Source organism: Streptomyces catenulae (assembly GCF_000718015.1).
GTDB classification, from domain to species: domain Bacteria; phylum Actinomycetota; class Actinomycetes; order Streptomycetales; family Streptomycetaceae; genus Streptomyces; species Streptomyces catenulae.
On sequence record NZ_JODY01000031.1, the window covers coordinates 111,290 to 161,528 of the forward strand.

Annotated in this window: 46 protein-coding genes (1 of these 46 only partly in view); 30 read left to right on the forward strand and 16 right to left on the reverse strand. The window is 74.6% G+C overall.

Going from position 1 to position 50,239, the window contains the following annotated elements:
- Positions 1-552, forward strand: the 3' portion of a protein-coding gene (gene dapE, locus IF23_RS0124440; RefSeq protein WP_030287201.1) for a succinyl-diaminopimelate desuccinylase. 540 nt of this gene lie to the left of the window's left edge; the window shows 552 of its 1,092 coding nt (coding positions 541-1,092); its start codon lies off the left edge, out of view; the stop codon is at positions 550-552.
- A gap of 105 nt (positions 553-657) precedes the next feature.
- Complete coding sequence (locus IF23_RS0124445; RefSeq protein WP_030287203.1) at positions 658-1,416, forward strand: LOG family protein; 759 nt, start codon at positions 658-660, stop codon at positions 1,414-1,416.
- A gap of 43 nt (positions 1,417-1,459) precedes the next feature.
- Here IF23_RS0124445 and folP read toward each other — a convergent pair whose 3' ends face one another.
- Complete coding sequence (gene folP, locus IF23_RS0124450; RefSeq protein WP_030287204.1) at positions 1,460-2,320, reverse strand: dihydropteroate synthase; 861 nt, start codon at positions 2,318-2,320, stop codon at positions 1,460-1,462.
- A 164-nt stretch (positions 2,321-2,484) separates the two neighbouring features.
- Here folP and IF23_RS32245 point away from each other — a divergent pair, with 164 nt between their 5' ends.
- Positions 2,485-2,988, forward strand: coding sequence for a DivIVA domain-containing protein (locus tag IF23_RS32245; protein ID WP_051739858.1), 504 nt, complete (start codon positions 2,485-2,487; stop codon positions 2,986-2,988).
- The gene (locus tag IF23_RS0124460; protein ID WP_030287208.1) at positions 2,985-3,596 is read left to right on the forward strand and encodes a DNA-3-methyladenine glycosylase I; all 612 of its coding nucleotides are present in this window, start codon (positions 2,985-2,987) and stop codon (positions 3,594-3,596) included. The genes IF23_RS32245 and IF23_RS0124460 overlap by 4 nt, the downstream gene beginning before the upstream one ends.
- 50 nt (positions 3,597-3,646) lie before the next feature.
- Here the strand turns inward: IF23_RS0124460 and chcB are convergent, their stop codons facing one another.
- On the reverse strand, positions 3,647-4,447 hold the full coding sequence (gene chcB / locus IF23_RS0124465) for a 2-cyclohexenylcarbonyl CoA isomerase (protein ID WP_030287210.1): 801 nt from the start codon (positions 4,445-4,447) through the stop codon (positions 3,647-3,649).
- A gap of 332 nt (positions 4,448-4,779) precedes the next feature.
- Here chcB and IF23_RS33095 point away from each other — a divergent pair, with 332 nt between their 5' ends.
- Positions 4,780-4,947: a DUF3117 domain-containing protein gene (locus IF23_RS33095; RefSeq protein ID WP_003985072.1), complete on the forward strand. Its 168-nt coding sequence runs from the start codon at positions 4,780-4,782 to the stop codon at positions 4,945-4,947.
- A gap of 196 nt (positions 4,948-5,143) precedes the next feature.
- Here the strand turns inward: IF23_RS33095 and IF23_RS0124475 are convergent, their stop codons facing one another.
- Positions 5,144-5,827 (reverse strand): O-methyltransferase, encoded by a 684-nt coding sequence (locus tag IF23_RS0124475; protein WP_030287211.1) that lies wholly within the window; start codon positions 5,825-5,827, stop codon positions 5,144-5,146.
- A 165-nt stretch (positions 5,828-5,992) separates the two neighbouring features.
- Between IF23_RS0124475 and sigE the strand changes: the two genes are divergently transcribed.
- The 5 genes from sigE to IF23_RS0124500 all read left to right on the forward strand — a co-directional run bounded on the left by sigE (position 5,993) and on the right by IF23_RS0124500 (position 11,916).
- Complete coding sequence (gene sigE, locus IF23_RS0124480; protein WP_107127007.1) at positions 5,993-6,760, forward strand: RNA polymerase sigma factor SigE; 768 nt, start codon at positions 5,993-5,995, stop codon at positions 6,758-6,760.
- Positions 6,757-7,650 carry a zf-HC2 domain-containing protein gene (locus IF23_RS0124485; RefSeq protein WP_030287213.1) on the forward strand — a complete coding sequence of 298 codons (894 nt, stop codon included), beginning with the start codon at positions 6,757-6,759 and terminating at the stop codon, positions 7,648-7,650. Before sigE ends, IF23_RS0124485 begins: the two co-directional genes overlap by 4 nt.
- Before the next feature lie 596 nt (positions 7,651-8,246).
- The gene (locus IF23_RS0124490; protein WP_425423881.1) at positions 8,247-10,505 is read left to right on the forward strand and encodes a S1C family serine protease; all 2,259 of its coding nucleotides are present in this window, start codon (positions 8,247-8,249) and stop codon (positions 10,503-10,505) included.
- A 113-nt stretch (positions 10,506-10,618) separates the two neighbouring features.
- The gene (locus tag IF23_RS0124495; RefSeq protein WP_030287215.1) at positions 10,619-11,095 is read left to right on the forward strand and encodes a sec-independent translocase; all 477 of its coding nucleotides are present in this window, start codon (positions 10,619-10,621) and stop codon (positions 11,093-11,095) included.
- A 179-nt stretch (positions 11,096-11,274) separates the two neighbouring features.
- Entirely contained in the window at positions 11,275-11,916 is a 642-nt protein-coding gene (locus IF23_RS0124500; RefSeq protein WP_030287216.1) for a hypothetical protein, read from the forward strand.
- A gap of 75 nt (positions 11,917-11,991) precedes the next feature.
- On the opposite strand, the gene IF23_RS0124505 is transcribed toward IF23_RS0124500, so the two are convergent.
- From IF23_RS0124505 to IF23_RS0124515, 3 genes are read right to left on the reverse strand one after another with little or no spacing between them, the layout of a single operon-like run.
- Positions 11,992-13,152 (reverse strand): Mrp/NBP35 family ATP-binding protein, encoded by a 1,161-nt coding sequence (locus IF23_RS0124505; protein WP_030287218.1) that lies wholly within the window; start codon positions 13,150-13,152, stop codon positions 11,992-11,994.
- A gap of 43 nt (positions 13,153-13,195) precedes the next feature.
- Entirely contained in the window at positions 13,196-13,771 is a 576-nt protein-coding gene (locus tag IF23_RS0124510) for a DUF1003 domain-containing protein (protein ID WP_030287220.1), read from the reverse strand.
- Entirely contained in the window at positions 13,761-15,146 is a 1,386-nt protein-coding gene (locus tag IF23_RS0124515) for a magnesium transporter MgtE N-terminal domain-containing protein (protein WP_051739859.1), read from the reverse strand. Before IF23_RS0124515 ends, IF23_RS0124510 begins: the two co-directional genes overlap by 11 nt.
- A gap of 315 nt (positions 15,147-15,461) precedes the next feature.
- Between IF23_RS0124515 and IF23_RS0124520 the strand changes: the two genes are divergently transcribed.
- Positions 15,462-16,241: a hypothetical protein gene (locus IF23_RS0124520; protein WP_078654222.1), complete on the forward strand. Its 780-nt coding sequence runs from the start codon at positions 15,462-15,464 to the stop codon at positions 16,239-16,241.
- A gap of 48 nt (positions 16,242-16,289) precedes the next feature.
- Here IF23_RS0124520 and IF23_RS0124525 read toward each other — a convergent pair whose 3' ends face one another.
- Both IF23_RS0124525 and IF23_RS0124530 read right to left on the reverse strand, forming a co-directional pair.
- Positions 16,290-16,829 carry a ferredoxin reductase domain-containing protein gene (locus tag IF23_RS0124525; RefSeq protein ID WP_030287225.1) on the reverse strand — a complete coding sequence of 180 codons (540 nt, stop codon included), beginning with the start codon at positions 16,827-16,829 and terminating at the stop codon, positions 16,290-16,292.
- A gap of 46 nt (positions 16,830-16,875) precedes the next feature.
- Complete coding sequence (locus IF23_RS0124530; RefSeq protein WP_030287226.1) at positions 16,876-17,988, reverse strand: magnesium and cobalt transport protein CorA; 1,113 nt, start codon at positions 17,986-17,988, stop codon at positions 16,876-16,878.
- Positions 17,989-18,560: 572 nt separating this feature from the next.
- Between IF23_RS0124530 and IF23_RS0124535 the strand changes: the two genes are divergently transcribed.
- From IF23_RS0124535 to IF23_RS0124550, 4 genes are all read left to right on the forward strand, one after another.
- Positions 18,561-19,178, forward strand: a complete 618-nt coding sequence (locus IF23_RS0124535) for a suppressor of fused domain protein (RefSeq protein ID WP_030287227.1) — start codon at positions 18,561-18,563, stop codon at positions 19,176-19,178.
- 123 nt (positions 19,179-19,301) lie between these two features.
- On the forward strand, positions 19,302-19,940 hold the full coding sequence (locus tag IF23_RS0124540) for a DUF6758 family protein (protein WP_030287228.1): 639 nt from the start codon (positions 19,302-19,304) through the stop codon (positions 19,938-19,940).
- Positions 19,941-20,092: 152 nt separating this feature from the next.
- Entirely contained in the window at positions 20,093-20,947 is an 855-nt protein-coding gene (locus tag IF23_RS0124545) for a PHP domain-containing protein (protein ID WP_030287229.1), read from the forward strand.
- Between the two features lie 128 nt (positions 20,948-21,075).
- The gene (locus tag IF23_RS0124550) at positions 21,076-21,681 is read left to right on the forward strand and encodes a MarC family protein (RefSeq protein ID WP_030287231.1); all 606 of its coding nucleotides are present in this window, start codon (positions 21,076-21,078) and stop codon (positions 21,679-21,681) included.
- An 85-nt stretch (positions 21,682-21,766) separates the two neighbouring features.
- Here IF23_RS0124550 and IF23_RS34530 read toward each other — a convergent pair whose 3' ends face one another.
- The 3 genes from IF23_RS34530 to IF23_RS0124565 form a co-directional block, all read right to left on the reverse strand.
- Positions 21,767-21,922, reverse strand: coding sequence for a hypothetical protein (locus IF23_RS34530; protein WP_169750032.1), 156 nt, complete (start codon positions 21,920-21,922; stop codon positions 21,767-21,769).
- Between the two features lie 268 nt (positions 21,923-22,190).
- A complete protein-coding gene (locus tag IF23_RS0124560) occupies positions 22,191-23,042 on the reverse strand; it encodes an alpha/beta fold hydrolase (protein ID WP_030287232.1) in 852 nt (283 codons plus the stop codon).
- Between the two features lie 167 nt (positions 23,043-23,209).
- Positions 23,210-25,348, reverse strand: coding sequence for a DEAD/DEAH box helicase (locus IF23_RS0124565; RefSeq protein ID WP_051739860.1), 2,139 nt, complete (start codon positions 25,346-25,348; stop codon positions 23,210-23,212).
- Between the two features lie 345 nt (positions 25,349-25,693).
- Here IF23_RS0124565 and IF23_RS0124570 point away from each other — a divergent pair, with 345 nt between their 5' ends.
- Positions 25,694-26,431, forward strand: a complete 738-nt coding sequence (locus IF23_RS0124570) for a ferritin-like fold-containing protein (RefSeq protein ID WP_030287237.1) — start codon at positions 25,694-25,696, stop codon at positions 26,429-26,431.
- A 72-nt stretch (positions 26,432-26,503) separates the two neighbouring features.
- On the opposite strand, the gene IF23_RS0124575 is transcribed toward IF23_RS0124570, so the two are convergent.
- The 4 genes from IF23_RS0124575 to IF23_RS0124590 form a co-directional block, all read right to left on the reverse strand.
- Positions 26,504-26,773: a hypothetical protein gene (locus tag IF23_RS0124575; protein WP_030287239.1), complete on the reverse strand. Its 270-nt coding sequence runs from the start codon at positions 26,771-26,773 to the stop codon at positions 26,504-26,506.
- A gap of 279 nt (positions 26,774-27,052) precedes the next feature.
- Positions 27,053-27,280 (reverse strand): DUF3107 domain-containing protein, encoded by a 228-nt coding sequence (locus IF23_RS0124580; protein WP_030287241.1) that lies wholly within the window; start codon positions 27,278-27,280, stop codon positions 27,053-27,055.
- A 118-nt stretch (positions 27,281-27,398) separates the two neighbouring features.
- On the reverse strand, positions 27,399-28,040 hold the full coding sequence (locus IF23_RS0124585; protein WP_030287242.1) for a TetR/AcrR family transcriptional regulator: 642 nt from the start codon (positions 28,038-28,040) through the stop codon (positions 27,399-27,401).
- 148 nt (positions 28,041-28,188) lie between these two features.
- A complete protein-coding gene (locus IF23_RS0124590) occupies positions 28,189-28,404 on the reverse strand; it encodes a hypothetical protein (protein WP_030287244.1) in 216 nt (71 codons plus the stop codon).
- Between the two features lie 191 nt (positions 28,405-28,595).
- Between IF23_RS0124590 and IF23_RS0124595 the strand changes: the two genes are divergently transcribed.
- From IF23_RS0124595 to moeZ, 12 genes are all read left to right on the forward strand, one after another.
- Positions 28,596-29,603, forward strand: coding sequence for an alpha/beta fold hydrolase (locus IF23_RS0124595; protein ID WP_030287246.1), 1,008 nt, complete (start codon positions 28,596-28,598; stop codon positions 29,601-29,603).
- Between the two features lie 6 nt (positions 29,604-29,609).
- Positions 29,610-31,022 (forward strand): DUF3152 domain-containing protein, encoded by a 1,413-nt coding sequence (locus IF23_RS0124600; RefSeq protein ID WP_030287248.1) that lies wholly within the window; start codon positions 29,610-29,612, stop codon positions 31,020-31,022.
- Between the two features lie 119 nt (positions 31,023-31,141).
- Complete coding sequence (locus IF23_RS35530) at positions 31,142-31,234, forward strand: Ms4533A family Cys-rich leader peptide (RefSeq protein WP_342667934.1); 93 nt, start codon at positions 31,142-31,144, stop codon at positions 31,232-31,234.
- A 194-nt stretch (positions 31,235-31,428) separates the two neighbouring features.
- Positions 31,429-33,177, forward strand: coding sequence for an ABC transporter substrate-binding protein (locus tag IF23_RS0124610; RefSeq protein WP_051739862.1), 1,749 nt, complete (start codon positions 31,429-31,431; stop codon positions 33,175-33,177).
- 11 nt (positions 33,178-33,188) lie between these two features.
- Positions 33,189-34,145, forward strand: coding sequence for an ABC transporter permease (locus IF23_RS0124615; protein WP_030287253.1), 957 nt, complete (start codon positions 33,189-33,191; stop codon positions 34,143-34,145).
- Entirely contained in the window at positions 34,142-35,131 is a 990-nt protein-coding gene (locus IF23_RS0124620) for an ABC transporter permease (RefSeq protein WP_030287255.1), read from the forward strand. The genes IF23_RS0124615 and IF23_RS0124620 overlap by 4 nt, the downstream gene beginning before the upstream one ends.
- A complete protein-coding gene (locus IF23_RS0124625) occupies positions 35,128-36,936 on the forward strand; it encodes a dipeptide ABC transporter ATP-binding protein (RefSeq protein ID WP_051739863.1) in 1,809 nt (602 codons plus the stop codon). Before IF23_RS0124620 ends, IF23_RS0124625 begins: the two co-directional genes overlap by 4 nt.
- 265 nt (positions 36,937-37,201) lie before the next feature.
- The gene (locus IF23_RS0124630) at positions 37,202-38,791 is read left to right on the forward strand and encodes a glycosyltransferase (protein WP_037679475.1); all 1,590 of its coding nucleotides are present in this window, start codon (positions 37,202-37,204) and stop codon (positions 38,789-38,791) included.
- Positions 38,788-40,296 (forward strand): hypothetical protein, encoded by a 1,509-nt coding sequence (locus IF23_RS0124635; RefSeq protein ID WP_051739864.1) that lies wholly within the window; start codon positions 38,788-38,790, stop codon positions 40,294-40,296. The genes IF23_RS0124630 and IF23_RS0124635 overlap by 4 nt, the downstream gene beginning before the upstream one ends.
- A gap of 194 nt (positions 40,297-40,490) precedes the next feature.
- Positions 40,491-41,441 (forward strand): NAD-dependent epimerase/dehydratase family protein, encoded by a 951-nt coding sequence (locus IF23_RS0124640; RefSeq protein WP_030287263.1) that lies wholly within the window; start codon positions 40,491-40,493, stop codon positions 41,439-41,441.
- Entirely contained in the window at positions 41,429-42,241 is an 813-nt protein-coding gene (locus IF23_RS0124645; protein WP_030287265.1) for a spherulation-specific family 4 protein, read from the forward strand. The genes IF23_RS0124640 and IF23_RS0124645 overlap by 13 nt, the downstream gene beginning before the upstream one ends.
- A 75-nt stretch (positions 42,242-42,316) precedes the next feature.
- Complete coding sequence (gene moeZ / locus IF23_RS0124650) at positions 42,317-43,495, forward strand: adenylyltransferase/sulfurtransferase MoeZ (protein ID WP_030287266.1); 1,179 nt, start codon at positions 42,317-42,319, stop codon at positions 43,493-43,495.
- 93 nt (positions 43,496-43,588) lie between these two features.
- On the opposite strand, the gene IF23_RS0124655 is transcribed toward moeZ, so the two are convergent.
- Positions 43,589-46,438: a lysylphosphatidylglycerol synthase transmembrane domain-containing protein gene (locus IF23_RS0124655; protein WP_425423883.1), complete on the reverse strand. Its 2,850-nt coding sequence runs from the start codon at positions 46,436-46,438 to the stop codon at positions 43,589-43,591.
- 440 nt (positions 46,439-46,878) lie between these two features.
- Here IF23_RS0124655 and IF23_RS35535 point away from each other — a divergent pair, with 440 nt between their 5' ends.
- Both IF23_RS35535 and IF23_RS0124665 read left to right on the forward strand, forming a co-directional pair.
- The gene (locus IF23_RS35535; protein ID WP_342667933.1) at positions 46,879-47,532 is read left to right on the forward strand and encodes an MGMT family protein; all 654 of its coding nucleotides are present in this window, start codon (positions 46,879-46,881) and stop codon (positions 47,530-47,532) included.
- 203 nt (positions 47,533-47,735) lie between these two features.
- Positions 47,736-50,239, forward strand: a 2,504-nt coding sequence (locus IF23_RS0124665) for an ATP-dependent helicase (protein ID WP_037679532.1), incomplete at its 3' end; no start/stop codon positions are given.

Sequence of the window (50,239 nt, forward strand, 5' to 3'; positions counted from 1 at the left end):
CGCACCACCGGTGAGCGCTCCCACTCCGCCCGCAGCTGGATGGGGGCCAACGCGATCCACGCCGCCGCCCCGATCCTCGGCAAGCTCGCCGCGTACCAGCCGCGCCGCGCCATGATCGACGGGCTGGAGTACCGCGAGGGCCTCAACGCCGTCCGCGTCGAGGGCGGCGTCGCCAACAACGTCATCCCGGACGCCTGCACCGTCACCGTGAACTTCCGCTACGCCCCGGACCGCACCCCCGAAGAGGCGCTGGCGCACGTCCGGGAGGTCTTCGCGGACTGCCCGGTGGACGAGTTCGTCGTCGACGACCACTCCCCGGGCGCCCTGCCGGGTCTCTCCCACCCGGCGGCCAAGGCGTTCATGGACGCCGTCGGCGGCACCGCGCGCCCCAAGTTCGGCTGGACCGACGTCTCCCGCTTCAGCGCCCTCGGCGTCCCCGCGGTGAACTACGGCCCCGGCAACCCGCTCCTCGCCCACAAGCGGGACGAGCGGGTCCTCGCCGAGCGCATCGGCCACTGCGAGGAGCGGCTGCGCGCCTGGCTGACCAGCTGACGCGGTCCCCGGCGGCGCGGGTCCCGGGCGGGCGCAGCGGTCCGCGCCGCCCGCCGCGGGATCTACGCTGAAGCCGCAACGATCTGTCAGCGGAGGGAGCACGACATGGCCAGTCCCGAAGGAGCAGCGGCCCCCGAGGAGCAGCGGCTGGGTCCCGTACTGCGCCGTCACGACCAGGTGCAGCACAGCACCACGGACCAGCGGCTGCTGGACTCCGAGGGCTCCTCCGAGTGGGTGCACACCGATCCGTGGCGGGTGATGCGCATCCAGTCGGAGTTCGTCGAGGGCTTCGGCGCGCTCGCCGAACTCGGCCCCGCGGTCAGCGTCTTCGGCTCCGCGCGCACGCCCCGCGACTCCGCCGAGTACGCGACCGGCGTGAAGCTCGGCCGGGCGCTGGTGGAGGCCGGTTTCTCGGTGATCACCGGCGGTGGCCCCGGCGCCATGGAGGCGGCCAACCGCGGCGCCCGCGAGGCCGGCGGCACCTCCGTCGGCCTCGGCATCGAGCTCCCCTTCGAACAGGGCATGAACGAATATGTGAACCTCGGGGTCGATTTCCGGTACTTCTTCGTCCGGAAGACCTGCTTCGTGAAGTACGCCCGGGGCTTCGTCGTCCTGCCCGGCGGGCTCGGCACCCTGGACGAGCTGTTCGAGGCGCTCACCCTCGTCCAGACCCGGAAGGTCACCCGCTTCCCGATCGTCCTCTTCGGCACCGCCTACTGGAGCGGACTGGTCGACTGGGTCCGCGGGACGCTGATCGCCGAGGGCAAGGCGTCCCCGCGCGATCTGGAGCTGTTCCACCTCAGCGACGACGTGGAGGAAGCGGTCGCACTGGTGACGAAGGAAGTCGGGCCGGGCGTGCGCTGACGCCGCCCGCGGGGCCGCCGGGGCGCGGCCCCGCCCGGGCCGGTCAGGCCAGCCCGCGCCGGGCGACCGCCGGTGGCCGGTGACCGGCGATGGAGGCGACCATGTCCAGCACCTGCCGGGTCTCGGCGACCTCGTGGACGCGGTAGACCTGCGCCCCCAGCCAGGCGGAGACGGCGGTGGTCGCCAGGGTGCCGAGGACGCGCTCCTTGACCGGCCGGTCGAGGGTCTCGCCGACGAAGTCCTTGTTGGAGAGCGAGACCAGCACCGGCCACCCCGTGTCGGTCATCTCGCCCAGCCGCCGGGTCGCCTCCAGGCTGTGCCGGGTGTTCTTCCCGAAGTCGTGCCCCGGATCGATCATGATCCCGTCGCGCCGGACGCCCAGCTCCACGGCGCGCTCCGCCAGACCCAGCGTGACGCGCAGGATGTCGGCCATCACATCGTCGTACGCGACCCGGTGCGGGCGGGTGCGCGGTTCGGCGCCCCCGGCGTGGGTGCAGACCAGGCCCGCGCCGTACCGGGCGGCGACCTCGGCGAGCTTCGGATCGACCCCGCCCCAGGCGTCGTTGAGGACATCGGCACCGGCCTCGCAGACCGCCGCGCCGACGTCGTGCCGCCAGGTGTCGACGCTGATGATCACGTCCGGGTGGCGCCGCCGCACCTCCGCGACGAAGCCGACGGTGCGCCGCGCCTCCTCCTCGGCGGTGACCTCCTCGCCGGGACCGGCCTTGACGCCGCCGATGTCGATGATCGCGGCGCCCTCGGCGACGGCCTGTTCGACGCGGGTGAGCGCCGCCTCGTCCCGGAACGTCGCCCCCTGGTCGTAGAAGGAGTCCGGGGTCCGGTTCACGATCGCCATGATCACCGACTCGTCCGCGCCGAACTCGCGTTTCCCCAGCCGCAGCATTCTCACTCCTTCTCGGTGGTCCGCCAGCGACCTTACGTCCTCGCCCCGACCGGCAGCGGGCGCACGGCGCCCGGCACCTTCTCCGGCGTCGCCGTCGGTGCGGACGGTGACTGTCACACCCGCATGGCACGATCGGGGCAGGTGCATCTTCCGGGGAGTTGGTCGTGTTCTGGTTTCTGCTGATCGCCATGGTCGTGGTGGTCGCCGTGGTCACTCTGGTCGTCGTCGGCGGCGAGCGCGGCGGGCTGCGCGACGCCGAGCCGGAGCAGCTGTACGACCCGCTGCCCCAGGAACGCCCGCTGACCCGCGCCGACATCGACGCCGTACGCTTCGCGGTCACCGCCCGCGGCTACCGCATGAACGACGTCGACGACGCCCTCGACCGCATCGGCGCCGAACTCGCCGAGCGGGACGCCCGGATCGCCGAACTGGAGGCCGCGCTGGCCGGTTTCCACGCCGCCTCCATGGGCGCGCCGGAGCTGATCCGGGGCGACGGGGCGGCGGACGGGACGGCGGACGAGGCGCCCGCCGAGGGGGAGGACCCCGGCGCCACGGGGGAGGCCGACGGGAGCGGGGAGACGGCGCCGCCGCAGCCGCGGCCGGAGGGCGAGCGGCCCGGTGCGCGCGGCGGTGCGACCGCGGCGCCGGAGTCGGAGGGCCGGTCATGACGGGCGTGGTGAGCGCCCCGGACGGCGTCCCGCGCTGCCCCTGGGGCATGGAGTCCGAGAAGATGGCCGATTACCGGGCGTACCACGACACCGAGTGGGGCCGCCCGGTCCACGGCGACGACGCGCTCTTCGAGCGGATGTGCCTGGAGGCGTTCCAGTCCGGGCTGTCCTGGATCACGATCCTCCGCCGCCGCGAGGGGTTCCGCGCCGCCTTCGCCGGGTTCCGCATCGCCGAGGTCGCGCGCTTCACCGACGCCGACGCCGAACGGCTCCTCGCCGACCCCGGCATCATCCGCAATCGCGCCAAGATCGCCGCCACCCTCGGTAACGCCCGCCTCGCCGCCGCGCTGGCCCCCGGCGAGCTGGACGCCCTGATCTGGTCGTACGCCCCCGAGCGGACCGGCCGGGCGGCGCCGCGCACGGTCGCCGACATCCTGCCGGTCACCCCGGAGTCCACCGCGCTCGCCAAGGACCTCAAGAAGCGCGGCTTCCGCTTCGTCGGCCCGACCACCGCCTACGCGCTGATGCAGGCGTGCGGCCTGGTCAACGACCACCTCGCCGACTGCCACGCCCGGGAGGCGACGGAGCGGGCGGCGGCCACCGGCTGAGCCCGGGGCCGCCCCGCCCGGGACGGGCCGGGCGGGGCGGCGCGCCCGGGTCAGCGCCCCAGGTAGACCGGCTTCTCCTTCTTCACGAACGCCTCGACGGCGATGCGGTGGTCCTCGGAGGCACCGGCCCGCGCCTGGAGTTCCTCCTCCTTGGCGAGCGCCTCGTCCAGCGTGTGCCCGGCGCCGAAGGCCAGCGACTCCTTGAGCGCCGCGTAGGCGACGGTCGGCCCGGCGGCGAGCTTGCGGGCGACGGCCGCGGCGCGGTCGGCCAGCTCCGCGGCGGGCACCACCTCGCTCGCGATGCCCAGCGCGTACGCCTGCTCCGCGTCGATGCTGCGCGGGAAGAGCAGCAGGTCGGCGGCGCGACCGGGGCCGACGACGCGCGGCAGCGTCCAGGACACCCCGGAGTCGGCGGTGAGCGCGACCCCGGCGAAGGAGGTGTTGAAGGACGCCGAGTCGGCGACGATGCGGTGGTCGGCGGCGAGGGCGAAGCCGAAGCCCGCGCCCGCCGCGACACCGTTGACGCCCGCCACCACCGGCTTCGCCATCCCGGCGATCGCGGTGACGATGGGGTTGTAGTGCTCACGCACGGTGCTCATGGTGGCGCCGTCGCCGCTCTCCCGGTCCGCGGCGAGCAGCCCGATGTGCTCCTTGAGGTCCTGGCCGACGCAGAACGCGCGGCCGGTGGCGGTCAGCAGGACGGCGCGGACGGCGGAATCCGCCGCCGCCTCCCGCAGCCGCTCCCGGAGCGCCACCTTCGCGTCGATGTTCAGGGCATTCATCGCGTCGGGCCGGTTGAGGGTGATCGTGGCGAGTCCGTCGGTCACGTCGTAGAGCACGCTGTCGGCCATGGGTGGGGATCCCTCCGTCGCGGGTGGCGCCGCCCTTCCGGGGCGGTCAGCGCTCAGGATGCCGGAGATCATCACCCCCCGGCATGTGACGTACGTCAAAGATTGAGGGTTACCCGGGGTGCGCAGGGTGGCGCAGTATCGCAGGCCACTCACCGAATTGCGGCGGTTTGGGGGAGCGCGTTGCCGAAGGGAAGCTGTCCGATGTTGGTCATCGGGTCGTTCGATGCGGGATAATGGCCTGGAAGCAATGTGTTCGATGCCGGTGACGCGTGCCGAGATGCGGCCGTCGGCTTTCGGCTGAGGATGAGCTGGTTTCAGGAAGGGGAACGAGCATGGCGGCCATGAAGCCGCGGACGGGTGACGGCCCGCTCGAGGTGACCAAGGAGGGGCGGGGCATCGTCATGCGCGTTCCGCTCGAAGGCGGCGGGCGACTCGTCGTCGAGCTGACACCCGACGAAGCAAAGGCCCTGGGTGAGGCCCTGGAGAAGGTCACCGTCTGAGAGGGCGGCCCGAACTGCTGCGGTTCCCCGGGGCGCTGACCCCTGGTACCCCCAGCCGATGATCAAGGCCCTGGCGGGCGCGCCTCGTGCGCTCCCCGCCGGGGCCTTTCGTCGTACGGGCGGCCGGACGCGGACCGGCGGAGGCGGGGTACTCCAGGACGGGCGCGGGCGGCGGTGCGGCCCCGTGCCGGGCGGGTCAGCCGCGTTTGACCGCGCAGAGCAGACCGTCGCCGACCGGCAGCAGCGACGGGACGAGTACGGAACTGTCCCGGACGGCGCGCAGCAGCTCGCGCAGGCGCAGCACCTCGTCGGGCTGCTCACCGGAGTCGACGGTGCGGCCGTCGGCGAAGACGCCCGCGAAGCAGACCAGCCCGCCCGGGCGCAGCAGCCGCAGCGCCTCCGCGAGGTAGTCGGTGCACTCCGCCCGATCGCCGTCGCAGAACACCAGGTCGTAGCCGCCGTCGGCGAGGCGCGGCAGGACGTCCAGCGCCCGGCCCGGGATGAACCGCGCGCGGTTCCCGGCGAAGCCCGCCTCGCGGAACGCCTGCTTGGCGAAGGTCTGCCGCTGAGGTTCGAGATCGACGGTGGTGAGCACGCCGTCCGGCCGCATGCCGTGCAGGAGGTAGATGCCCGACACGCCCGTGCCGGTGCCGATCTCGGCGATGGCCTTGGCGCCGGCGGTGGCGGCGAGCATCCGCAGGGCGGCACCGGTGGCGGTCGACACCGTACGGATCCCGGCGTCGCGGGCGCAGGTACGGGACCAGCGCAGGGCGATGTCGGTGGCGTCGTCGATGGTCCCGGCGCCGTACGCCTCGGCGAATGCCAGGCCCGTCTGCCGGTTGCCGGTAATGGCCCTCTCCTGTCCCCGTAGTTGACGCAACGGTGACTGTATCCGCTGCGTGCGGGAACCCGCAGATGGGACCGGGCGTTAACGGGGGACAGGGGGGATGCGCGGGTGAAGACCGACGGAGACGTGAAGCAAGCACAGAAGCAGGACCAAATGCAGGTCAAAACTGCTTATCCGGAGCTAACGGGCGAGGTGGATATGGTAGGGGCTCTACTGGACACCACCAGAGCCACCAGGGGAGGTGCGGCTGCGACGGGTGACCGCCGAGGGCGCAGACGCCTACGACGGCCGTTCGCCGAGCCGAAATCCGTGACCGACACCGCTGACCGTCTCCGCACCCACCACTCCGCTCCTACCGCGACCTTCGCCTCAGACGCGGACGCGCAGGCGTGGACTCCCCCCAGCTGGGAGGAGATCGTCAGCACCCACAGTGCCCGGGTCTACCGCCTCGCCTACCGCCTCACCGGCAATCAGCACGACGCCGAGGACCTGACCCAGGAAGTCTTCGTCCGGGTCTTCCGTTCGCTCTCGACGTACACGCCGGGCACATTCGAGGGCTGGCTGCACCGGATCACCACCAACCTCTTCCTCGACATGGTCCGCCGCCGCCAGCGGATCCGCTTCGACGCGCTGGGCGACGACGCCGCCGAGCGGCTGCCCAGCCGCGAGCCGTCGCCGCAGCAGCACTTCAACGACACCCACTTCGACGCCGACGTCCAGCAGGCGCTGGACACCCTGGCGCCGGAGTTCCGCGCCGCCGTCGTCCTCTGCGACATCGAGGGCCTGTCGTACGAGGAGATCGCCGCCACGCTCGGCGTGAAGCTCGGCACGGTCCGCAGCCGGATCCACCGTGGCCGCTCGCATCTGCGCAAGGCGCTCAAGCACCGCTCCCCGCAGGTGCGGGCCGAGGAGCGCGAGCAGCGGGCGCTGGCCGCGGTGTCCACCGGGGAGGTCGGAATCGCGTGAGCCCCATTGGCGGTGCTTCCCCCGCCGAGCAGCATCTCGGTGACCGCCTCGCAGCCCTGGTCGACGGCGAGTTGGGACATGACGCGCGGGAGCGGGTGCTCGCGCACCTGGCGACCTGCGGACGGTGCAAGGCGGAGGCCGACGCCCAGCGTCGGCTCAAGAGCGTCTTCGCGCAGACCGCGCCACCCGGCCCCTCGGAGGGGCTGTTGGCGCGGTTGCAGGGGCTGCCCGGAGGAGATCCGGACGGCCCCGGCGGCGGCCTGGGCGCCTTCGGACGCGCCGAGTTCGACCGGGACGGCGGCGGCTTCGGGTACCAGCCCTCCGCCGGTGCGCACCCGGCCGAGCTGCGCGCGCCCCGGCAGCGGGGTTTCCGTATCCACGAGAGCGAGCGCGAGCGCCCGGCGGCGCCGCGCCGCCGGTTCGCGTTCGCCGCGGCCGGAGCCGTCTCGCTGGCCGCCCTCGCGCTGGGCGGCACCCTCCCGCTGGAGGCCGCGATGGATCAGCCGGGCCGTCAGGACGGCACCGGCACCACCGTCGTCCCGCTCAGCGCCACCCCGGTCGCCGGTAGCGACCCGCTCCGCGACGCCGGACTGCTGACCTCCGGCGGCGTCGCCGGTCCGGTCGCCTCCGCGACACCCGGGCCCACCGGTCTGTACGGCCCCTCCGCCCCGCCCTCCTCGCCTCCGGCCCGGATACCGTCCGGCGGCCGGTTCGGCCCGTTGATAGCCCCGCCCGACCAGGACGGCGACGGGCGGCCGACGCCGCTGACCGTCGGCACCGCCCGCGCCCCGGGCCCGTACACCCCCGCCACCGGGGAGCTGCGCCCGCTGATCGGCTCCGCGGTGCCTCCCACCCCCGCTCTCCACCCGCCCGCCGCTGCTCCGCGCTGACCACCGCCTGCGCTCTGTCACCGGGAACTGGTTGAATCGCTGCGGGGCGGTGCGTGTCGTCGACACGCGTACGGTCCACGAGGCGGCGGTGGCCCGCGCGGGTGCGGGCGAATGGTGGGGAGAGCATGGACGACGGTACGGCCACCGGGCCGAAGCTGAAGTGGTGGAGCCGACCGGGACGCACCCCCGACCCGCAGCCCCACCCCGGAGCGGGTCCCCAGCCCCAGCAGGTGACCACGGAGGGTGAAGCCGTGCCACCGCCGGGGCCTGGCGCTGCGGGTACCTCGCCGGTCCCCGCCGCTGCGGGCACACCGCCGGTGCCGGGCCCGCAGCCGGTTGCCCCGGGCCCGGCCCCCGCTGCCCCGCAGCCGGTCGTCCCGGCCCCGGCCGGTCCGCAGCCGACTGCCGTCAGCGGGTCGCAGCCCGGTGTCCCGGCTGCCGCCGGTCCGCAGCCGATGCCCGTCGGTGCGGCGGGGCCGCGGCCGGACGCCTCCGGTACGGGCGGCCCGCAGCCCGGCGCCGCGCCCGGAGCCCAGTCCGGTACGCCGGTTCCGTACGAGCCGCAGTCCGCGTCGATTCCGTCCGAGCCGCAGTCCGTGTCGGTCCCGTCCGAGCCGCTGCCCGAGTCGGTCCCGTCCGGGCCGCAGTCCGCGTCGGTCCCGTCCGAGCCGCTGCCCGCGAGTCCGGCTTCCGCCGGTCCGCAGCCGGTTGCCGCCGCGGTGCCGCAGCCTGCCGGTTCGGTCTCCGCCGGGCCGCTGCCCGAGGTGGCCGCTCCTGCCGAGGCGCAGCCGGTCGCCGTGTCCGGGCCGCTGCCCGACGCGTCCGTTCCGGCCGAGCCGCAGCCGGTCGCCGCGTCCGGGCCGCTGCCCGACGCGTCCGTTCCGGCCGAGCCGCAGCCGGTCGTCCCGTCCGGGGCCGAGGCGCAGACCGTCGTCCAGCCCGACGACGCATGGCCGCCGCCGGAGCCGCTGGCCGCCACGCGCGTGTCGGTGACGGTGCCCGCAGCCGGGGCCCCGGCGACAGGCGCCCCTGAGCCCACGGCGACGGCAGCTCCCGCAGCGGAGGCTGCCCCCACGGCGGAGGCTGCCCCCGCGGCAGAGGCTCCCGCACCCGCCGCCCCCGCGCCGCTCCCGGCCGCGACCCCCATGGCATCGCCCGAGGCCGAGGCGTCCGGGGCCGGGGCCGGGGCCGCGACGCTCCAGCTCACCAAGGTCGAGCCCGAGGTGGCGCACGCGGCGGGGGGCGGGGCGCCCGCCGTGGCCGACGGGCCGCGTCATCCCAAGGACCCGTACGGCACGCCGCCGTACGGGGACCCGGGGCCGTGGGCGCCCGCGCCGCCGGTGCAGCGGCCGGTGACGACCCCGGCGCACGGCACCCCGCTGCCGCCGCCCGGCGCGGCGCCCGTCCACGGTTCCGCCGCGCCGCCGCTGCCGCCGCAGGCGCCCTACGTCGACCGGCCGCTCCCCGCCGAGCGGCCCGTGGCGCCGCAGCCGTATCCGCAGGGCGGGAACGGTACCGACGGCGGCGGGTTCGTCCCGCGGCCCGGTGACGGCGGGCCGCGGTCCGCGGTGGCGCGCAGCGCCGCGCTGCCGGTGGCCGACGCCCCGCTCCCGCCCGAGCGGCCCGTTCCGCACCCCGACGCGTCCGGGGACCACGGCCGCCTCGTCCCGGCGCACCCGGGCGGCGCCTGGCAGCAGTACGACCCGTGGAGCCCGCCGGGGCAGGCCGCGCAGCCGCCGGTCCGGCGGGCCCGGCGCGGTCCGCTCGTCGTCGGCGCGGTGGTGTTGGCGCTGCTCGCGGGGGGTGTGGGCGGCGCCGTCGGCGTGTACGTCGAACGCCACGGCGGGCCCGGCGACATCATCCTGCCGCAGGCCGACGAGGCGCCCGCGCCCCGCGATCCGCACAGCGTCGCCGGGATCGCGCAGTCCGCGCTGCCCGGTGTCGTCACCCTCCATGTGCGGGGCAACGCCGAGCAGGGCACCGGTACCGGCTTCGTCCTCGACCGGCAGGGCCGCATCCTCACCAACAACCACGTCGTGGAGCCCGCCGGGAACGGCGGCGAGATCTCGGTGACGTTCAGCGGCGGGCAGACCGCCAAGGCGCGCGTGGTGGGCCGGGACAGCGGCTACGACCTCGCCGTCGTCCAGGTCGACAACGTCTCCGGGCTGCACCCGCTCGCCCTCGGCAACTCCGACGCGGTCCGCGTCGGCGACCCGGTGGTGGCCATCGGCGCACCGTACGACCTCGCCAACACCGTCACCGCCGGGATCATCAGCGCCAAGCAGCGGCCCATCACGGCGGGCGGTGAGAAGGGTGACGGCAGCGATGTGTCCTACGTGGACGCGCTGCAGACGGACGCGCCGATCAACCCGGGCAACTCCGGCGGTCCGCTGGTCGACGGCGAGGGCCGGGTGATCGGGATCAACAGCGCCATCCGCGCGGCCGACGGCTCCAGCCCGGACGGCACCACCCAGGGCGGCAGCATAGGGCTGGGCTTCGCCATACCGATCAACCAGGCCAAACGGGTCGCCGAGGAGCTGATCAACACCGGCCGGGCCACCCACCCGGTCATCGGCGTCACGCTGGAGATGGAGTACCCGGGCGACGGCGCGCGGGTCAGCGGCGTCGCCAAGGACGGCCGTAACCCGGTCACCCCGGGCGGTCCCGGCGCCAAGGCGGGGATCAAGGGCGGGGACGTCATCACCCGGCTGGACGGCGCGCCCGTCCACAGCGGCGAGGAGCTGATCGTCAAGATCCGCAGCCACCGGCCGGGCGACGCGCTGACGCTGACCCTGCGCCGCGGCGGCAAGGACCGTACCGTCCATCTCACGCTCGGATCGTCGGGCACCGGCTGACGTTTGCACGGTGTTGGCGCGGGTGACTCCCGTGCGACGCGTGGGGCCAGGTACCGTGAGGGGTGGCCTGGCCCCGGGCCGATGAGCGGCTGCGGACAACCAAGGAGCTGAAGGTGTTCTTCGACATAGGACCCCTGGAGCTGGTGGCTCTCGTGATCCTCGGTGTGCTCATCTTCGGCCCGGACAAGCTCCCCAAGGTCATCCAGGACGTGATGGGCTTCATCCGCAAGGTCCGGGCGTTCTCGGACAGTGCCAAGGAGGACATCCGCAGCGAGCTGGGCCCGGAGTTCAAGGACTTCGAGTTCGACGACCTGCGCCCGAAGAACTTCGTCCGCAAGCACGTCCTGGAGAAGGACGAGTACGGACTGAAGGACCTCCAGGAGATCCGCGAGGGGTTCGACCTCAAGCAGGAGATGGCCGACGTCACCGACGCGGTCCGCAGCTACGACGACGCCTCCTCCGGCGCCGGGCGGCCGAACCTCTCCAAGGACGGCGGATCGGCCTCCGGCGGCCGTATCGACCTCTCGAAGAAGCCCTCCGGCGGGCTGGCCCCGGGCGAGCGTCCGCCCTTCGACACCGACGCCACCTGAGCCGACGTCCTCCGCCCGGTCCGCGGCACGCTCGCCCACCGGGCGGATGTCGCATGCCGTGGGCACGCCCTTGCGCTCTGTCCCGCCCGGTCACTGGCTATGCTCCCGGTGTCCGGGGTGAGGACGCCTGAGGGGGGCGGGCCGCCCACGACACAGGGCAACGAGGAGGCTCCGCGCAGATGGAGACGGTGAGTCGGGCTGCGGCCCAGTCGGATACGGCCGACGCGGGGCGGAAGGTCGACGGCTATCTGCTGGCGGCCTTCCCCTGGTACGGCCTCGATGAGGCGTTCACCGGGCCGCGCTGGCTGCTGCGGGTCGGCGCCGCCGCCGACGGCACCGTCGAACACGGTGCGACCGGGCACGGCGAGGAGCCGACCATAAAGACCGAGACGCCCAAGGACGAGCGGTTCACCGTCGTGGTGACGGTCGCCGGGCGTCCGGTGCGGCGCAGCGGCGACGGCACCGGCGTGCTGGACGCCACCTCCGTCTCGACCGCCGCCTGGCTGGCCGGGTCCGGGCTGCTCGCCCACACCTGGCCGACGACGATGGACCGCGCGCTGCGCCAGGACTGGCTGGACCAGCAGACCGCGATCGCCTGGGAGCTGGCCGACGACCTCGACGGCGAGGGCTGGAGCGAGCTGCTGCTGCCGGTCGACGGCGAGCCGACGCCGTTCCGCTACCGCGAGTCCGCGTACGGCTGGGTGCTGGCCGGTTCGGCGGGCGACGGGGACGGGGTGCACATCGGCGCGTACGGCCGGGGGATGAGCGCGTACGGCCTGGGCTTCGGGGTGATCGCGGACCTCGCCGCGTACGAGGGCTGAGCACGGCTGCGCCGAGGGGCGGACCGGAGATCCCCGGTCCGCCCCTCGGCGCTGTGGCGGGCGGCCCGCCGCGGGTCAGAACTTGTTGCGCGGGGTGATCCCCAGCGACATGCCCTGGAGACCGCGCTGACGGCCGCCGAGCTTGCCGGCGATGGCGCGGATCGCGGCGCCCGCGGGGGAGTCGGGGTCGCTCAGCACCACCGGCTTGCCCTCGTCGCCGCCCTCGCGCAGCCGGACGTCGATCGGGATGGAGCCGAGCACCGGCACCTGCGCGCCGGTCGTCCGCGTCAGGCCCTCGGCGACCCGCTCGCCGCCGCCGGTGCCGAAGACGTCGACCATCTCGTCGCAGTGCGGGCAGGGCAGCCCGGACATGTTCTCGACCACGCCGACGATCTTCTGATGGGTCTGCACCGCGATCGACCCGGCCCGCTCGGCGACCTCCGCCGCGGCCTGCTGGGGCGTGGTGACGACGAGGATCTCGGCGTTGGGGACGAGCTGCGCCACGGAGATGGCGATGTCGCCGGTGCCGGGCGGCAGGTCGAGGAGGAGGACGTCGAGGTCGCCCCAGTAGACGTCGGCGAGGAACTGCTGGAGGGCGCGGTGCAGCATCGGGCCGCGCCAGACCACCGGGGCGTTGCCGGGTGTGAACATGCCGATCGAGATGACCTTCACACCGTTCGCCGACGGCGGCATGATCATGTTCTCGACCTGGGTGGGACGGCCGTCGGCGCCCAGCATCCGCGGGACGGAGTGACCGTAGATGTCGGCGTCCACGACACCGACCTTCAGGCCGTCCGCCGCCATCGCCGCGGCGAGGTTGACCGTCACCGACGACTTGCCGACGCCGCCCTTGCCGGAGGCGACCGCGTAGACGCGGGTCAGCGAACCGGGCTTGGCGAACGGCACCTCGCGCTCGGCGGTGGTGCCGCGCAGCGCCGCCGCCAGCTCCTTGCGCTGCTCGTCGCTCATCACGTCCAGCTCGACGCTGACGCCGGTGACGCCGTCGACGCGGGCGACCGCCTCGCGGACGTTGGAGGTGATCGTCTCGCGCATCGGGCAGCCGGAGACGGTGAGGTAGACGACGACCGCCACCGCGCCGTCCGCCGCGATGTCCACCGATTTGACCATCCCCAGTTCGGTGATGGGGCGGTGGATCTCGGGGTCGTTCACCGTCGCGAGCGCGTCGCGGATCGCGTCCTCGCTCGGCGCGGCGCCTGGGGGCGTGTCGGTAGCCATGCCCCGATATTACGGCGGGGTAGGCCGGTGGCGGAAAGCCCGTTCAGCGGTCGCGTTCGTCACGCTCCGCGCCGTCCGGCTGCCGCATCTCCAGCTCCCTGATCAGCTCCGCCAGCTCGGAGCGGATCCAGTCGCGGGTGGCGACCTCGCCCAGCCCCAGCCGGAGCGCCGCGATCTCCCGGGTCAGGTACTCGGTGTCGGCGATCGTCCGCTCGTTGCGCCCGCGGTCCTGCTCGTGGGTGACGCGGTCGCGGTCGTCCTGACGGTTCTGCGCCAGCAGGATCAGCGGCGCCGCGTAGGACGCCTGGAGGGAGAGCGCCAGGGTCAGGAAGATGAAGGGGTACTGGTCGAAGCGGAGGGGCAGCGGGACGGTGACGTTCCAGCCGATCCACAGGATGATGATCACCGTCATCCAGACGATGAACCGGCCGGTCCCCAGGAAGCGGGCGATCTTCTCCGACAGCCGTCCGAACGCGTCCGGGTCGTACTCCGGGAAGAGCGTGCGGCGCGGCACCCGCGGCTGGTCGAGACGGACCCGCGGCCGCTCGTTCGCCCCGCGCCGCAGCGCCGACGAACCGTTCGCCCGCGCCCGGACGCCCTCGCGCTCCTCAGGTCCCACGGTCCACCTCCGGCGCCCACCCGTTCTCCTCGGGCCGCTCCCCGGCGGGCTGCTCCTCACCGTGCAGCTCCGTCTCCCGCCAGTCGTCCGGCAGCAGATGGTCGAGGACGTCGTCGACGGTGACGGCGCCCAGCAGCGCCCCGCTGTCGTCGACGACCGGCGCGGAGACGAGGTTGTACGTCGCCAGATGGCGGGTCACCTCGGGCAGACCGGCGTCCGGCGGCAGCGGCGGCAGATCGGTGTCGGCGATCGAGCTGACCAGTGTGAACGGCGGATCGCGCAGCAGCCGCTGGAAGTGCACCACCCCGAGGAACTTGCCCGTCGGCGTCTCGTCGGGCGGTCGGCAGACGTAGATCTGGGCGGCGAGCGCGGGGGAGAGGTCCGGGTCGCGCACCCGCGCCAGCGCGTAGGCGACCGTCGCGTCCGGGCGCAGCACGATCGGCTCGGTCGTCATCAGACCGCCCGCGGTGCGCTCCTCGTACGCCATCAGCCGCCGCACGTCCGCGGCGTCCTCCGGGCGCATCAGCGTCAGCAGCCGCTCCTTCTCCTCCTCGGGGAGTTCGGAGAGGAGGTCGGCGGCGTCGTCCGGGTCCATCGCCTCCAGGACGTCGGCGCGGCGCTGCTCCTTCAGCTTGCCCAGGATCTCGATCTGGTCGTCCTCGGGCAGCTCCTCCAGGACGTCCGCGAGCCGGTCGTCGTCGAGGGCGGCGGCGACCTCGGCGCGGCGCTTGGGCGACAGATGGTGCAGCACCCCGGCGAGGTCCGCGGGGCGCAGCTGCTCGAAGGTGGCCAGCAGATTCTCCGCGCCCTGCCCGTGCTCCTCCAGCGAGAACCCGGTCACCGCCGACCACTCGACGGTCAGCGCTTCGCCCGCCCGTCGCCCGCCACCGCCCTTCGACGGAGACGCTTCGCGTCGCAGGAACTTTCCGCGCAATGCCCCGCCCCTGCCGCGGCGGACGAAGACCTTGTCGATCTCCCAGTCGCGGCGGGCCGGGAGCTGGATGATGCCGATGTCGAGGACGGTGACCTCCTCGCCGGTCTCCACCAGCCGCACCCGGCGGTCGAGGAGTTCGCCGAGGACCAGCGTCTCGGAGGCGCGCTGCTCGAAGCGGCGCATGTTGATCACACCGGTGATGACGACCTGACCGGACTCCACGCCCGTCACCCGGGTCATCGGCAGGAAGACCCGGCGCCGCTGGGCGACCTCGACGACCAGCCCCAGCAGCCGGGGCGGGCGGCCCTCCCGGCTGCCGCTGCCCTTCGTCCGCAACATCGCGACCAGGTCGCGGACGCGTCCGACCTGGTCACCGTTGGGGTCGAAGACGGCGACGCCGGACAGGTGCGAGACGAAGACCCGCGGAGTCACCACCGCCATGCAGCGCGCCTCCGTTCCTCCGGCCGGTCGGATGTGGGACGGGAGTAGGGACAAGGGAATATCGGCACAAAGGCGTCAATCCGGGTTCAGGCTAACGCGCCCGGCCCGTCCGCGCCCCGAGAACGGCCCGTACGGCGGCGGGCCGCGGGGGCGGCGGAGGGCCCCCGCGCGACCGGTACGCTGCCGTACTGCTGTCGAGGTCACCCCCAGGGCGTGTCTTCCCGGTCTTCGTGGGGCCGTGGCGCCCGGCACCGGACACCGCGACCTGTTCCACGAAGACCGAGCAGACACCCCCTAGCAGGAGGCAGAGCCGACGTGAGTGCAACCCCCTCGGGACCGGCCCCCCGAACCGTGGCCGTCCGTCGCATCGGGCGGACGGCGCTCCTGGGGGCGGTGGGCGCGGGGCTGGCCCTGGCGCTCACCGGCTGCGCCGAGGACCCGGACGCCGGGACGAACGGCGTCGGCAAGCTGCCCGCCACGAAGATCGAGGCGAAGGCGCGGGCGGCGGCGAAGAGCGCCGGGACGGTCCGCCTCTCCGGCAGCTTCGTCAGCCAGGGCGCCACCTACAAGCTGGACATGCACCTCACCGGCTCCGGCGCCAAGGGGCAACTCACCACCCGTAAGACGACGTTCGCGCTGCTGCGGGTCGGTGACGCGCTCTACCTCAAGGCGGACGCCGCGTTCTGGGCCGGGGAGAAGGCGGGCGGCGGCGGGAACGATGCCGCGGCGGCGGACAAGCTCGGCGGCAAGTACGTCAAGGTGCCCGCCGCCGACCCCGTCTACAAGCGCTTCAGCGGCTTCACCGACAAGGACACCCTGCTGGAGAGCCTGCTCGCGCTGCGCGGCACGCTCGCCACCGGCGACCACGCCACCGTCGGCGGGGTGAAGACCATCCGCGTCGCGGGCGGCGCGGGCTCCGGCGGCACCCTCGACGTCTCCCTGGAGGGCACGCCCTACCCGCTGCGCCTGGAGCGCGGCGGCGACGCGGGCACCGTCCGCTTCGACGACTGGGACAAGGGCGTCTCCCTCAAGCCGCCGTCCCGGGACCAGATCGTCGACTACGGCAAGCAGGTCTCGACGGCGTCGCAGGGCTGAGCGGCACGGTCACCCGGCGGGGGCGGAGCGGGGCGCCCGCCGCTCCCGTCAGCCCTTACGGCCCCGGCGCAGCAGCTTCGGCAGCGCCGCCGGGACCGGGCGGCGGGTGATCGCGGGGGAGGGCAGCGGCGGGACGGCGTGCGCCTCGTCCGGCATCGCGCCGGGGCGCTGCTCGGCGCCGCCGACCGGCTCCAGCCGCAGCACCCGGCACTCGGCCGCCCAGCGCTCCGGGATCGACTCCGCGTCCGGCGCGTTGAGCCGCTTGCCCTTCAGCTCGTCGACGGCGGTACGCCACGCCTCACCGTCCGGCACGGTCTCCACCACCCGCGCCTGCCACGCCACGAGACGGCCGCCCTTGTCCTTGCTGCGGACGGTGACCGTCGCGGTGGCGCCGTCGGTCAGCCCCAGATCCGCCAGCGGCTGCTCGCCCGCGCCGTCCCCGACCAGACACGCCGCGCCGTCCACCCACAGATGCCACAGCGCCCGGGACGGGCCGGTGGCCCCCCGCACCCAGATCAGCCCGGACTTCTTGGTGGCCTCTTCGATGAGCGCGCGGTCCTGGAGCGCCTGCGACGGGGTCGATGTCATGCCCGTCAGCCTAATGGGGCCGCCGGGCGCGCCCCCGGCCGCGTCGTCAGAGCCAGCCGTTGCGCTTGAAGCCGCGGTGGATGCCGAAGCAGAGCGCGACGGTCGCCACCAGCACCGCCGGGTAGCCGTACTTCCAGTGCAGCTCCGGCATGTTGTTGAAGTTCATGCCGTAGATCCCGGCGATCATCGTGGGGACGGCGAAGATCGCGGCCCACGAGGTGATCTTGCGCATGTCCTCGTTCTGCGCGACGGCCGCCTGCGCCAGGTTGGCCTGGAGGATGGAGTTGAGCAGGTCGTCGAAGGAGAGCACCTGCTCGTTGACGCGTGCCAGGTGGTCGGCGACGTCACGGAAGTACTTCTGGATGTCGGAGTCGACCGGCCGCATCGGCCGCTCGCTCAGCAGCTGCAACGGCCGCAGCAGCGGCGACACCGCCCGCTTGAACTCCAGCACCTCCCGCTTGAGTTGGTAGATCCGCCCGGCGTCGCCGCCCCGGGTCGCCCCCCGCCCGGCGCCCGAGCTGAAGACGTCGATCTCCACCTCGTCGATGTCGTCCTGCACCGCACCGGCGACCGCGATGTACCCGTCGACGACCTGGTCGGCGATGGCGTGCAGCACCGCCGACGGGCCCTTGGCCAGCAGCTCCGGGTCGTCCTGGAGGCGGTGGCGCAGCGCCCGCAGCGAGCCCTGGCCGCCGTGCCGGACGGTGACGATGAAGTTCCGGCCGGTGAAGCACATCACCTCGCCGGTCTCCACGACCTCGCTGGTCGCGGTCAGCTCGGCGTGCTCGACGTAGTGGACGGTCTTGAAGACGGTGAAGAGGGTGTCGTCGTACCGCTCCAGCTTCGGCCGCTGGTGGGCGTGGACGGCGTCCTCGACGGCGAGCGGGTGCAGCCCGAACTCCGCGGCGATACCGGCGAATTCGGCCTCCGACGGCTCGTGCAGCCCGATCCAGGCGAAACCGCCCTCGGTCCGGACGGCGGCCATCGCCTCGGCGGGGGTGCACGCCTCCTGCACCCGGCGGCCCTCGCGGTAGACGGCGCAGTCGACGATCGCACTGTTCACGCAGGTCGGGGCGGACTTCTCGTAGCCGAAGGGGGCGGCGCCGTCACGGCGGCGGGAGGGACGGACGGCGGCGCGCAGGTCACGGATCATCGACATGGCAAGCTCCTTCACGGGCCGGCCGTCAGCGGCGTGCGCGGGGCGTAACGCAACCCGGAACGTGGACGTACGAGGCGACATCGGCCGTACGTCCGCAAAGCGGGCGGCGTTCCGTGCCGGGGCACTGACGGCGCGCGGAGAATTCGAGGAATTCGCTGAGAGATACGGAACAGAGGGGCGAAGGCGCTCTTCCGTCATCTCCGTCCGACGCGAGGGAACTTCACAGGTTTCGCGGCGGGGCCGCGGGGTACGGAAGCCTTCGGCGATCAGAAGATTCGCTGCGCGAGAGGGATGACAGGAGAACTATCGGTACTGCACGGTCGACTCGGATCCACCGCAGCCCCACCTCCTCCGGCCGGTCCCCGCTGGGGGACGACGTCATTCCCTGACCAGATGGCAGGCTATCAGCCGCCCGTGGCGCCACCGCGCCGCTTTGCCTGTTCGATACGAAGCCGATTCACGCTGTTTTCCGGCGTGCCCGCATCCGGGCCGACCGCCGGACCCGGAGCCTTGCCGCGGCGCCGCCGGACGGCCCCTCCGGACACCGTACGCGGCCGCTCTATGCTCGCCCCATGTCTGACGTTCTCGCGCTGGTCGAAGCCCGGCTGCGCACCGCCCTGGGCGAGCCGGACGCCCGCGCCGCCGTCACCTTCCTCGGCACCGACCGCATCGAGGTGCTGCGCTTCGTCGGCGACGGCGTGGTCCGCTACGCGACGCTCGGGATGTCCGCCCACCCGATGACCGACCCGTCCGGCGCCGCGCCGGGCCTGGGGGCGCCCCCGTCGGTGGTCTTCGCCGACCCGGTGGCCGGGCCCCGCGCGGAGCTGCTGATCACGCTGCGGCCGGGCCGCGCCGATATCGACAAGGTGCTGCGGCCGCTCGCCGTGCTCGCCGCATCGCCGCAGGTCGAGGGCGTGGTCGTGGCGCCGGGTGCCTCGCTGGACACCGGCGAACCGCTCTGGCCGGGCGCCGGTTTCACCTCCGTCCTGGTCGCCGCCTCCGGTGGCCTCGTCGAGGATCTGGAGCTGGACGCGCCGCTGGATCCGGTGCGCTTCCTGCCGCTGCTGCCGATGACGCCCAACGAGGCGGCGTGGAAGCGGGTGCACGGCGCGGAGGCGCTCCAGGAGCGGTGGCTGGCGCAGGGCACGGACCTGCGGGACCCGCTGCGCGGCGGTGCCGACCTGACCTGAGACGGGCCGCCGCCGGGCCCGTCGGCCGGTGTCCGGCGGGCCGGTGTCCCCGGTGTGGAACATTCCGACCGGTCGGGTGATCGTCCTTGACGCGGCCGCGCGGCTGGAGGACCGTGGATCCCTATGAGGGGTGAACCCAGTTGCCCGAAGTGCGGTGGCCGCGTCCGGGCGCCCGGTCTCTTCTCCGACTCCTGGCAGTGCGCCGTCCACGGCACCGTGCAGCCGCTCCAGCCGGTCGTCCCGCCGAGCGTCGAGGCGCTCGGCGTCGTCGTGAACCGCTCCCAGGTCCCGGTCTGGATGCCCTGGCCGCTCCCGGTCGGCTGGCTCTTCACGGGCGTGGCCTGCGCCGGTGACGACCGCAGCGGCGGCCGCGCCACCGCCGTCGCCTGCTCCGGCCCCGGTCCGCTCGGCGGCCCCGGCGAACTCCTGTTGATCGCCGAGGAGCTGGGCGTCGGGCTCGGCGCCCGCTACGCCGGGATCGACGGCCCGGACCCCGGCCCCGGCATGGATGTCGACGCCGCCCCGCACACCAAGATCCTCGCCTCCGGCCGCCCGACCCCGATGTGGCACGTCGAGGGCTCCCCGGCCGACCGCGTGGTCTTCGCCGGGGAGGCCCGCGGGCTCTGGCTGTGGGCGATCGTCTGGCCCGAGCAGTCCGGTCTGCTGATGTACGACGAACTGGTCCTCACCGATCTGCGGGAGGCGGGCGCCGAGATCGATCTGCTGCCGTGCGGGGCGCTCTCCCCGCGGCTGCTGTCCTAGGGCCCGGGCCCGGACCCGTCCCTCCGGGCCGGAGCGGACGGGTGTCTTCCGCGGCCCGGTATCCTTGGCCCGACGCCCTGCGGCGCGCCTCCGGCGCCCGCGCGGGGCGCCGTCCGGTCACCGTCCCGTAGCGCAGGGGGGAGTTCAGCGTCGTGCGCATCGATCTGCACACCCACTCCACCGCGTCCGACGGTACGGACACCCCCGCCGAGCTGGTCGCGGGCGCCGCCGCCCGCGGGCTGGACGTCGTCGCGCTGACCGACCACGACACCGTCGCCGGGCACGCCGCGGCGCGCGCCGCGCTGCCCGCCGGGCTGACGCTGGTCACCGGCGCGGAGCTGTCCTGCCGGATCGCGGGCACCGGGCTGCACCTGCTCGCCTACCTCTTCGACCCGGAGGAGCCCGCCTTCGCCCGCGAGCGGGAACTGCTCCGCGACGACCGGGTGCCGCGCGCGCAGGGCATGGTCGCCAAGCTCCGGGAGCTGGGCGTCCCGATCACCTGGGAGCAGGTCGCCGCCATCGCCGGTGACGGCGCCGTGGGGCGGCCGCACGTGGCCACCGCCATGGTCGACCTGGGCGTCGTGCCCACCGTCTCCGACGCGTTCACCGCACAGTGGCTGGCCAACGACGGCCGCGCGTACGTCGACAAGCACGAGCTGGACCCGTTCGCGGCGCTCCGGCTGGTCAAGGGCGCGGGCGGCGTCGCCGTCGTCGCGCACCCCGCCGCCGTCAAGCGCGGCGCCTGTGTGCCGGAGAGCGCCCTCGTCGAGCTGGCCGCGGCCGGTCTCGACGGCATCGAGGTCGATCACATGGACCACGATGCGCCGACCCGCGCCCGGCTGCGCGGTCTCGCCGCCGAGCTGGGGCTGCTGACCACCGGCTCCAGCGACTACCACGGCCACCGCAAGAGCTGTGAGCTGGGCGAATACACCACCGACCCGGAGATCTACGGCGAGATCGTGCGCCGGGCCACCGGCGCCTTCCCCGTCCCCGGCGCGGGCGGCTGATCCGTGGCCGCCGGATTCCGGCGGCTCCCCCTCCTTCCGGCGCCCGCGTCCGTGCGGTGCGCCCGCGCGCCGCCGTGCCGGTGCGCATCCCCCTCCGCTCCACCTCCACCGCAAGGCCACTCATCACCGTGTTCGACGTCGCTGCCTTCAGTACTCTCTTCGTCACCCTTTTTGTCATCATGGATCCCCCCGGGATCACCCCGATCTTCCTCGGGCTGACCGCCGGACGGCCCGCCAAGGTCCAGCGCCGGATGGCCTGGCAGGCGGCGACCGTCGCGTTCTGCGTCATCGCCGTCTTCGGGCTCTTCGGCCGCCAGATCCTGGGCCGGCTGCACATCAGCACGCCCGCCCTGATGATCGCGGGCGGTCTGCTCCTGCTGCTGGTCGCGCTGAACCTGCTCACCGGCAAGTCCGAGGAGCCCACCCAGACCAAGGACGTCAACGTCGCGCTGGTCCCGCTGGGCATGCCGCTGCTGGCCGGGCCCGGCGCGATCGTGTCGGTGATCCTCGCCGTCCAGCACGCCCACGGCTTCACCGCGCAGCTGTCGGTGTGGACCGCCATCGTCGCGATCCACGTCGTCCTCTACCTGGCGATGCGGTTCTCGCTGCTGATCATCCGCGTCATCAAGGACGGCGGTGTGGTGCTGGTGACCCGGCTCGCCGGAATGATGCTCTCCGCGCTCGCCGTGCAGCAGATCATCAACGGCGTCACCCAGGTCGTCCAGGGCGCCTGACCGGCGCCGGACACAGTCGCGCCCCCGTACGGCACTTCCGTACGGGGGCGCATCCGCGTGCGTACCGCGCGGGGCGGCGTCGGTGTTACCGGGCGGCGACGGTGTCGGCCGGGCGGATGTAGATGCGCTGGCCGATTGCGGCGGCCTGCTGCACGATCCGGTTGACGGAGGCGGCGTCCACGACGGTGCTGTCCACGGCGGTGCCGTCGACATCGTCCAGGCGCATGATCTCGAAGCGCATACGGCTTCCCTTCGTCTGATCCTCCTGCAGGAGAACTGATGGATGGCGAGCGCGGGCGTCGCTGCCCGGGCTTCTACGGGTCCAACGTCCTGGCCCCCTGCAAACATTCCCTACGCTAAGGAAAATTTTCGATGGTCTAAGTATTTGCAGGTGAGGAGGGGATTACGGGCCCGGCCGGAACACCCCGGATGCCCGTCGCGAACGGTGGTGGCCTGCTACGCCACGGAGCACCACGCGCCGCCACCGGGCCCGCGCCCCGGCGGTCGGCTCAGTGCTCGGCCCAGAAGGCGGCCAGCGCGGCGGCGGTCTCCCGGGGGCGCTCCGCGTTGGGGGAGTGCTCCGCGCCCTCGACGACCGTGCGGCGGGCGGCCAGCCGCACCGCCATCTTGTCGATCAGCGGCACCGGCCAGGCGTAGTCCACCGTGCCGGACACCAGATGCTTGGGCAGCGGCACCGCGGCCAGCTCGTCGACCCGGTCCGGCTCCTCCAGCATCTGCCGCCCGGTGGCGATCAACTGCTCCGGGACGGTCGCCAGCCAGCGGCGCCGCAGGAACTCCCCGACCTCCGACGGCGTCCCGGCGTCCGCCGCCTCCGGCGGGTCCATCGCCCGCATCGCCTGCCAGACCGCCGCCATGTCCAGCGAACCGAGCGCGTCGATCAGCATCCGGACGCGGGTCTGCTGCGCCGGGTCGATGGCCGCCGGACCGGAGCTGAGCACCGTCAGCGAACGGAACGGCGCCGGATCGGTCAGCACCGCCGCCCGGCTCACCAGCCCCCCGCAGGAGTGCCCCAGCAGATGCACCCGGCCGCCCAGCGCCCGGGCCTGCGCCAGTACGTCCTGCGCCAGCGCGCCCTGCCCGTAGGCGGCGAGGTCGCGGGGGCCGGGGGACTCGTACTGTCCGCGGCCGTCCACCGCCACCGCCCGGAACCCGGCCGTGGCGAGCGGCGCGAGCAGCGCGATGAAGTCCTCCTTGCTGCCGGTGAACCCCGGGACCAGCAGCGCCGTGCCGAGCGGCGTCCGCTCCGGCCGGGCGTCGTGTACGGCGAACTCCCCGCGCGCGGTGACGAGGCGGTACGCGCTGGCGCACGGGGGGAGCGAGAGTGTCGGCGGCCTGCTCATGATCCGAGGCTATCCGCCCGTGACGGGGACACCGCAGCGCACCGGCGCCCGAGGTCCGGCGTTCGCCCGGTGGGCGGGGCCGCGGCGGGCGGACGCCGGACCCCGGACACGCCGACGGCCCGCCCCCGCCGCAGGGGCGGGAACGGGCCGTCGGACGGATGCTGCGCTCAGCTCTCCGGCGTCGCCTCGGCGGCCGGGGCCTTCGCACGGGTGCGGCGGCGGACCGGCTTCGCGGGCGCCTCGGCCGCCTCCGCGGACTCGGTGGCCTTGACCGCCGCGGTCTTGCGGACGCGCTTCGGCTTCGCCGGGGCCTCCTCGGCGGCGGCCTCCGGCGCGACGGCCTTGGCGGCGGTCTTGCGGACGCGCTTCGGCTTCGCCGGGGCCTCCACGCCCTCGGCGCTCTCCACGGCCTCCGCCGCCTTCGCCGCCGCGGTCTTCCGCGTGCGCTTCGGCTTGGCGGGCGCCTCGACGGTCTCCGCGGTCTCCACGGCCTCGGCCGCGGCGGTCTTGCGGACGCGCTTCGGCTTGGCCGGGGCCTCCTCGGCGACCGGCGCCACGGACGCCTCGACGGTCTCCGCCACGGCCTGCGCCTCGGCGGGCTTGGCGGCCCGCGTCCGGCGACGGCGCGGCTTCGCCGGGGCGGCCTCCGCCTCCTCGGCGACGGGCGCGACGGGCTGCGCCTCCGCGACCGGCGTCACGGCCTCGGCCGGGCGGCTGCCCGAACGGGTCCGGCGACGGCGGCGCGGCTGCCGGGGCCCGGTGGCCTCGGCCGCGATGTCCTCCGCGGCGTCCGGCGCGGCCTCCGCCTGCGGGGCCGCGGAGCCGTCGACGGCCGCGCCGCCACGGGTACGCCGCCGCTGCCGGGGCGTACGGGTGCGCTGCGGGCGCTCGGTGACCGCCGGGGCCTGACCACGACCGCCGCGACCGCCGCGACCGCCGGTCTCACCGAGGTCCTCGACCTCCTCGGCGGCGAGCCCGGCGCGGGTGCGCTCCGAACGCGGCAGCACGCCCTTGGTGCCCGCCGGGATGTGCAGCTGCTCGTAGAGGTGCGGGGAGGTGGAGTACGTCTCCTCCGGCTCGTCGAACGGCAGGTCCAGCGCCTTGTTGATCAGCTTCCAGCGCGGGATGTCGTCCCAGTCGACGAGGGTGACCGCGGTGCCCTTGGCGCCCGCGCGACCGGTGCGGCCGATGCGGTGCAGATAGGTCTTCTCGTCCTCGGGGGACTGGTAGTTGATGACGTGCGTCACGCCCTCGACGTCGATACCGCGGGCGGCGACGTCGGTGCAGACCAGGACGTCGACCTTGCCGTTGCGGAAGGCGCGCAGCGCCTGCTCACGGGCGCCCTGACCGAGGTCGCCGTGGACCGCGCCGGACGCGAAACCGCGCCGTGCGAGCTGGTCGGCGATGTCGGCGGCGGTCCGCTTCGTACGGCAGAACACCATCGCCAGACCCCGGCCCTCGGCCTGGAGGATCCGCGCGACCATCTCCGGCTTGTCCAGGGAGTGCGCCCGGAAGACGTGCTGGGTGGTGTTGGCGACGGTCTGGCCCTCGTCGTCCGGCGCGGTGGCGCGGATGTGCGTGGGCTGCGACATGTAGCGGCGCGCCAGCGAGATGACCTGGCCGGGCATGGTGGCCGAGAACAGCATGGTCTGCCGCTTGACCGGCAGCAGCTGGATGATCCGCTCGACGTCCGGCAGGAAGCCGAGGTCCAGCATCTCGTCGGCCTCGTCCAGCACCAGGCTGCGGACCTTCGAGAGGTCGAGCTTGCGCTGACCGGCCAGGTCGAGGAGGCGGCCCGGGGTGCCGACGACGACGTCGACGCCCTTCTGCAACGCCTCGACCTGCGGCTCGTACGCCCGGCCGCCGTAGATCGCGAGGACCCGGACGTTCCGCACCTTGCCGGCGGTGAGCAGGTCGTTGGTGACCTGCTGGCACAGCTCGCGGGTGGGGACGACGACGAGCGCCTGCGGCGCCTCGGTCAGCTGCTCGGGGGTGGCCCGGCCCGCCTCGACGTCGGCGGGGACGGTGACCCGCTCCAGCAGCGGCAGGCCGAAGCCCAGCGTCTTACCGGTGCCGGTCTTCGCCTGACCGATGACGTCGCTGCCGGAGAGGGCGACGGGGAGCGTCAGCTCCTGGATGGGAAAGGGGGAAATGATGCCGACGGCTTCGAGGGCCTCGGCGGTCTCGGGGAAAATCCCGAGCTCTCGGAACGTAGACAGAATCTTGCCTCTTCTGTGAGACGCGGCACGAGGCGGCGAAGGGGGTCGTACCGCGCTTGTACGAGGGGCGTACGGGCCGGGTTGCAAAGCCGACGGCGCGGGACCACTGCCAACGCTCAGGCACTCCTGCCGCGAGCGGTGTCCCTCCTGCTGATGCGTACGTCGCGTACGCGCCGCGGGGGAGGGCGGTCGGGTTGGAGCCGATCGGGCCACCGACCGGGCATCCGCATGCGTGGAACGACCCACCGATACTCGGCGGGCGCATTACCACTGTACCCCGGATGCACCGGGACATCCGAAGGCTTGTCCGGGTGAGAAACGGAACAAGCCGCCCGAGCCGCGGGCCGGGCGCGCTCCCGGCGGTCCCGGAGTGCGCCACGGGAGGCGGCGGCCCGGCGCTGCGGGGCCCGTCCGGCGGCTATTGTGCCGGTCATGGAGACGCCAGACACCGCCACCGCCGACGCGCCGGAACCGACCGGGATCGCCGCCCAGAACTGGCCGGAGGCTTCCGCCGAGCCGCACTACCGCGCCGCCGTGATCGACCTGCTGGGCGCCCTCGCCTACGGCGAGCTGTCCGCCTTCGAGCGGCTCGCGGAGGACTCGAAGCTCGCGCCGACCATGGACGACAAGGCCGAGCTGGCCAAGATGGCGTCGGCGGAGTTCCACCACTTCGAGCGGTTGCGGCAGCGCCTCGCCGACATCGAGGCGGAGCCCAACGAGGCGATGGAGCCGTTCGCCGCCGCGCTGGACGAGTTCCACCGCCAGACCGCGCCGTCGGACTGGCTGGAGGGCCTGGTCAAGGCGTACGTCGGCGACTCGATCGCCAGTGACTTCTACCGTGAGGTCGCCGCCCGGATCGACACCGACACCCGCGACCTGGTGCTGACCGTCCTGGACGACACCGGCCACGCGACCTTCGCGGTCGAGAAGGTGCGCGCCGCGATCGAGGCGGACCCGCGGGTCGGCGGGCGGCTGGCGCTGTGGGCGCGGCGGCTGATGGGTGAGGCGCTGTCGCAGGCGCAGCGGGTGGTCGCCGACCGCGACGCGCTCTCGACGATGCTGGTCGGCGGCGTCGCCGACGGCTTCGACCTGGCCGAGGTCGGCCGGATGTTCTCCCGGATCACCGAGGCGCACACCAAGCGGATGGCGGCCCTGGGCCTGGCGGCGTAGGCGGCGCAGCGCGGACACGACGACGGCGCGGCCCCGGACCGGATCGGTCCGGGGCCGCGCCGTTCGCGTGGGCTAGGCGGGGGCCGAGCCGTGCAGGGCGCCGGGGGCCGGGCGGATCAGCACCGACAGGAGTGCGGCGCCGACGGCGACGGCGGCGCCGAGCGTCTGGACGGGGTGGCCGGGGCCGAGGATCGAGTGGGTCAGCAGCGCGCCGAGGAGGGCGGCGACCGGGCCGGTGGCGAGCGCCAGGGAGCGGACGGGGAACCGTTCCGGCAGGCGGCGGGTGGCGGCGAAGGAGAGCGCGAGACCGATCGCGACGGCGCCCAGAGCTTCCCAGATCATGCGTGTTCCCTCCCGCGTTACGGCTGACGACCGGACCGACCGGACGAACAAATCGGTCGTAGGCGGTGGTACCCATCAGCCACGCTCAGCAACCCTCATGGCTCCGTTGTGCCGAACGGGAGGAGAGCGGAAGCGGAAGGGGAACCGGAGGGCCCGGAAGGCGGGGGAGGGGGCGGCCCGGACCGCCCGGACCCGCCCCGGGGAACGCCGACGGCGGCCGGGATCGTGATCCCGGCCGCCGTGGACGGTTGCCTCGGGCGCCGGTGCGGCGCCCAGAGGTCAGAGCGCGCCGAAGCCGACCTTGCGGACCGACTGCTCGCCGATCTCCACATAGGCGAGCCGGTCCGACGGGACCAGGACCTTGCGGCCGTGCTCGTCCACCAGGCTCAGCAGCGGCGACTTGCCGCTCAGGGCGTCGCCGACGGCGCCCTCCACCTCCTCGGCAGACTGCGCGCTCTCGAGAACGATCTCGCGGGGCGCGTGCTGCACGCCGATCTTGACCTCCACGGCTGATGTCCCTCCGACGGTCAGTTGGGTGCGCGGCCGTCCGCGCCGTACGCAGCACACATTAGCCCGGTGCGGGAACGTGCAGGGCGCCCCCGGGGCACGCCGGGAGCGAACACGGTCAGTGGGAATCGATGCCGTGCAGCGGGAAACCCGCGATGCCCTTCCACGCGAGGGAGGTCAGCAGGCCCACCGCGGTGTCCCGCGGGACCTTGCTGTCGGCCGCCAGCCAGTAGCGCGCCACCACCTGCGAGACGCCGCCCAGACCCACGGCGAGCAGCATCGACTCGTCGCGCGAGAGACCGGTGTCCTCCGCGATCACCTCGCAGATCGCCTCGGCGCACTCCAGCGAGACCTTGTCGACCCGCTCGCGGACCGCCGGTTCGTTGGTCAGGTCCGACTCGAAGACCAGCCGGAACGCGCCGCCCGGGTCCTCGACGTAGGCGAAGTAGGCGTCCATCGTCGCCGCGACGCGCTGCTTGTTGTCGGTCGTCGACGCCAGCGCGGTGCGCACGGAGTGCAGCAGCGCCTCGCAGTGCTGGTCGAGGAGGGCGAGGTAGAGGTCGAGTTTGCCCGGGAAGTGCTGGTAGAGCACCGGCTTGCTGACGCCTGCCCGCTCGGCGATGTCGTCCATCGCCGCGGAGTGGTAGCCCTGCGCGACGAACACTTCCTGTGCCGCACCCAGAAGCTGGTTGCGCCGTGCTCGGCGCGGCAGGCGTGTGCCCCGCGGGCGAGCCGCCTCGGTCTGCTCGATGGCGCTCACGCTGCCTCCCAGAAGTCGTTCCGTACGCGGCGTACGCAAGGTGGCACACCGCGCCCGCCATCGTACTTTTGGGTAACCGGGCTGTGGGCGGTCGGAGCTGAGAAAATCCGGTCCGCACCCTTGTGGGAAGGTGACATAACACCCCAGGTCATCGGTATTCGTCTTCGTTGATTTCCACGACGCGGGACTGTTCGGCGCGGTCCGCCTCGTTCGCGGCGTCGAGGTCGGTGCCGGACAGTGTCTCGTCGCGGTGGGGCGCGACGTCCGCGTGCTGTTCCTGGGCGTCGGCCTCCGGCGCCTCGTCGGGGACGGCGGTGCCGTTCTCGTCGTCGAAGGTGTCCGGGTCGCTCGGATCGACCGGCATGGTGCTCCCTCTCTAGGAGTCCTGGGACCGCTGTGCCTTCCTCGCCCCGGGCCGGGCGGTTCGGATCCCCGGCCGCGGGCGGGCCGGGGCGCCCTTCGTATCGAGCCTAGGAGAGCGGGCGCGGCGGCGCGATGCGGTGTGTGACGGCGAACACATCGGTACGCGCGTGATCATCTCGTAACATCGACGGCATGTCTTCGACCGAGTCGCCCGACACCCGGACCGCAGCCCTTCCGGTGCCGCCCGGTGGTCCCGGGCGGCCCGGTGGGCAGGAGGCGGCCGAGACGCTGCGGCTGGTGCCGCTCCCCGGGCTGACGCTCGGGGTGCGCGCCCCGGCGCCGCTGCCGGGGTCCGGCCCCGGCGCGGAGGCGGAGCGGGAGCCCGCGCTCTACGTCCACGGGCTCGGCGGCTCCTCGCGGAACTGGTCGGCGCTGATGCCGCTGCTCGCCGACCGGGTCGACGGCGAGGCGCTCGACCTGCCCGGCTTCGGCGAGGCCCCGCCGCCCGACGACGGCAGCTACTCGGTCGCCGCCCAGGCCCGGGCCGTCATCCGGTATCTGGACGCGGCCGGGCGCGGTCCGGTCCATCTGGTCGGCAACTCCATGGGCGGCGCCGCCGCGACGCGGGTGGCCGCCGCCCGGCCCGATCTCGTCCGCACCCTGACCCTGATCTCCCCGGCCCTGCCGGAGCTGCGGCCACAGCTGACGGCGGTCCCCACGGCGCTGCTCGCGGTGCCCGGCACGGCCCGCCTCTTCGCCCGCCTCACCCGCGACTGGACGACCGAGCAGCGCACCCGCGGGGTGCTGGCGCTCTGCTACGGCGATCTGGGCAACATCACGCCCGAGGGCTTCCGGGACGCGGTCGACGAGTACGCCCGGCGGCTCGAACTCCCGTACTTCCGGGAGGTGATGGAGCGCTCGGCCCGCGGGCTGGTCAACGCGTACACCCTCGGCGGTCAGCACAATCTGTGGCGTCAGGCGGAACGGGTACTGGCGCCGACGCTCCTCGTCTACGGTGGGCGCGACCAACTCGTCTCGTACCGGATGGCGCGGCGGGCCGCCGCCGCGTTCCGCGGGGCGCGGCTGATGACGCTGCCCGAGGCCGGGCACGTGGCGATGATGGAGTACCCGCGGACGGTGGCGCGGGCCATCCGGGAACTGATCGACGACACGGCGGCGGCCGGTACGGGCAGGAGCTGACGGAGCGTGGGACGGCACAGCCGAGGCGCGGCACACGACGGGCACGACACGGCGGAGACGGCGCCGCCGCACACGGAGGGGCCGGGCACCGGCCGCCGTCGGCGCGGACCGGGCGACGGCGAGCACCCGCACCCGGCGGAGCCCGCCGCCCGCCCGCGCGGCGCCGCCCACCCCGGTCCCGCGCGTGAGGCTGTGCGCGGCGGCCACCCCGAGCAGCGGGAGCCGGGCGGCGGCTGGGGGCTGCCGCCGTCGGTCCCGGGGGCCTCGGCGCCCGGCCCGCCCGCCGTCCGCCGCGCCGCGTCCCGACCGTCCGCCGCCGGGCCCCGGGTGCCGCGGCCGCGCGCCGCCGCCGAGCCGGACATGCGGCTGCCCGACCCGGCCACCGCCGAGGTCCGCTCCGGTGCGGGGCCGCGGCGGGAGTACCTGGAGGCGTTCGACGCGCTGGATGTCCTCGACGGGCCGGGCGCCGGGGCGTTCCCGGGCGACGGTCCGGCGGCGACCGGCCGCTCCGTGGTCGTGGCGCGGGAGACGGCGCCGTCGGACGGCGGTGCGCCCGCCGGTACCGGAACGCCGGGCGTGGACGGCGGGCCGGACGCGCCGCCCACCGCCGCCGCCCGCAAGGGCGGGCTGGGCCGGACCTTCACCGGGGTCGCGGCCGCCGCGGTGACCACCGTGCTCGCCGTGGTGGTGGCCGGTCAGGTCGCCGAGCAGCGGCCGGACGCCACCCCCAACTCCGGCGGCGGGCCGGACCGCACCGATCCGCTGGGCGAGGGCGCCTCGCGCTCCGGGGACCGGCCGCAGGACGCCAAGCCCGCCTCGTACGCGCAGCGGATGGCCGAGCCGTTCCCGCTGGATGCGAAGCTGACCGCCTCCGGGAAGTTCACGCCGGTCGGCGGCGCGGCGAAGGCGCCCGGTCGCGGGCATGTCGTCCGCTACCGCGTGGATCTGGAGACCGGGCTGCCGCTGGACGGTGAGCTGTTCGCCGACGCGGTGCACAAGACCCTGAACGACGACCGGAGTTGGGCGCACGGCGGTACCCGGACCTTCGAGCGGGTGGCCTCCGGCGACGCGGACTTCGTCATCACGCTGGCCAGCCCCGGCACCACCGACGAGTGGTGTGCCAAGTCGGGTCTGGACACCTCCGAGGACAACGTCTCGTGCGACTCGGCGGCGACCCCGCGCGTGATGATCAACGCGTACCGCTGGGCGCAGGGCGCGAAGACGTACGGGCCGGACAAGATGTACGCCTACCGCCAGATGCTCATCAACCACGAGGTCGGCCACCGGCTCGGCCACAACCACGAGGTCTGTTCGCGGTCCGGGGCGCTCGCGCCGGTGATGATGCAGCAGACGAAGTTCCTGACGACGGACGGCGCCACCTGCCGTCCCAACTCCTGGCCGTATCCCGGGAAGAGCTGAGCGGCGCGGGGCGGCGGATCCGCCGCCCCGGCGGGCGCCGTCCCCGTATACGAGATACGCGGTCTCTCATCGCGAGACACCTTTGCCAGAATTCGACCGTGCGTTCCATAGTTCTGCGCATGCCGCACCGTCACGCCACCGCCTCCGCCGCCATAGAGCTGGCGCTGATCGGCGTGTCCGTGCAGTCCGTGGCCGACATCGACTGTCGCTGAGGCCCCCGCCCGCGCCACGGACCCCTCTGCCCCGGCCTTTCCGCCGCGCGGCCACGGTCCCGGGCCGGGTCCCTTCCCCCCCGTGAACCGTGTGACTTCTTCCCGCACGCCCGCGCCGGGGTGGCCTCGTGCGCACCGCGCCCGCCCGCCGCCCCGCAGCCGGGCGCGGTCCCGCTGCGAAAGGCGAACCCGTCATGGCCGAACCGGCCCCTGCCCCCACCCGCTCCCGTCGGCTGCTGCTCCGCTCGCGCCGCGTCGTCGCCGCCGCGATCGGCGTCACCCTCGCCGCCGGAGCCACCGCCTGCGGACCCGAGGGCGCCGCGGACGCGGGCGCCGACGCCCCGCCCCACAAGGGCGGCACCCTCACCGTCCTCAACTCCGAGCCGCAGACCGACTTCGACCCCGCCCGGCTCTACACCTCCGGCGGCGGCAAGGTCCCCACGCTCGTCTTCCGCACCCTCACCACCCGCAAGCGCGCCAACGGCGCCGCCGGAACCGAGGCCGTACCGGACCTCGCCACCGACACCGGACGGCCGAGCAGGAACGCCACCGTGTGGACGTACACCCTCAAGAACGGCCTGAAGTTCGAGGACGGTACGCCCATCACCAGCGCCGACATCAAATACGGCATCGAGCGGTCCTTCGCCGCCGAACTCTCCGGCGGCGCACCCTACCTGCGGGACTGGCTGATCGGCGGCGAGAAATACCAGGGCCCGTACAAGGACAAATCCGAAGACGGGCTGAAGTCCATCGAGACGCCCGACGACAAGACCCTCGTCTTCCATCTGAAGAAGCCCGAGGGCGAATTCCCGCTGCTCGCCACCCAGACGCAGTTCGCCCCCGTACCGCGCGCCAAGGACACCGGCACGAAATACGAGGAACACCCGGTCTCCTCCGGTCCGTACCGTGTCGTCAAGAACACCGGGGACGGCGAACACCTGCTGCTGAAGCGGAATCCGCACTGGTCGGAGACGACCGACAAGGAACGGCACGCCTACCCGGACACCGTCGACGTCCGCTCCGGTCTCGACTCCGCCGTCATCAACCAGCGCCTGGCCACCGGCTCCGGACCGGACGCCGCCGCCGTCACCACCGACACCAATCTCGGGCCCGCCGAACTCGCCCGGATCGCCGGTGACAAGGAACTCGAAAAGCGCGTCGGCACCGGCCACTTCGGCTACACCAATTACCTCGCCTTCAACCCGAAGGTGAAGCCCTTCGACAAGCCCGAGGTACGGCAGGCCATCGCCTACGCCGTCAACCGCACCAGTGTCGTCAACGCCGCCGGTGGCTCCTCGCTCGCCGAACCGGCCACCACCTTCCTGCCCGACCAGAAATCCTTCGGCTACACCGGCGCCGACCCCTTCCCGGCCGGAAAGACCGGAAATCCGGAAAAGGCGAAGGAGTTGCTGAAGAAGGCCGGTTACCCGCACGGCCTGAAGATCACCCTCACCCACTCCACCGCCAAGAACTTCGCGACCAGCCCCGAGGTCGCCACCGCCGTCCAGGACGCGCTGAAGAAGTCCGGTATCACCGTCGAGCTGAACGGGCTGGAGGACAACGACTACAAGGACACCGTCCACAGCCTCAAGGACGAACCGGGCCTCTTCCTCGGCGGCTGGGGCGCCGACTGGCCCTCCGGCGGACCGTTCCTCGCGCCCATCTTCGACGGCCGCCAGATCGTCAAGGACGCCTACAACTTCAACCACGCCCAGCTCGACGACCCCGCCGTCAACCACGAGATCGACGCCATCAACCACCTCACCGACCTGCACAAGGCCGCCGCACGCTGGGGCGCCCTCGACGACCGGATCGGCGAACGGGCCCTCTCCGTGCCGCTGTTCCACCCCGTCTACAAGCGGCTGCACGGCAAGGCGATCCGCAACGTCGTGATCAGCGACTGGGACGGCGTCCTCGACATCTCCCAGGTCGCGGTCAAGTAGGCCCGGGAACCATGAGCGACACCCCGGACACCGGAGCATGGCGGCGGCTGCGCGCCCGCCCCTCGGCCGTCGTGGCCGCCGCCGTGCTCGCGGCCCTCGCCCTCCTCGCTCTCGGCGCCCCGCTGCTGACCGCGCTGGAGGGCCAGGACCCCACCACGTACCACGACCAACTCGTCGACTCCGCCCGCGGCGGCGTCCCGTACGGCTCCTTCGGCGGCATCGGCGCCGACCACTGGCTCGGCGTCGAACCGGGCACCGGCCGCGACCTCTTCGCCCGCCTGCTGTACGGCGCCCGCGTCTCCCTCTCCGTCGCGCTCGGCGCCACCGTCGTGCAGGTGCTGCTCGGCGTCACCATCGGCCTCGCCGCGGGGCTCGGCGGCCGTCTCCTCGACGCCGTCCTCAGCCGCTTCACCGATGTGCTGCTCGCCCTGCCGATGCTGGTCTTCGCCGTCGCGCTGACCGCGATCGTCCCGGCCGGATTCCCCCGCCCGCTGCTGCTGATCCTCGTCATCGGCCTGCTGAGCTGGGGCGGCACCTCCCGCATCGTGCGCGCCCAGACCCTGTCGCTGCGCAGCCGCGACCATGTCGCCGCGGCCCGCCTCGCCGGACGCACACCGGTGCAGATCGCCCGCCGCGAACTGCTGCCCGCCCTCGCCGCGCCCGTCCTCACCTACGCGGCGCTGCTGGTCCCCACCAACATCGTCGTCGAGGCGTCCCTGTCCTTCCTCGGCATCGGCGTCACCCCGCCCACCTCCTCCTGGGGACAGCTGCTCTCCACCGCCACCACCTGGTTCCGCGCCGACCCGCTGTACGTGCTGCTGCCCTCGGGCTGCCTGCTCGTCACCGTGCTGGCCTGCACCGTCCTCGGCGACGCCGTCCGCACTGCCCTCGACCCGCGCGAACGCTCCCGCCTCGCGGTCGGCACCCGCCGCGCCGCCGCCCGACCGCCGAAGGGCGCCACCCGATGACCGCCTACGTCCTGCGCCGGACCGGCGGCGCCCTCCTCGTCCTGCTGCTGCTCTCGGTCACCGTCTACGCGCTCTTCTACGTCGCCCCCGGCGACCCCGCCAAGCTCGCCTGCGGGCCGCGCTGCAACGCCGAACAGATCGCCCAGGTCCGCGAGCAGCTCCGGCTCGGCGAACCGCTGCCCCTCCAGTACCTGCACTTCCTCCAGGGGCTGGTGGCCGGGCGCGACTACTCCACCGGCACCGGCGTGCTGCACTGCCCCGCGCCCTGCTTCGGCCTCTCGTACCAGAACGACCAGCCGGTCGCCCAGCTCCTCGCCTCCCGGCTGCCGGTCACCGCCTCCCTCGCGGTCGGCGCCATGGTGCTGTGGCTGCTGCTCGGCGTCGGCACCGGACTGCTCGCCGCGCTGCGCCGCGGCGGCGCCACCGAACGCGTCCTGACGGTGCTCACCCTCACCGGCACCGCCACCCCGGTCTTCATCACCGGCCTCCTGCTGCTGATGATCTTCTGCGCCACCCTCCAGTGGCTGCCGTTCCCCACCTACGTCCCGCTCACCGAGGACCCCGAGCAGTGGGCGTGGAACCTGCTGCTGCCCTGGACCACCCTCGCCCTCCTGGAGTCCGCCAAGTACGCCCGGCTGACCCGCTCCGCCACCCTGGAGACGCTCGCCGAGGACCACATCCGCACCTTCCGCGCCTACGGGCTGCGCGAGCGCCGGATCGTGGGGCGGCACGCGCTGCGCGGCGCCCTGCCGCCCGTCGTCGCCCTCAACGCCGTCGACCTCGGCACCATGTTCGGCGGCGCGATGCTCACCGAATCCCTCTTCGGACTGCCCGGGATCGGGCGGCTCACCGTCGAGTCGGTCCGCACCGTCGACCTCCCCGTCGTCGTCGGCGCCGTCCTGGGCGTCGGCGCCGCCGTCGTCCTCGCGGGCGCCGTCGCCGACGTCCTCTACGCACTCGCCGACCGAAGGGTGACGCTGCCATGACCGCCCCCCTGACCCGCGCCCCGGCCACGGCGGAGGCCACCGCCGACCCGCTGGTCGAACTCTCCGACCTCACGGTCACCTTCCCCGCCACCGGGGGAGCCGGGGCCGTCCGCGCCGTCGACGGGCTCTCGCTCACCCTCCGGCCCGGCGGCGCCCTCGGCATCGTGGGGGAGTCCGGATCCGGGAAGTCGACCGTCGCCGCCACCCTCCTCGACCTGCACCGCGGCACCGGCGCCCGGACCGAGGGCGGCGTCCGCGTCGCCGGGACCGACGTCCTCGCGGCGTCCGAGGCGGAGCTGCGGGCCCTGCGCGGCGCCACCGCCGCGATGATCTTCCAGGACCCGCTCTCCTCCCTGGACCCGTACCACTCCCTCGGCGACCAGATCGCCGAGGTGCACCGCGTCCACCGGCCCGGCGTCTCCCGCCGCGCCGCCCGCGCCCGCGCCGTCGAGGTCCTCGACCGGGTCGGCATCCCGGACGCCGCCCGCCGGGCCCGCTCCCGCCCGCACGAGTTCAGCGGCGGGATGCGCCAGCGCGCCCTGATCGCCATGGCCCTCGCCTGCGAACCCCGGCTGATCATCGCCGACGAACCGACCACCGCCCTCGACGTCACCGTCCAGGCCCAGATCCTCGACCTGCTGCACACCCTGCGCACCGAGACCGGCACCGGACTGCTGCTGGTCACCCACGACCTCGGCGTCGTCGCGGGCAGCGTCGACGAGGTCCTCGTGATGCGCGGTGGCCGCGCCGTCGAACACGGCCCCGTCGCCGAGGTGCTGGGCGCGCCCCGGGAGCCGTACACCCGCGAACTGCTCGCCGCCGTCCCCCGGATCGGGACGGCGCGCGAGAACCCGCCGCACGCCGGGGCGGAGCACACGGGGGAGGGGCGCGCGGACGGGCCCGCGCGCCCTGCCGCCACCGTGACCGTCACCGACCGCACGCCGGATCCCGCCCCGGACGGCGCGGACGTCGCCGCCCCGCTCCTCGAAGTGCACGGTCTACGCCGGGAGTTCGGCCGCCGCGGACCCCTGGGAACGGCGCTCGGCGCGGACCGTACCGTCGCCGTCGACGGCGTCTCCCTCACCGTCGCCGCGGGGGAGACCCTCGGTCTCGTCGGCGAGTCCGGCAGCGGCAAGACCACCCTCGGACGGATGCTGGTCCGCCTCCTCGACCCCACCGACGGCACCCTCCGCTACCGGGGACGCGACCTCTCCGCCCTGGGGGAGCGGGCCCTGCGGCCACTACGGAGCGAACTCCAGATGGTCTTCCAGGACCCGGTCTCCTCCCTCAACCCCCGCCGCACCATCGGGGAGTCGATCGCCGACCCGCTGCGCGCCACGGGCGGCCTCGACGACGCCACCGTCGTCCGGCGGGCCCGCGAACTCCTCGACCGGGTCGGCCTCGACCCGGCGTGGTACCACCGCTACCCGCACGAGTTCAGCGGCGGCCAGCGCCAGCGCGTCGGCATCGCCCGCGCCCTCGCCCCCGGCCCCCGCCTGCTGGTCTGCGACGAACCGGTCTCCGCCCTCGACGTCACCACCCAGGCCCAGGTGATGGAGCTCCTCGCCGAACTCCGCCGCGATCTCGGCCTGTCGGTCGTCCTGATCGCCCACGACCTCGCCGTCGTCCGCGCGGCCGGTGACCGGGTCGCCGTGATGCGGGCCGGACGCATCGTCGAGGAAGGCCCCGTCGACACCGTCTACGACCACCCGCGACACCCCTACACCCAGGGCCTGCTGGCGGCCGTGCCGGTCCTCGACCCCCGAGAGGCGGCCGAGCGGAGGGCGTTGCGCGCCCGCGCCTGAGCCGTCCGGAGTGCCGCGCGCCGGTGCCGCACACCGCACGGCGCGGCCGCCCCGCGGACCCGCCCCCGGGCGAACCCACTGCATAGCGCACCAGAACGTCCTATGGGGCGGAAAGTTACGACCGTTCACCCCTTCCGGTGGCGCGACGGACAACCGTCCGCCGCGCCACCGGGCCTTTTGCGTAGCGTCGTTCCGCGACCGGCGGCCCGCACCGTACCGCCGGAGGACGACTTACCCGCCGAGGCCGGAGAACAGGGGTGGACACGTGCGCATCGGACTGCTCACCGAGGGTGCCCGCACCGGTGCGGTACGTCGTGCCCCGCGCTGGTACGACCGGCTCGTCCAGGGACTGCCCGGCCACGAGTTCACCGAATTCGCCCTCTCCGCGGGCCCCTCGTACGGCGACACGGCCCGCCGCGCCCCGGACCGCGCCGCCCGCCGCCGCTTCGCCCGCCACTTCACCGACCTCGCCGCCGCCCTCACCGCCGAACCCGTCGGCACCGAGGCCCAGGCGGACCGTTTCGCCGCCGGTCTCCACGGCCTCGCCGACCTCGCCCGCGACCGCGCCGACCTGCCCACCCTGCTCCGCTCCGAGGCCGCCCTGCGCCTGCTGGAGCGCGCCTGCCGCGCCCCCGGCGCACTCCCCGCCGCGCGCGCCGTCCGGGTCCCCGACCTCCTCGTGGTCGCCGGGCACCTCGGCGAGGCACTGCGCCCGCTCTCCCTCGACTGGTACGGCGACGGCGCCCCGGGGCTCGACACCGTCGACCTCTGCCACGCCACCGCCGCCGGGCCCACCGCCCTCGCCGGTCTGCTGGCCAAACGCTTCTTCGGCACCCCGCTCCTGGTCAGCGAGGACGGCCCGGGGCTGCGCGCCCACTACCTCGACCGCGCCACCACCCCGCTGAGCGGCCCCGCCCGCGCCCTCCTCGCCGCCTTCCAACGCGCCCTCGCCGCCGAGACGTACGCCCGCGCCACGCTCGTCACCCCCGGCACCGCCCACGCCCGCCGCTGGCAGGAGCGGTGCGGCGCGGCCCCGCAGCGGCTGCGCACCGTCCCCCCGGGCGTCCCCGCCGGGCCGTTCCTCCGGGCGTCCGACGCCATGCTCGACCGCGACGCCACCCTGGTGTGGGCCGGACCCGTCGAACCGGCCGCGGACGTCGCCGGGCTGCTGCGCGCCTTCGCCCACGTCCGGACCGCCGTCCCCGGCGCCGTCCTGCGGATCGTCGGCGGCCCCGGCGCCGCCCCGGACGCCGCCGCCTACCTCGCCCACTGCCGGGCCCTGGCCGACCGGCTCTTCCCCGGGGGCCCCGGCCCGGTCCGCTTCGAGGAACTGGCCGCCCCCGGGACGCCCGCCGTCGCCGACGCCTACGCCACCGCCGCCGTCGTGGTGCTCTCCGGCGCCGGAGAGGGCTTCCCGTACGGCCTGGTGGAGGCGATGTTCAGCGGCCGGGCCACGGTCTCCACCGACGCCGGGGCGGTCTGCGAGGTCATCGGCTCCACCGGTCTCGTCGTCCCCGCCGGGGATCCGCACGCCCTCGCCGACGCCGCCCTCGCCCTGCTCAGCGATCCGGCCCGGCGCGTCCGCCTCGGCGCCGCCGCCCGCGCCCGGGCCCTGGAACTCTTCACCGTCGACCGCCACCTCACCGCCTTCCGCGGCATCTACCTCGAACTCCTCGCCCACGCCCACCCCGAGCCCGACCCCGGCACCCCGCGCCCCTTCGCCCGCCCCGCCGAGACCCATCTCCCCGGGCGCCGCGGCGCCGCCGTCCCCCGTACGCCCCCGACCGACCGCACCCCGAGCTGGGCCGCCGGGCCGCGCCGCCGCGCGGCGGCCACGAGAGGAGAGGCGCGATGACCCCGAGCCCCGACTCCCCGGACCGCGAGCCCGCCCGCACCCCCGCCCGCCACGCCGCCCGCCGCCCGGCCCCCGCCTGGCGCGCCACCCGCCGCCCCCTCGCCGCGGGACGCCCGCCCCGGGAGACGACCCCGGCCCGCCCGCTGTCGTTTGCCGGACCCCGGGAGGCGCCCCCCGCCCGGCCGCTCCCCACCGCCGGGTACGCGCCCCGGGACACGGAACCGGCCGGACACCCGGCCGAGGAGACGTCCGCCGCCGAGCCGCTGCCGCTGTCCCCGGAGGAGCCGCCCGCCGCGCCGCCGCCCCCGGAGGAGCCGCCCGCCGGACTGCCCCTGGAGGAGCCCGCCGGGCATCCGTACCGGGAGACGCCCCCGGCACCGAAGCCCGCCGCCCGTCGCCCCGTCATCCCGCAACCCGCCGACCCCGTCAGCACCCTGATCCGCCACCACCACCGGCTGTGCGCCCACGCCGTCGACCCGTTGGAGATCGCCGCCGGGCTGGAGGCGCACGGACTCACCGACCGCACCGCCGCCCGCTTCCGCCACCGCGACGTCTTCTCGCTCGCCGAGGAGTTGTACGCCCGGGTGCCCCGCGCCCGTACCGCCACCGTGCCGCCGCCCGAACCCGCGCCCCGCGAGACGGCCGTACGGGGCGTGCTCCAGACGCTGCCGGGCGCGGTCTGCGCCGCCACCCTCGCCGCGCTCGCCGCCCTCCACCCCGGGCCCGCCCGGCCCGGCGCCGCCGTGGCGGGCGCCGTCCTCGTGCTGCTCGCGCTCCGGCTCTCGCTGCGCGCCGGTCCGCTGCGCGCCCGCCGCACCGGGCGGCCCCCGGCCCTCGCCGTCCTCGCCGTCGCCTGGATCGTCGGCCACGCCCTCCTCGGCGCCGCACCGCTCACCGCGCTCCTCCCCGGCGGCCCCGGCCCCCGGCCGCCGTGGCCGCACCCCGACGCCGCCACCGCGCTCGCCCTGACCTGCGCCGTCGCGCCCGCCGCGGTGCTCGCCCGATGGTTCGCCCGGCGCGCCCGCCGCGGCCTCGCGGTCAGCCGGGAACTGGCCGAACTCGCCTCCCGCATCCGCCCGGCGCTGCTCGGCGCCACCCTGCTGTTCGCCGCCGTCCAACTCGCCCTGCTGCTCGGCGCCCGCCACCTCACCGGCGGCCCCGCCGACCCGCCCGCCGCCCTCGTCGCCACCACCGCTCTGGGCACCCTGCTCCTCCTCGCCCGGCTGCTCGCCGTCCACGGCTTCCGCACCGCGGCGGTCGCCGGGCCCGCGCTGGCCGCCGCCCTCGAAGCCCTCGCCCTGGCCCTGCCGCTCCTCGCCCGGCTGCCGGGCGCCGCGGCCCTGGACCGGCCGGTGGCGGCGCTCACCGCCGCCGCGGGCCCGGCCGCCGTACCTGCCGTCGCCTGTACCGCCGCCGCCCTCGCCCTGCTCGGCCACGCCCTGCGCACCCTCACCGGGGCCCGGGCCCATCCGGCCCCCGCGGACGCGGAGGTGGCCCGGCCATGATCCGGCGAATAGCCCGCCCGCCGGCCTCCCGGGCCCCACCCGTGGCATCGGCGCGGACCACGACCCCCTCCGGGCCGCCGTCCCGCGGCGGCCGCCCGCCCGCGGCCGAACCACCACCACCGACCCGTCCGACGAGGAGCACGACACATGAACGTCCACCCGACCGCACGCCATGAGCACCAGGGGGTCGCCCGATGAGGGTTCTGCTCATCGGCGCCAACGGCTACCTCGGCCGCTACGTCGCCGACCGCCTGCTCGCCGACCCCGCCGTCCAGCTGACCGTGCTGGGCCGTGGCGACGACGCCGACGTCCGCTTCGACCTCGCCACCGGCAGCCCCGGTGCGCTCACCCGCTTCCTCGACGCCGTCCACCCCGGCGTCGTCGTCAACTGCTCCGGCGCCACCCGCGGCGGCGCCCGCGACCTCACCCGGCACAACACCGTCGCCGTCGCCACCATCTGCGAGGCGCTGCGCCGCAGCGGCTGCGGCGCCCGCCTGGTCCACCTCGGCTGCGCCTCCGAGTACGGCCCCTCGCAGCCCGGTTCGTCCACCGCCGAGGACGCCGTGCCCCGCCCCGGTGGCCCGTACGGCGTCAGCAAGCTCGCCGCCACCGAACTCGTCCTCGGCTCCGGTCTCGACGCGGTCGTGCTGCGGGTCTTCTCCCCCGTCGGCCCGGGTACGCCCGCCGGATCCCCGCTCGGGCGGCTGGCGGAGGCGATGCGCCGCGCCATGCAGTCCGGCGACGGGGAGCTGAAGCTCGGCGGGCTCGGGGTGCAGCGGGACTTCGTCGACGTCCGCGACGTGGCGCGGGCGGTGCACGCCGCCTCGCTCTCCGCCGCGCAGGGCGTGGTCAACATCGGCACCGGCCGCGCGGTGCGGCTGCGGGAGGCCGCGTCGGTCCTCGCCCGGGTCGCCGGGTTCGGCGGCGCGCTGCACGAACTGGACTCGCCGCCCGCCCGGTTGATCATCCCGGGCCCGTCCCCGGAACACGGCGTCGCGCCGCCCACGTACCCCTATCCGGACGGCTGCGGCACCTGGCAGCAGGCCGATGTGCGCACCGCGCGCGACCGGCTCGGCTGGCGGCCGCGGATCGGACTGGAGGAATCCCTCGCCGACATCTGGATGGAGGCCGCATGCCGCATCTGACCGCGGGCACGACCCGCACCCCCACCGGCGCCGGACCCTTCGGGGTCGGCGTCCCGGGCATCGCCCACCCGCTGCTCGCGCCCACCGAGTGGGCCGAACTGCTACGGGTCTCCCGGGGGTTCGCCGACCCCCGGGAGACCCCCCGGGGGGTGGCGGGCACGGCGCCCGGCCACGCCCCGGGGGCCCCGGTCCACTGGGCGGTCCTCGACGTCGCCCGGGGGCCGGGGGAGCGCCCCGACCCGCACTGTCTGCCCGTCGCGGCCCGGCTGCGTGAGACGGGTGTCCGCCTGCTGGGACATCTCGATCTGCGGTACGGCACCCGGCCCTTCGGGGAGCTGATCGCCGACGCCCACCGCTTCCTGGAGTGGTACCGGGCCGACGGATTCCTGCTGGACCGCGCCCCCGTCGACCGGGAGGAACTGCCCGCCACCCGCCGTACCGCCGCCGCCCTGCGCCGCCTCGGGGACGGCGGCCACCTCGTCTTCGGCCACGGCACCCACCCGCACCCGGGGTACGCCGAATCCGCCGACCAGCTCCTCACCTTCGCCGGACCGTGGACCGAGTACCGCTGGTCACAGGTGGCCCAGTGGACCGCCGACCACCCTCCGGAGCGGTTCTGCCACCTCGTCCACGGCGTCCCGCGCACCCATCTCGACGAGGCGCTGCGGATCGCCCGCTGGCAGGGCGCCGGAACGGTCTTCTTCACCGACCGGCCGGACCGCGACGGCGACGCCTGGGAGACACTGCCCGGCTACTGGGACGATTTCGTCTCGCGCATCGGAACGGGTGTCTTGGAATGAAGACGGGCGTGGCAGTGTTACGGACAGAACAACCGTACTGACCCACACCGACCAACCCCCTTGTTGAGGTCTTCCGTGTCGCTGCCACCCCTGGTCGAGCCCGCTTCGGAGCTCACCGTCGACGAGGTCCGCAGGTACTCCCGCCACCTGATCATCCCCGACGTGGGGATGGACGGGCAGAAGCGGCTGAAGAACGCCAAGGTGCTGTGTGTCGGCGCCGGCGGCCTGGGTTCGCCCGCCCTGATGTACCTGGCCGCGGCCGGCGTGGGCACCCTGGGCATCGTGGAGTTCGACGAGGTCGACGAGTCGAACCTGCAGCGCCAGATCATCCACAGCCAGTCGGACATCGGCCGCTCCAAGGCCGCGTCCGCCAAGGACTCGGTGCTCGGCATCAACCCGTACGTGAACGTGATCCTCCACGAAGAGCGGCTAGAGGCCGAGAACGTGCTGGACATCTTCCGCGAGTACGACCTGATCGTGGACGGCACGGACAACTTCGCCACCCGCTATCTCGTCAACGACGCCTGCGTGCTGCTGAACAAGCCGTACGTCTGGGGCTCCATCTACCGCTTCGACGGCCAGGCGTCCGTCTTCTGGAGCGAGCACGGCCCCTGCTACCGCTGCCTCTACCCGGAGCCCCCGCCCCCCGGCATGGTCCCCTCCTGCGCCGAGGGCGGCGTCCTCGGTGTGCTCTGCGCCTCCATCGGCTCGATCCAGGTCAACGAGGCCATCAAGGTCCTCGCCGGTATCGGCGACCCGCTCGTCGGCCGCCTGATGATCTACGACGCGCTGGAGATGACGTACCGCCAGGTCAAGGTCCGCAAGGACCCCAACTGCGCGGTCTGCGGCGAGAACCCCACCGTCACCGAGCTGATCGACTACGAAGCCTTCTGCGGCGTCGTCTCCGAGGAGGCGCAGGAGGCGGCGATGGGCGCGACGATCACGCCCAAGCAGCTCAAGGAGTGGATCGACGCCGACGAGAAGATCGAGATCATCGACGTCCGCGAGCCGAACGAGTACGAGATCGTCTCGATCCCCGGCGCCAAGCTGATCCCGAAGAACGAGTTCCTGATGGGCAACGCCCTCCAGGACCTGCCGCAGGACAAGAAGATCGTCCTGCACTGCAAGACCGGCGTCCGCTCCGCCGAGGTCCTCGCCGTCCTGAAGTCCGCCGGGTTCGCCGACGCGGTCCACGTCGGCGGCGGCGTCATCGGCTGGGTCAACCAGATCGAGCCGGAGAAGCCCGTCTACTGACCGTGCCCCGGGCGCCGTCCGCGCCCCGCCCGCACACGAAGGCGCCGCCCCGCACCGCGCGGGGCGGCGCCTTCGCCGTGGCCGGGCCGTGCCTCAGATCTCGCCCTTGCGGGTGAGGCGGGTGAAGGCCAGCCAGCCCGGCAGCACCGGCAGCCAGAACGTCATCAGCCGGAACAGCAGCACTGCTGGGAACGCCACGTCCCCACCGAGCCCCGCCAGCGTCAGCGCCGTGATCAGCGCGCCCTCGACCGCACCCACACCGCCCGGTGTCGGCGCCGCCGAGCCCAGCGCGTTCCCGGCGAGGAACGCCACCGCGATGCTGGCGTAACTGAGCGTGTCGCCGCCGCCGAAGGCGCGGATGGAGGCGTCCAGACACATCACGTTGGCCGCGGTCAGCAGCAGCATCCCGCCGATACCGGTGACCAGCTTCCCGGGCCGCTGGAGGATGTCCAGCATCCGCGGCACCACCCCGGCGAACAGCGACCGCACCCGCGTCACCACGAACTTCCGCAGCGCCGGAACCGCCGTCACCACCAACACCAGCACCGCGACCGTCAGCAGCCCGGCGATGACCGTCCGGGACGGCGACAGCTGATCGTCGCCGCTCTCCGTCCCCGTCAGATAGCCGAACGTCAGCAGCAGCAGGACGTGCGCGCCCAGCCCGAACAGCTGCGAGGCGCCGACGCTCGCCACCGCAAGACCCGGCCGCACCCCCGCCCGCTGGAGGAACCGCGTGTTCAGCGCCACGCCGCCGATCGCGGCGGGCGCCACCAGCTTCACGAAGTTCCCCGCGATCTGCGCGATCACCGTGCGGACGAACGACACCTTCTCGGTGACGAAGCCCAACAGGCTCATCGCCGCCGCGATGTACGTCGTCCCGGAGAACACCATCGCGACCAGCACCCACACCCACTGGGCTTCCTTGATCACATCGAGCAGGTTGAAGTGGGCGACCTGCGACATCAACTGCGACAGCAGCAGATACGCGGCGAACGCACCGGCGATCCAGCTGATCAGGATCCGCGGGCTCAGCCGCTCCAGCTTCGCCGGTTCGATCACCGCCGTCGGACGGATCAGCAGCACCTGCCGCCGGATCTGCGCCAGCAGATCCTCCTCGCGCACCTCCTCCGACGCCTCGTCCAGCGCCCGCTTCTCGTCCGCCTTCGCCTGCGCCCGCATCGCCCGCAGCCGCTTGCGGTCCGCGGGCCCGGACGCCGCCAACCGCTCGCGCGCCTCCTTCGCGGACCGCGACAGCTCCAGCACCGCCTCCCGCTCCCGCGCCGACCGCTCCCGGGCCCGCTGCCGCAGCGTCGCCCGCGTCGTCCGGCTCAGCGCGATCGGCTGGAGCAGCGGCAGACAGTCCGCGACCGCGTCCGGACCCAGCACCTCCACCGCGACCGCCACCGACCGCTCCGCGCCGACCCGCAGCCCCAGCGTCGCCAGCAGCTGCGCGACATCCATCCGCAGCACCAGATCGCCCGCGGCGATCTCACCGCCGCGCAGCTCCGTCAGCGTCACCTTGCCGGAACGATCCACCAGCAGCGCGTCACCGACCAGCCGCCGGTGCGCGATCCGCCGCGACTGCAACGCCGCGACCTGCTCCCAGGAACTGCGCATCACCGCATCGGTGATCTCCTCGTCCGCCAGCGCGTCCAGCCGCCGCCCGCCGATGTGCTCGTAGACCAGCATCACCGCGTCCGGGCCCAGCTCCGAGGTGGCGATCAGCTTCGGCGCCCGGGCACCCGCGGCGATCGCGGCGTACGCCAGCAGCGCCTCCTGCTCCAGCGCCTGCCGCAGCGACTGCAGACTGCGGCGCTGGTTGATACCGCGCAGCGACAGCCGCCGCCACACCCGGTAGAAGAACCCCTGCGCCTGCTGCTCACGGTCGACGACCGTCACATCGATGGGCGGCCCGTCCTCCCGCGTCACCAGATAGCGGCGCCCGCGGTCGGAGTGCTCGGGATGGTCCGGGTTGGCGACGTCCTCGGCGCGCAGCGCGCTCACCGGACGGAACCCGACCCGCCGCAGCCCCGCCAGCAGATGCTGCCCGGTGGGCCGCACATTGGGCGTACCGACGGCGTACAGCGTGCCGTACGCCACCGTCCAGCCGATCAGCACCGTCGTGACGATGGCGAACGGCGTGGTGTACCGGCCCACCAGCACCGCGAACGCGTCCAGCAGCAGCACACACCACATCGCCACCCGCCACCGCGGGCGCCGGGACATCCCCACCGCCGTCATGTACGCGATGACCGGGGCGAGGTAGCTGTGGACGGGCGTGGTCAGCGACCCGTCGTGCATCCGCTGGGTCAGCGCCGCCCGGATCGACTCGGGCGCCGCCTCCGCGACCCACAGGTCCGTCGCCAGCGACACCCCGTGCGCCAGCACCGCGGCCAGCACCCCGTCGGCGATACGCAGCCCGTCGCGTTTGATCAGCCGCTCGACGGCGAACGCCACCGGGACGATCAACACCGCCACGCTCGACGCAAGACCCGCGAAGTTGATCAGCAGCCGCGGCGCCTGGCCCGCGCCCTTGCCGATGTCGTCGGCGAGCCCCTGCGTCGTGGCGTGCGCGAACGCCGCCAGCGCCAGGACCAGCGCGATCCCCGCGATGCCGAGCAGCAGCCGCAGCAGATCGGCCGGGCGGTGCACCCGCGCCGGCAGCAGCGGCTCGTCACCGGACACCCGGTCCGCGTGCTCACCGCCCGCGCACCCCGCGCTGTCACACGTCGCCAGGTGCGAACCGGTCCGGGGCACGTCAGCGTCCCCGCCACCGGCCGCACCCGCGGCGCCCGCGGGCCGCTCGGGCCCCGCGTGCTCCACGTCCGGCTGCGCACCGGCTCCCGTCTCGTGCCCCTGCGGCGTCCGCTGCGCGTCGTCGCCCGCACACGGTGCGGGCCCGTCGGGTCTCTCGGACGCCCCGGGTCGTTCGGCCTTCTCGATCGTGCTCGCCTTTTCGGTCGCGGAGACCGCGGACGGCCTCCGTTGCTGCTTCCCCTGATCCGCCGCCGGACGGGCGGCCCGGCGCCTGGGCGCCGGGCCGCCCGGGACGGTGGCGGCGGCTCCCGGCTGCCGGACACCAGGGTCATCCGCCACCCGCGAAGGCGCCGCGCCCTGCCGTCCGGACGTCGCATTTCGCTCACGTCTCACCAGTCACCGCCCGGAAGATGGTGGCACGCCCGTGCGGGGGCCGGGGGGATCAGGGTGGTTTTCGGGGCCGCGAGAAGCGGAAGCCGCGCCCCCGCAAGAGGCCCGGCGACCGCCACACCACCCGCCCCGAGCCTCCCCCATCCCGGGCCCGCCCGCAGGCCGCACCCCACCGCCCCACGGCCCCCACCGCGCGCCCCGTGCCGATGTCGGTGGGGTACGGCAGGATGGACCGAATGAGTGGCCACAGCGACGGCACCGCACCTGACCCCTCCGAGGACGACGGCCCGCCCCCGGAGGGCGCCCGCCCCGCACCCGAGCTGCCCGACTACGCCGAACGCGTCCTCGGCCTGGCCGAACGCATCCCGCCCGGCCACGTCCTGACCTACGGTGACATCGCCGCCCGCCTCGCCGCCCAGGACCGCGACGGCCGCGGCTCCGGCGGCCCCCGCCAGGTCGGCCGCGCCATGGCCCTCTACGGCGGCGCCGTCCCCTGGTGGCGCGTGGTCCGCGCGGACGGCGCCCCGCTCCCCGGCAGCGAACACCGCGCCCTCGCCCACTACCGCGCCGAAGGCACCCCGCTGCGCACCGCCGCCGACGGCTCCGCGACCCGCCTCGACATGCGCCGCGCCCGCTGGGACGGCCCCCTCGGACCCACCGCCGACTGTGAGGTTTCCGACACCGCCCCCACCGCCCGGCACGTCGTCGACCTCACCCACCTCCCCGGGATCCCCGAGGGCGCGCTCCCCACCGGACCGGCCGCCCCCGCAGCCGCCGACGGCCCCCGGGACGACACCCCCGCCGCAGGTCGCCGCCGCGGCGCCGGCCGCCCGGCCCCCGACGGCCCGGCCCCGCGGACCCGGCGCCACGGCGGCCCGGCGCACCCCTGAACCCGCACGCCCCCACCGCCCGCGGCCGCCCTGTGGACAACCACCGCCCCGCCCGCCGTCTCGCGTAGCGTCGGGAAGCGGCGCCGCCCGCCCGGACGGACCCGGCAGGACGGCGCCACGGCCCCGCGCCGCCGTCACCCTCCGCACCCCGTCCGCGCCGTCCGTCCCGCCACCCCGTACCTCCACCAGAACCGGCGATCCACGTGAGCTCCTCCTTCTCCGACACACCGCGACGCCCGCACCCCCGCGCGTCGCGGCGGGACGCCCCCGGCCCGTACCGCCTGGTGCGGACCGACATGGGGAGCGTGGAGCCTCCTGCCTTGGACGCGGCGCAGCGCGAGGTGGTTCAGCACGGCGAGGGACCGCTCCTCGTCCTCGCCGGGCCCGGCACCGGCAAGACCACCACCCTCGTCGAGTCCGTCGCCGCCCGCGTACACCGCGGCACCGACCCCGAGCGGATCCTCGTCCTCACCTTCAGCCGCAAGGCCGCCGTCGCCCTCCGTGACCGCCTCGCCGCCCGCCTCGGCACCACCGCCCTCCCGCAGGCCACCACCTTCCACTCCTTCTGCTACGCCCTGGTCCGCGCCCACCAGGACGCCGACCTCTTCGCCGAACCGCTGCGGCTGCTCTCCGGCCCCGAACAGGACCTCGTCGTCCGCGAACTCCTCGCCGGACAGGCCGACCTCGCCGCCGCCGGACGCGCCCGCGTCACCTGGCCCGACGAACTCCGTGCCTGCCTGACCACCCGCGGCTTCGCCGACGAGGTCCGCGCCGTCCTCGCCCGCAGCCGCGAACTGGGCCTGGGCCCCGACGCCCTCGCCGCCTTCGCCCGCCGCACCGGCCGCCCCGACTGGGGCGCCGCCGCCGCCTTCCTCGCCGAATACCTCGACGTCCTCGACGCCCAGGGGGTCCTCGACTACGCCGAGCTGGTCCACCGCGCCGTCCTCCTCGCCGAGGACCCCGACACCGGCGTCGCCGCCCGCCTCTCCACCGCCTACGACGCCGTCTACGTCGACGAGTACCAGGACACCGACCCCGCCCAGCTCCGTCTGCTGACGGCCCTCGCCGGACCCGGCGCCACCCGCGGCGCCCCCGGTAGCCCCGGCCGCACCCTCCTCGCCTTCGGCGACCCCGACCAGTCGATCTACGCCTTCCGCGGCTCCGACGTGAACGGCATCCTCGACTTCCCCACCGCCTTCCCCCGCGGCGACGGCACCCCCGCACCCGTCGCGGTGCTCACCACCGCCCGCCGCCCCCGCGCCGCCCTGCTCGCCGCCACCCGCGAACTGGCCCGCCGGATGCCGCTCACCCGGCTCCCCGCCGCCACCGTCCGCGCCCACCGCGAGCCCACCGCCGTCCGCCCCGGCGGCCGCCTCGACGTCCTCACCCACCCGACCCCCGGCGCCGAACTCGACACCATCGCCGACCTGCTGCGCCGCGCCCACCTGGAGGACGGCGTCCCCTGGCACGAGATGGCCGTCCTCGTCCGCGCCGGTGCCCGGTCGCTGCCCGGCATCCGCCGCGCCCTCACCTCGGCGGGCGTCCCCCTCGACATCGACGGCGACGACCTCCCGCTCCGCCACGAGCCCGCGGTGGCGCCGCTGCTCACGGCGTTGCGGGTGGCCGCCCAGGGCGCGCTGGGACGCGCCGCCACGACGGCCGGGGACGCGCCCGCACCGGATACGGACGCACCGGACACGGAGGGCGCACCGGATGCCGAGGCCGCTCCGGACGCACCGGACACGGAGACCGCCCCGGACGCCACCGTCGCCCCCGCCCACCTCACCCCCGAAACCGCCCTCGACCTGCTCACCTCACCCCTCGGCGGGATGGACGCCGCCGACCTGCGGCGCCTCGGACGGGCCCTGCGCGAGGAGGAACGGGCCGCCGGGACCGCACTGCCCCGGCCCTCCGACGAACTCCTCGCCCGCGCCCTCGCCGAACCCGGACGCCTCGTCGCCCACGACCCCGCCCACGCCCGCGGCGCCCAACGCCTCGGCCGGCTCCTGCGCGCCGCCGAAGACCTCCTCGCCACCGGCGGCACCGCCGAAGCCGCCCTCTGGGAACTGTGGAACGGCACCCCCTGGCCACAGCGCCTGCAACGCGCCGCCCACCGCGGCGGCGCCGCCGGACGCAACGCCGACCGCGACCTCGACGCCGTCGTCGCCCTCTTCGAGACCGCCGCCCGCGCCGAGGAACGCACCGGCGGCCGCGGCGCCCTCAACTTCCTCGAAGAGCTGGCCGCCCAGGACATCGCCGCCGACACCCTCACCCGCCGCGTCCCCACCCAGGACGCCGTCCGCCTGATGACCGCCCACCGCGCCAAGGGCCTCGAATGGCGCCTCGTCGTCGTCGCCGGGGTCCAGGAAGGGCTCTGGCCCGACCTGCGCCGCCGCGGCTCCCTCCTCGAAGCCGACCGCATCGGCCGCGACGGCCTCGCCGAACCCCTCACCCCCGGCGCCCTCCTCGCCGAGGAACGCCGCCTCTTCTACGTCGCCGCCACCCGCGCCCGCGACCGCCTCGTCGTCACCGCTGTGAAATCCGCCGCCGACGACGGCGACCAGCCCTCCCGCTTCCTCACCGAACTCGGCACCACCCCCCAGGACATCACCACCCGCCCCCGCCGCCCGCTGGCCGTCGCCGCCCTCGTCGCCGAACTCCGCGCCACCACCGTCGACCCCACCGCCACCCCCGCCCGCCGCCCCCC

What these genes read in the sequence shown, in the direction of transcription:
- IF23_RS0124445 (WP_030287203.1), top strand. Translation starts at nt 658, where the DNA reads ATGGCCAGTCCCGAAGGAGCAGCGGCCCCCGAGGAGCAGCGGCTGGGT.
- folP (WP_030287204.1), bottom strand. Translation starts at nt 2,320, where the DNA reads ATGCTGCGGCTGGGGAAACGCGAGTTCGGCGCGGACGAGTCGGTGATC.
- IF23_RS0124460 (WP_030287208.1), top strand. Translation starts at nt 2,985, where the DNA reads ATGACGGGCGTGGTGAGCGCCCCGGACGGCGTCCCGCGCTGCCCCTGG.
- chcB (WP_030287210.1), bottom strand. Translation starts at nt 4,447, where the DNA reads ATGGCCGACAGCGTGCTCTACGACGTGACCGACGGACTCGCCACGATC.
- IF23_RS33095 (WP_003985072.1), top strand. Translation starts at nt 4,780, where the DNA reads ATGGCGGCCATGAAGCCGCGGACGGGTGACGGCCCGCTCGAGGTGACC.
- sigE (WP_107127007.1), top strand. Translation starts at nt 5,993, where the DNA reads ATGGTAGGGGCTCTACTGGACACCACCAGAGCCACCAGGGGAGGTGCG.
- IF23_RS0124500 (WP_030287216.1), top strand. Translation starts at nt 11,275, where the DNA reads ATGGAGACGGTGAGTCGGGCTGCGGCCCAGTCGGATACGGCCGACGCG.
- IF23_RS0124505 (WP_030287218.1), bottom strand. Translation starts at nt 13,152, where the DNA reads ATGGCTACCGACACGCCCCCAGGCGCCGCGCCGAGCGAGGACGCGATC.
- IF23_RS0124515 (WP_051739859.1), bottom strand. Translation starts at nt 15,146, where the DNA reads ATGGCGGTGGTGACTCCGCGGGTCTTCGTCTCGCACCTGTCCGGCGTC.
- IF23_RS0124525 (WP_030287225.1), bottom strand. Translation starts at nt 16,829, where the DNA reads ATGACATCGACCCCGTCGCAGGCGCTCCAGGACCGCGCGCTCATCGAA.
- IF23_RS0124530 (WP_030287226.1), bottom strand. Translation starts at nt 17,988, where the DNA reads ATGTCGATGATCCGTGACCTGCGCGCCGCCGTCCGTCCCTCCCGCCGC.
- IF23_RS0124535 (WP_030287227.1), top strand. Translation starts at nt 18,561, where the DNA reads ATGTCTGACGTTCTCGCGCTGGTCGAAGCCCGGCTGCGCACCGCCCTG.
- IF23_RS0124540 (WP_030287228.1), top strand. Translation starts at nt 19,302, where the DNA reads ATGAGGGGTGAACCCAGTTGCCCGAAGTGCGGTGGCCGCGTCCGGGCG.
- IF23_RS34530 (WP_169750032.1), bottom strand. Translation starts at nt 21,922, where the DNA reads ATGCGCTTCGAGATCATGCGCCTGGACGATGTCGACGGCACCGCCGTG.
- IF23_RS0124560 (WP_030287232.1), bottom strand. Translation starts at nt 23,042, where the DNA reads ATGAGCAGGCCGCCGACACTCTCGCTCCCCCCGTGCGCCAGCGCGTAC.
- IF23_RS0124570 (WP_030287237.1), top strand. Translation starts at nt 25,694, where the DNA reads ATGGAGACGCCAGACACCGCCACCGCCGACGCGCCGGAACCGACCGGG.
- IF23_RS0124575 (WP_030287239.1), bottom strand. Translation starts at nt 26,773, where the DNA reads ATGATCTGGGAAGCTCTGGGCGCCGTCGCGATCGGTCTCGCGCTCTCC.
- IF23_RS0124590 (WP_030287244.1), bottom strand. Translation starts at nt 28,404, where the DNA reads ATGCCGGTCGATCCGAGCGACCCGGACACCTTCGACGACGAGAACGGC.
- IF23_RS0124595 (WP_030287246.1), top strand. Translation starts at nt 28,596, where the DNA reads ATGTCTTCGACCGAGTCGCCCGACACCCGGACCGCAGCCCTTCCGGTG.
- IF23_RS35530 (WP_342667934.1), top strand. Translation starts at nt 31,142, where the DNA reads ATGCCGCACCGTCACGCCACCGCCTCCGCCGCCATAGAGCTGGCGCTG.
- IF23_RS0124610 (WP_051739862.1), top strand. Translation starts at nt 31,429, where the DNA reads ATGGCCGAACCGGCCCCTGCCCCCACCCGCTCCCGTCGGCTGCTGCTC.
- IF23_RS0124615 (WP_030287253.1), top strand. Translation starts at nt 33,189, where the DNA reads ATGAGCGACACCCCGGACACCGGAGCATGGCGGCGGCTGCGCGCCCGC.
- IF23_RS0124620 (WP_030287255.1), top strand. Translation starts at nt 34,142, where the DNA reads ATGACCGCCTACGTCCTGCGCCGGACCGGCGGCGCCCTCCTCGTCCTG.
- IF23_RS0124625 (WP_051739863.1), top strand. Translation starts at nt 35,128, where the DNA reads ATGACCGCCCCCCTGACCCGCGCCCCGGCCACGGCGGAGGCCACCGCC.
- IF23_RS0124635 (WP_051739864.1), top strand. Translation starts at nt 38,788, where the DNA reads ATGACCCCGAGCCCCGACTCCCCGGACCGCGAGCCCGCCCGCACCCCC.
- IF23_RS0124640 (WP_030287263.1), top strand. Translation starts at nt 40,491, where the DNA reads ATGAGGGTTCTGCTCATCGGCGCCAACGGCTACCTCGGCCGCTACGTC.
- IF23_RS0124645 (WP_030287265.1), top strand. Translation starts at nt 41,429, where the DNA reads ATGCCGCATCTGACCGCGGGCACGACCCGCACCCCCACCGGCGCCGGA.
- IF23_RS35535 (WP_342667933.1), top strand. Translation starts at nt 46,879, where the DNA reads ATGAGTGGCCACAGCGACGGCACCGCACCTGACCCCTCCGAGGACGAC.